Annotated in this window: 37 protein-coding genes (2 of these 37 running past the window's edge); 25 read left to right on the top strand and 12 right to left on the bottom strand. The window is 47.3% G+C overall.

All coding sequences use genetic code 11. From position 1 onward, the window contains the following. From GC101_RS11320 to GC101_RS11300, 5 genes are all read left to right on the top strand, one after another. Positions 1 to 611: the end of an ABC transporter substrate-binding protein gene (locus tag GC101_RS11320; RefSeq protein ID WP_171717331.1), read on the top strand. Its footprint begins 772 nt before the window's first position; the window shows 611 of its 1,383 coding nt (coding positions 773-1,383); its start codon lies beyond the left edge, outside the window; the stop codon is at positions 609 to 611. An 81-nt stretch (positions 612 to 692) separates the two neighbouring features. Next, complete coding sequence (locus tag GC101_RS11315) at positions 693 to 1,574, top strand: carbohydrate ABC transporter permease (protein ID WP_171717330.1); 882 nt, start codon at positions 693 to 695, stop codon at positions 1,572 to 1,574. After that, positions 1,571 to 2,473, top strand: a complete 903-nt coding sequence (locus GC101_RS11310; protein ID WP_246354289.1) for a carbohydrate ABC transporter permease — start codon at positions 1,571 to 1,573, stop codon at positions 2,471 to 2,473. Before GC101_RS11315 ends, GC101_RS11310 begins: the two co-directional genes overlap by 4 nt. A 200-nt stretch (positions 2,474 to 2,673) precedes the next feature. Further along, complete coding sequence (locus GC101_RS11305; RefSeq protein ID WP_171717329.1) at positions 2,674 to 3,633, top strand: AraC family transcriptional regulator; 960 nt, start codon at positions 2,674 to 2,676, stop codon at positions 3,631 to 3,633. 206 nt (positions 3,634 to 3,839) lie between these two features. Then, entirely contained in the window at positions 3,840 to 4,895 is a 1,056-nt protein-coding gene (locus GC101_RS11300; RefSeq protein ID WP_171717328.1) for an aldo/keto reductase, read from the top strand. Positions 4,896 to 5,033: 138 nt separating this feature from the next. Here the strand turns inward: GC101_RS11300 and GC101_RS11295 are convergent, their stop codons facing one another. The 9 genes from GC101_RS11295 to GC101_RS11255 form a co-directional block, all read right to left on the bottom strand. Further along, a complete protein-coding gene (locus tag GC101_RS11295; protein WP_171717327.1) occupies positions 5,034 to 6,167 on the bottom strand; it encodes a glycoside hydrolase family 88 protein in 1,134 nt (377 codons plus the stop codon). Continuing rightward, positions 6,151 to 7,902, bottom strand: coding sequence for a DUF2264 domain-containing protein (locus tag GC101_RS11290; RefSeq protein ID WP_171717326.1), 1,752 nt, complete (start codon positions 7,900 to 7,902; stop codon positions 6,151 to 6,153). The genes GC101_RS11295 and GC101_RS11290 overlap by 17 nt, the downstream gene beginning before the upstream one ends. A 128-nt stretch (positions 7,903 to 8,030) precedes the next feature. After that, positions 8,031 to 9,056, bottom strand: a complete 1,026-nt coding sequence (locus GC101_RS11285) for a glycoside hydrolase family 88/105 protein (protein WP_171717325.1) — start codon at positions 9,054 to 9,056, stop codon at positions 8,031 to 8,033. A 39-nt stretch (positions 9,057 to 9,095) separates the two neighbouring features. Next, positions 9,096 to 9,977, bottom strand: a complete 882-nt coding sequence (locus GC101_RS11280) for a carbohydrate ABC transporter permease (protein WP_171717324.1) — start codon at positions 9,975 to 9,977, stop codon at positions 9,096 to 9,098. Between the two features lie 12 nt (positions 9,978 to 9,989). Then, positions 9,990 to 10,946 carry an ABC transporter permease gene (locus GC101_RS11275; RefSeq protein WP_425497142.1) on the bottom strand — a complete coding sequence of 319 codons (957 nt, stop codon included), beginning with the start codon at positions 10,944 to 10,946 and terminating at the stop codon, positions 9,990 to 9,992. A gap of 73 nt (positions 10,947 to 11,019) precedes the next feature. Next, complete coding sequence (locus GC101_RS11270; RefSeq protein ID WP_246354287.1) at positions 11,020 to 12,669, bottom strand: extracellular solute-binding protein; 1,650 nt, start codon at positions 12,667 to 12,669, stop codon at positions 11,020 to 11,022. Between the two features lie 269 nt (positions 12,670 to 12,938). After that, positions 12,939 to 15,314, bottom strand: a complete 2,376-nt coding sequence (locus tag GC101_RS11265; RefSeq protein WP_171717323.1) for a helix-turn-helix domain-containing protein — start codon at positions 15,312 to 15,314, stop codon at positions 12,939 to 12,941. 209 nt (positions 15,315 to 15,523) lie between these two features. Continuing rightward, on the bottom strand, positions 15,524 to 17,233 hold the full coding sequence (locus GC101_RS11260) for a rhamnogalacturonan lyase family protein (RefSeq protein ID WP_171717322.1): 1,710 nt from the start codon (positions 17,231 to 17,233) through the stop codon (positions 15,524 to 15,526). A 353-nt stretch (positions 17,234 to 17,586) separates the two neighbouring features. Continuing rightward, positions 17,587 to 18,456 (bottom strand): AraC family transcriptional regulator, encoded by an 870-nt coding sequence (locus GC101_RS11255; RefSeq protein WP_171717321.1) that lies wholly within the window; start codon positions 18,454 to 18,456, stop codon positions 17,587 to 17,589. 114 nt (positions 18,457 to 18,570) lie between these two features. On the opposite strand from GC101_RS11255, the gene GC101_RS11250 reads away from it, so the two are divergent. Beyond that, positions 18,571 to 20,091, top strand: a complete 1,521-nt coding sequence (locus tag GC101_RS11250) for a glycoside hydrolase family 31 protein (RefSeq protein WP_171717320.1) — start codon at positions 18,571 to 18,573, stop codon at positions 20,089 to 20,091. Between the two features lie 78 nt (positions 20,092 to 20,169). Here GC101_RS11250 and GC101_RS11245 read toward each other — a convergent pair whose 3' ends face one another. Together GC101_RS11245 and GC101_RS11240 are read right to left on the bottom strand one after the other, a co-directional pair. After that, the gene (locus tag GC101_RS11245; protein ID WP_171717319.1) at positions 20,170 to 21,684 is read right to left on the bottom strand and encodes a response regulator; all 1,515 of its coding nucleotides are present in this window, start codon (positions 21,682 to 21,684) and stop codon (positions 20,170 to 20,172) included. 5 nt (positions 21,685 to 21,689) lie between these two features. Next, a complete protein-coding gene (locus GC101_RS11240) occupies positions 21,690 to 23,477 on the bottom strand; it encodes a sensor histidine kinase (protein WP_171717318.1) in 1,788 nt (595 codons plus the stop codon). 158 nt (positions 23,478 to 23,635) lie between these two features. On the opposite strand from GC101_RS11240, the gene GC101_RS11235 reads away from it, so the two are divergent. From GC101_RS11235 to GC101_RS11225, 3 genes are read left to right on the top strand one after another with little or no spacing between them, the layout of a single operon-like run. Beyond that, the gene (locus GC101_RS11235; protein ID WP_171717317.1) at positions 23,636 to 24,946 is read left to right on the top strand and encodes an ABC transporter substrate-binding protein; all 1,311 of its coding nucleotides are present in this window, start codon (positions 23,636 to 23,638) and stop codon (positions 24,944 to 24,946) included. Positions 24,947 to 24,979: 33 nt separating this feature from the next. After that, positions 24,980 to 25,849, top strand: coding sequence for a carbohydrate ABC transporter permease (locus tag GC101_RS11230; protein WP_171717316.1), 870 nt, complete (start codon positions 24,980 to 24,982; stop codon positions 25,847 to 25,849). Next, positions 25,846 to 26,667: a carbohydrate ABC transporter permease gene (locus GC101_RS11225; protein WP_171717315.1), complete on the top strand. Its 822-nt coding sequence runs from the start codon at positions 25,846 to 25,848 to the stop codon at positions 26,665 to 26,667. Before GC101_RS11230 ends, GC101_RS11225 begins: the two co-directional genes overlap by 4 nt. A 43-nt stretch (positions 26,668 to 26,710) precedes the next feature. Here GC101_RS11225 and GC101_RS11220 read toward each other — a convergent pair whose 3' ends face one another. Next, positions 26,711 to 27,646 (bottom strand): AraC family transcriptional regulator, encoded by a 936-nt coding sequence (locus GC101_RS11220; protein WP_171717314.1) that lies wholly within the window; start codon positions 27,644 to 27,646, stop codon positions 26,711 to 26,713. A gap of 83 nt (positions 27,647 to 27,729) precedes the next feature. On the opposite strand from GC101_RS11220, the gene GC101_RS36735 reads away from it, so the two are divergent. From GC101_RS36735 to GC101_RS11140, 16 genes are all read left to right on the top strand, one after another. After that, positions 27,730 to 29,772 (top strand): alpha-L-rhamnosidase-related protein, encoded by a 2,043-nt coding sequence (locus GC101_RS36735; protein WP_343049657.1) that lies wholly within the window; start codon positions 27,730 to 27,732, stop codon positions 29,770 to 29,772. Positions 29,773 to 30,007: 235 nt separating this feature from the next. Next, on the top strand, positions 30,008 to 34,009 hold the full coding sequence (locus tag GC101_RS11210) for an NEW3 domain-containing protein (protein WP_171717313.1): 4,002 nt from the start codon (positions 30,008 to 30,010) through the stop codon (positions 34,007 to 34,009). A 302-nt stretch (positions 34,010 to 34,311) separates the two neighbouring features. Further along, a complete protein-coding gene (locus GC101_RS11205; RefSeq protein WP_171717312.1) occupies positions 34,312 to 40,488 on the top strand; it encodes an Ig-like domain-containing protein in 6,177 nt (2,058 codons plus the stop codon). A gap of 16 nt (positions 40,489 to 40,504) precedes the next feature. Beyond that, positions 40,505 to 42,154, top strand: a complete 1,650-nt coding sequence (locus GC101_RS11200; RefSeq protein WP_171717311.1) for an S-layer homology domain-containing protein — start codon at positions 40,505 to 40,507, stop codon at positions 42,152 to 42,154. A 193-nt stretch (positions 42,155 to 42,347) separates the two neighbouring features. Further along, positions 42,348 to 42,803 carry a MarR family winged helix-turn-helix transcriptional regulator gene (locus GC101_RS11195; RefSeq protein WP_171717310.1) on the top strand — a complete coding sequence of 152 codons (456 nt, stop codon included), beginning with the start codon at positions 42,348 to 42,350 and terminating at the stop codon, positions 42,801 to 42,803. A 60-nt stretch (positions 42,804 to 42,863) separates the two neighbouring features. Further along, positions 42,864 to 43,241 (top strand): GtrA family protein, encoded by a 378-nt coding sequence (locus GC101_RS11190; protein ID WP_171717309.1) that lies wholly within the window; start codon positions 42,864 to 42,866, stop codon positions 43,239 to 43,241. Positions 43,242 to 43,279: 38 nt separating this feature from the next. Further along, complete coding sequence (locus GC101_RS11185; RefSeq protein WP_171717308.1) at positions 43,280 to 44,320, top strand: alpha/beta hydrolase; 1,041 nt, start codon at positions 43,280 to 43,282, stop codon at positions 44,318 to 44,320. Positions 44,321 to 44,575: 255 nt separating this feature from the next. After that, complete coding sequence (gene kduD / locus GC101_RS11180; protein ID WP_171717307.1) at positions 44,576 to 45,331, top strand: 2-dehydro-3-deoxy-D-gluconate 5-dehydrogenase KduD; 756 nt, start codon at positions 44,576 to 44,578, stop codon at positions 45,329 to 45,331. A gap of 277 nt (positions 45,332 to 45,608) precedes the next feature. Further along, positions 45,609 to 47,930, top strand: coding sequence for a helix-turn-helix domain-containing protein (locus GC101_RS36730; RefSeq protein ID WP_171717306.1), 2,322 nt, complete (start codon positions 45,609 to 45,611; stop codon positions 47,928 to 47,930). Positions 47,931 to 48,187: 257 nt separating this feature from the next. Continuing rightward, on the top strand, positions 48,188 to 49,081 hold the full coding sequence (locus GC101_RS11170; RefSeq protein WP_171717379.1) for an ABC transporter permease: 894 nt from the start codon (positions 48,188 to 48,190) through the stop codon (positions 49,079 to 49,081). A 14-nt stretch (positions 49,082 to 49,095) separates the two neighbouring features. After that, the gene (locus tag GC101_RS11165; RefSeq protein ID WP_171717305.1) at positions 49,096 to 49,974 is read left to right on the top strand and encodes an ABC transporter permease subunit; all 879 of its coding nucleotides are present in this window, start codon (positions 49,096 to 49,098) and stop codon (positions 49,972 to 49,974) included. 29 nt (positions 49,975 to 50,003) lie between these two features. Next, positions 50,004 to 51,560, top strand: a complete 1,557-nt coding sequence (locus GC101_RS11160) for an extracellular solute-binding protein (protein ID WP_171717304.1) — start codon at positions 50,004 to 50,006, stop codon at positions 51,558 to 51,560. A gap of 41 nt (positions 51,561 to 51,601) precedes the next feature. Further along, positions 51,602 to 54,193 (top strand): exo-rhamnogalacturonan lyase family protein, encoded by a 2,592-nt coding sequence (locus tag GC101_RS11155; RefSeq protein WP_246354286.1) that lies wholly within the window; start codon positions 51,602 to 51,604, stop codon positions 54,191 to 54,193. Between the two features lie 28 nt (positions 54,194 to 54,221). Further along, on the top strand, positions 54,222 to 55,073 hold the full coding sequence (locus tag GC101_RS11150) for a formylglycine-generating enzyme family protein (RefSeq protein ID WP_171717303.1): 852 nt from the start codon (positions 54,222 to 54,224) through the stop codon (positions 55,071 to 55,073). 78 nt (positions 55,074 to 55,151) lie between these two features. Further along, on the top strand, positions 55,152 to 56,960 hold the full coding sequence (locus tag GC101_RS11145) for an SGNH/GDSL hydrolase family protein (RefSeq protein WP_216626557.1): 1,809 nt from the start codon (positions 55,152 to 55,154) through the stop codon (positions 56,958 to 56,960). A gap of 20 nt (positions 56,961 to 56,980) precedes the next feature. Continuing rightward, a protein-coding gene (locus GC101_RS11140; RefSeq protein WP_171717302.1) for a right-handed parallel beta-helix repeat-containing protein crosses the window boundary here: on the top strand, positions 56,981 to 57,671 show its 5' portion. 608 nt of this gene lie beyond the right edge of the window; the window shows 691 of its 1,299 coding nt (coding positions 1-691); it begins with the start codon at positions 56,981 to 56,983; its stop codon lies off the right edge, out of view.

Below are 57,671 nucleotides of genomic sequence, written 5' to 3'. Positions count from 1 at the left end.
CACTGTCAGATCCGAAATGGGCAGCGACAATCTCCAAGATGAAGGAATTGTACGACAAAGGCTATGTGGTCAAAAATTCACTCGGACTTGGAAGTGCCCAAGCGGCCCAGCTGTTTATTGACGGCAAATCGGCGATGATTTTTGACGGAACCTGGGATTATGCTACATTAACGGCCAAAGGTGCAGCTGACTTTACCCGTGGATTCTTCTCCCTGCCGGCGAATGAAGCAGGACAGCCGACTTACGTGTCCGCTGCAACTGCTGCCGGATTCGCATTGAATGCCAAGTCGGAGAATCTGGATGTCGCCAAAGAAGTGATGAATTATCTGTTTGACGGCCAGTCTGACCTGTTCAAAGCCTGGACCGGAGCGAACAGCTCGATCAGTGTATATAAAGGTGTGGCCCTGAACCATGAACTCTTCAAGGAAGTCAACGATTCCTACCTGAATAACGGAAAATCCGTGTACTTCCCCAATCAGATGTGGCCGACAGGTGTAGCTGAAGAAATGGAAGCTAAATTTGCTGAAATTATCGGCGGACGCAAGACCACTCCGGAGCAGGTTACAGAGGCTATGGATGCGAAGTTCAAGGAATTGTGGAAGAACAAATAAGGTATAACTGATCATTGTTCCGCCAGCCTGTCATCTATCAGCGGGAGGCGGAACAATTATGGACAGGAGGATAAGACAGAGATGAAATCTACTGTAATGAAAAAAACGATGTATTTCTTCGCAGTCCCGGCGCTGCTCTTTTATTTGACCTTTTGGATCTTTCCGATTACCAAGCTGTTTCAATATAGTGTGACGGACTATAACGGGTTTGCTCAGACCTTCAATTATATCGGCTTCGATAATTACAGGGCTTTGTTTAACGGAGGGACGCTCGGTAATTCGATCAGCAACACACTGGTTTATACCGTAGTCAGTGTAGTGGCGGGCAACCTGATTGGACTTGCGCTGGCGCTGCTGCTGAACATGAAGATCCGGGGGAAGGGCTTCTACCGCTCGATCTCGTACATTCCAACGTTGTTCAGTGCAATTGTGGTCGGCTTCATCTGGAGCTATGTCTATATGCCGGACAGTGGGATGATTGCCACATTTCTGGATAAGCTGGGCATTCCGAATGACAACTTAAACTTCCTGGGCAGCTATTCATCTGCGCTATACTCGATCATTTTCGTGGAAATCTGGAAGAATGTCGGCACAACGATGATTATCTTCCTTGCAGGGCTGCAAACGGTTCCGAATGATCTGCTGGAAGCTGGCCGGATTGACGGCTGCGGCGGCTGGAAGCTGCTGCGTTATGTGAAGCTTCCGCTGCTTGCCACCTCGATTACGATTAACACGACGCTGAGTCTGATCAACGGGCTGAAGGCCTTCGACTTCCCGTTCATTATGACCAATGGCGGTCCTGGAACTTCGACTAACACCCTGATTTATTCAATTTATAAAATGGCCTTCACGGAGCAGATGTTCGGCAAGGCTTCGGCGCTGGGGATTATTTCGTTTATCCTGATTATCGCTGTTACTGCCGTCTCGGTACTGCTGATGAATAGAAAAGAGGTATCAGCATGAACAGCGGAACCACAGCAGGTAAAATGCTGCAGCCTGAGCCTGCCTTAAAGACGCGTAAACCGTTCAATGCCGGAGCATTGCTCAAAAAGACACTTCTTCAGCTGCTGGTCATCGTGATCATGGCCCTCAATCTGATTCCGCTGGTGATTGTGTTATCCACCTCACTGCGGTCTCCGGATAACAATACGAATCCGCTGAATTTGTTCAATGAGCTTTCCTTTGCCAGTTACCGGACAGCTTTTGAGCGGATGCATTTTGGGACTGCTCTCCTGAACAGTGTGGTGCTGACGGCCATTTCCGTACTGCTGGTAGTGGTCTTCGCAGCCATGGCATCCTATCCGATGGCGCGGATCAAAAGCAGATGGAGCCAGTTCCTGTACCTCTTTTTCCTGGCCGGTCTGGTTGTCCCGGGGCAGATGGTGCTGATCCCCATTGTGCAAATGATCAACAGCCTGGGGATTCCCAGCACGCAGTACACGCCGATTCTAATGTTTGTAACCTGCAGTCTGCCATTCTCCACTTTCCTGTATACCGGCTTTATCCGCAGCGGTGTTCCGGAAGAAGTAGAGGAAGCAGCCCATATTGACGGTGCGGGACTCTTCCGCCGGTTCTGGACGGTCGTATTCCCGCTGCTGATTCCGGTTACGGTATCGGTGATCATCACGCAGGGCATCTGGATCTGGAATGATTATTTCTTCAATATGACGTTTATCTCCAAGTCGTCGCAGTCTCCGCTGCCGCTGGCTATGCTCGGCTTCATGGGCGATCAGCAGAATCCGACCCAGTGGAACGTGCTGTTTGCAGCCTGTATGCTGTGCGCACTTCCGCTCCTAATTGCCTTCTCTTTTCTGCAGAAGTATTTCGTAGGGGGACTTACGGTGGGATCAGTTAAGGGTTAATGTGGGAAAACAGACATAAATAAAGACCAAAGCAGAAGTTACGTATATATGCGTAGCTTCTTTTTCAATATTTGGAATTCTGTGAGTCCTGCAGGAAGATGCGGCAATTCCTCTTTTGATCTCTGCTAATATCAAATTTAGTGATATAATGATGAGAATAGTTAAAACTTGAAGAAAAAGGATTGCTATAGGTGGATATTATGTTTGACCAAGTTAATCATTTACATAAACAGCTTGCAGGGCTCGTTGATCGTCATACCGATAGGGATGGTCCTCAGTCTACTGGGATTCCGTCCCTTAGCTTTTCCCGTTATACTGCCCCTCATTATTTCACAGGAACAGATGCACCCTACAGAATTAACAAACCTTCCATTTATTTTGTTGCTCAAGGATTAAAGGATGTAATATTTGGTGAAGAGCGATTCAGATATGGGCCGCCGAATTACCTTGTAGCTTCTATGGATTTACCGATAATTGCCGAGGTGCTTGAGGCATCGGCTGAGGTCCCGAACCTGTCATGTAGAATTGAATTTACTCATAGTCAAATTTTGGAGTTATTAAACGATGATGAGCTCAAAGTGAACTTCAGGGGAAAATCAAAACGTGGTATGAATGTTGCCAAATTAGATTTATCAATGTTGGATGCTGTTGTGAGACTAGTTTCTCTACTGGATAAGCCGGCCGATATCCCTGTACTTGCCCCGCTTTTTACAAAAGAGATTTTATACAAGGTATTGCAAGGAGAGCATGGCGACACACTAAGACAAATTGTATCTGATGAGAGTCCCACTATTCATATCCAAAATGCAATCCAACATATCGTGGATCATTTTCAGGATTCTTTTCAAGTTGAAGATCTGGCGGATATTGCCAAGATGAGTGTTCCGTCATTTTATAGACATTTTAAAGAAACAACTGCAATGAGCCCGATTCAATTTCAAAAGCAACTAAGGCTCCAGGAAGCCCGGCGTCAGTTAATATTCGAGGCAGTAGACGTTGCAAAGGTTGCGTTTCGGGTTGGTTATGAAAGTCTGACACAATTCACTCGTGAATACTCACGAATGTTTGGATTTCCGCCCAGAAAAGATATGAAACGGCTTAAAGGTTATGATGGACAACGAGTGGACGCTGCAGAAGTTTCAGAAATACCTAATCCATAATTAAAGAGTGTAATTGGCAAGTTAAGCCTATTACACTCTTTTTTATTATGAAGATAACATCATTATCCTAATGATAGGATTAGGCAAATTATTGATTGGATCGTGGTAACTGTTGGCTGAGCATCCGAAGTAGAATAAGTATAGTTTCAATGAATGGTTTTAACTATAATCATTGAATCAAATTTACCACTTTTCAGGAGGTATCTATGCAATATATTAAACTTGAAAACTCCGGCCTTGAAGTCTCACCAATCTGTATCGGCTGCATGGGTTTTGGAGAACCATCACTAGGCCACCCAACTTGGGCGCTCGGCGAGGAAGGGAGCCGTCCCATAGTCAAACATGCGATCGAGGCTGGAATTAACTTCTTTGACACCGCTAATCTGTATTCGCAGGGGACAAGCGAGGAAAATACCGGGAAGTTGCTCAAGGAATTCGCGAATCGCGATAGCATCGTCATCGCCACTAAACTTGGCGCTCCCACGCGTCCAGGCCCTAACGCATTCGGTCTCTCTCGCAAGGCGATCATGACCGAAGTTGACAACAGTCTGAGACGTCTTGGAACTGATTACATCGATCTTTACCAGATTCATCGCGCTGACCCGTTTACTCCGTGGGAAGAGACTCTTGAAGCACTCCATGATATCGTAAAGATGGGAAAAGTGCGTTATTTGGGCGCCTCCACAATGAGGGCATGGCAGTTTGCTAAGGCTCTTCACATTCAGAAAATGAACGGCTGGACACGCTTTATCACCATGCAACACAACTACAATCTGATTGCCCGTGAGGAAGAAAATGAAATGATTCCTCTTTGTGCCGACGAGGGTGTTCAGACCATCATTTACAGCCCGCTTTTCCGCGGCCGTCTGGCTCGTGCGTGGGGTGAAACCACGGCTCGCTCCGAGTCTGAAGCTGGTGCCGATAAGTATTTTGAGGCAACTGCGGCAGCCGACCAAAAGATCATTGAGGCGATTGGAAAAGTTGCAGAGGAACGTGGGGTAAGCCGTGCACAAATCTCACTTGCTTGGCTGTATCGCAATCCAGTTGTTGCCGCGCCTGTCGTTGGAGCGCTCAGAACCAGCCATATCGACGATGCGATTGCAGCCCTTTCGATTAAGCTGACCAACGAAGAAGCTGAGCAGTTGGAGGCTTCATACACTCCTCGTGTCGACGTGAACGTAAAAAACTCTGATCCGAAGGCTATAGCCCAAATGGCAGCATTAGTTGGGATCAAAATCGCCGTCCCGGCTACTTCCAAATAATTTGTATGAAAGGAGCCGCCCCTCAATCTACACAAGGCGCGGCTCCTACTAGCATTGTAGGTGAAGAATCAGAGGATTGCATCACAATGAGTGATAATTCGAATTAAATGATTCAATAGGATAAGTGTTCCCCTCTGATTACCAGATCAAAAAGTCTCGGTTGAGCAGCCGAAGGATCGCTTCCAGGAAAAAGTAGTCGCCGTAAATGATGGGTACTTCCCGGTCCGACTCCCGGTGATACTTTGCGGAGCCGTGGGAGACGATGGAATCCAAATCAGGGTTCCACTCGCAGAATTTCTCGTCGATCTTTCTCAAGAGACGGACCGCTGACTTGATATACAAGCCTTTCTCATATTCGCCTACGAATTCCGACAGCTCCAGCAGTCCGCAAGCGGCGCATACTGCGGCAGTCGTATCATAATAAACAGGCTCCTCCGGCGAACGGAAATCGATAACCACCTCGTAATCATTCACAGCCGTATTCGCGATGAAATAATGCGCTGACCGTTTGGCGGCATCCAGATATTCCTGCTTTTGGGTATACCGGTAAGAGAGAGCCATGCCATAAATGGCCCAGGACTGGCCGCGGGTCCAGGAAGAGCCGCTTTCATACCCTTGGCCTCCCGGATTATCCAGATACTCGCCGGTTTCCGTATCAAATTTCACTAAGTGGTTGCAGGAGCCATCCGGCCGCAATACATACTGCAGCGCCATATCCGCGTGCTTCATGGCAATCTGCTTCAGGCCGGTGTCCTTTCGTTGGTCAGCCGCCCAATACAGCAGCGGCAGATTCATCAGACAATCCACAATGGCGATGCCCTCATGCCCTTCATTCCAGGCACGGATATATTCTCCGGCGGGCTGGAACCGCCCGGCCAGAATGCCTGCTGCATGAAGCCCCCGGATCCGGGATTGCTCATTTCTGGTAAGGCGGTAATCGGCCACTGCCGTATGCAGCCACAGAAATCCCAGGTCATGGTCCAGGCCCATATAGTCAGTGAACCCCTGATCCAGCCTTGCTTCAATTTGTTCTGCCGTTTCTTTATACACATCGTCCTTGGTGGCATGATACATCTGCCACAGGATGCCGCCCCAGAATCCGTTTGTCCACCAGACAAGATTACGCTCTGCCATGTCTTCGTAGGCTCCATTGGCTGAAATATAGGGCATGATCGGTCCGATGCGCTGACACTCTGCTTTTAATTTTATAGCGAGCTTATCCCAAACCCGGGCCGCCCACTGGTGATCTGCTTCACTAACTGCATACCTCATAACCGTTTCCACTTCCTGTCCGTATTTTGACATCTGAAAATTCTGTTTCAATCCTGGTTTCAACACGGGTTCTTCCCTTGGGAATCCGGTATTCGATGGCAGGAATGAGCGTTGTGGGGAAAATCAGATTGGTATTGGGCGCGCTGTTGATAACCACCGCTTTGCCGCTTTCGGAGGCCGCAATGCTTTTGCCGTTAGAATCTGTAACCACAGCCAGCGTTCCGTCCGCATGGCTGCGGGTCTCTCCGGGCATGTCCGGATAAGCAAAGCCGCAGTCGTAAGCAGTACATTCCAGCTGGCTTGTAATGATGTGGCGCCGGATATGCCCCTGATCGGTGGGGATCAGCCAGGTCTCCACTTCAATGCCTTCGACCGGACTCCATTTGGAATAAACCTCTGTTGCAGTGACGGAATATTCCAGGCAGCCTCTTCTTACGTAAATCATATTGTGTACGGAAAAAGCCAACATACTGTCGGCTCCCGCCTCATGTAAATGGCTGTACGATCTGGGACAGCTGAAGCCAAACCTGGTGGAATATGCGAATTTCGCATATTTCTCCGCTGCATGGGTAATCTGCAAAACCGGATATTGCCCGGCCGTAAGCGCCGTAACATCATATCCTCTGCGGCTGATGAGCATATTACACTCGGGGATAACCAACCGTTCTTCAAGCTTGGGCAAGGGCTCGCTCTTCACCTTCCAGAACTCGTGTTCAGCGGGGAGGGCGAGGAGGGCGAAGGCTTTGAAGGCCCAATAGGGGGAGCCGGAGGCATTATACCCCTCTGACATATTAAGATTCGGATACGCATAACCGATGGATAACACGCCGCCATTGTCATAAATAGGCTGCCGGAGCCACTGCTCCATATGCCGCCCGATGACCCCCTTGAGTACTCCAAGGGGGAGGATATCCAGCTCCAGCATGGCGCTCATACTCCAGAAAGCCCCCTGTGCAAAGCGGTAGGTCATAGATCTTCCGAAGGGCAGGGCTTTGCCTTCATCATCAAACCAGTAGATAAAGGTTCCGGCAAATTCTTTGGCTCTTGCTTTAAATAGCACCGATCTTACCGGATCTTCCTCTCCCATAAACTTGGCGTACAGGAGGCAATAGAAATGAATGGCAAAGGAAATATAGTAATCCTTCTGCGGACGCAATCCATCCGAATACCAGCCATTCCCCAGATAGAAGGACTCATATTTAGCCATGGCCTCTTCCATACGCTCATTGCTATAGGATTTTCCCACATGCTTCAGGGCAAGGTTGGTAATGACATTGAAATACTGCCAATTGTTTTCCGCCAAGGAATATTGGTTAATCTGACCCAGCCAAGCTGCCAGAGTAGTGCGGCTATGCTCCGCCAGAGGCTCCCATAATTTCTCCGGAATCATCAGCAGGCCATAGGCGATAGCGGCCATCTCCACCATCCGCTGGTCTTTATCGTGCAGGTCTCCCCAATATTCGGGTGAATCCGGATCAGTTCCGCTGGCAAGCCCCTCCAGATAAACCGGAAGCAAGCTAACATCTTCACCACCGCCAGCCCAATAAGGGACCAGCCCCCATAACAGCCGGGAGAAGCCTTCCATACCGGCGACCCTGTTCCCGTAACCGGCTGTTTCAGCACCAAGCTGAAGTCTTGCCTTTCCCGGGCTGAAACGCCCCTTTAAGGGCTCTATCATGGACAGGAGCAGGCCTTCATAAAATTCCCTGTTGCCATAATCCGTTACTGCTTCCATAGCTGTTGTCCACCTTTCTTAGCATCGTTACTCCACTGCGGCATAAGCCCAATCCATAGATAGAGAGTGGCAGCAACAGCCGCCACTCCGGGATCAAGCACTCTGGTTATACATTAATAACAAATAATCTATATTTCCCGGGGGTTCAGCAGGGAAGCAAGGAACACCAGAGTTAATCCTTGTCCCCAGCCCTGGACCCGCTGGCGCGGCACTCCCATGTAACCTGCTGCATTCTGCATCACTGCTGTACCGGCAGATACGTTCTGCACCGATCCGTCAGGAGAGATGCTGGATAGAATGCCGGCAGTCGCCCGGTTGATAGCCTTGTTGTAGAGCTTGCCCTTGGAGAGCAGAGCGGCGGCAATACCAGCCGAAGCGGAGATTTCAGAATAAGACTCGGATTCGGTAAGTACCGTCTTCCATAATCCATCCTCTCCTTGCAGCCGCACTAAGGCGCTAAGCTGGTCTCTGAGTGAACCGTCAATGATCATGAATGAAGGATGGGTAACTTGAATCATCCGTAAGGCGCGGGCCATCGTGATAGCGGCCCAGGCATTGCCTCTTCCCCAGAATATACCGGACATATTAGTCTGTGAGACATGGTCCCAGCCATGGTAGTACAGATTGGTTACGGGGTTCTGAAGGAAACGCTCATGCCCATGATACTGCAGTATTCCATCCTCCAGATAATCCTCCCGCTCCAGCAGATGCCCGATCCTCACGAGGAAATATCCGGCCATAAATAGTGTATCTACCCAAGCCTGCTGGGGGAAGTTGTAAGCTTCTGAATTCACGGTATGCTGGAAGACTCCATCTGCAAACCGCACGGCATCATGCTTCAGGAATTCAGCCATCTGCACAGCATGATCCTTGTATACGTTATCCCCGGTAGCCTGGTACAAAGAAAGCAGGACGTGTCCAATGGACACTGCATTCACGGTAAGCCGGGGTAAGCCGTCTTCCAGCTGCTCATCTACCCATTCCTTCAACAGGTGCATATATTCTTCACGGCCAGTTGCCTCATAGGCTTCTGCGACTCCATAGAAGGCCACGCCTCCCGGCCAGTCCCAGTCGAAATCCATTTGAAAGGTCCGCTGTACCACACTATCGATGGCTTCGCGGATCTCTTGCTCGTCATATTGTAAAACAGTCATTGCGTACGATCTCCTCTCCACTATATAAGGACGGACCGGTTAACCTTTTACCGCACCGATCATAACGCCTTTCTCAAAATACTTTTGTACAAAGGGATACACACACAGGATTGGGAGTGTCGCTACGATGATCGTGGCATATTTAATGGTTTCTCCAATCATGAACTGATCCGCTGAGCTGGCTCCTGTGGCCATGCTGTCCGTCGAGTTGGAAATCAGGATTTCACGAAGGATCAGCTGCAGCGGGAACAGGTTGCGGTCCTTCAAAAAGATAGAGGCATAGAACCAGGCATTCCATTTCTCTACGGCATAATAGAGCACCATTACGGCTATAACCGGCTTGGACAAAGGCAATACGATCCGGAACAGGATCGTCAAATGGTTAGCGCCGTCGATCTTGGCCGATTCCTCCAGACTCTCGGGAATGGCCGAGAAGGCAGTGCGCATGATAATCAGATTAAAGGTGCTGACGGCAAACGGAATGATGGTGGCCCAGATGGAATCAATCAAACCGACGCCCTTGACGATCAGGTACATCGGAATCAGACCTCCGTGGAAGAACATCGTGAACACGATCAGCAGCGTGAAGGCGCTGTTCCACATTACATTTCTCCGGGATAACACATAGGCTGCCATGGAGGTAAGAAGCATGTTGAGTGTGACACCGAAGACCAGAATGAACAGTGTATTGCCATACCCCTTAAGAATGCCGGGATTACTAAACACGCTCTGGTAAGCTTCGAGACTGAAGCCCAGCGGCTTCCACAAGAATCCCTTGTTCGCAACCAGCTGCGCAGAATCACTGAAGGAAGCGAACAGTACGTATAAAAGCGGATATAACGTTACGATAACAAGAAGAATCAGCATGGTGTTAATGGTGTAATCAAAGATTTTATTTCTCAGGCCGGTTTCGGCATGCATAACGGTTTCCTCCTACCATAGACTGGTTTTGTTGACTCTGCGGCTGATATAATTGGCTGAAATCAATAGAATGAGATTCACAACCGAGTTAAACAAGCCGACTGCCGAGCTATAGCTCCAGCCGAATTCCAGCAGGCCTTTTCTGTACACAAAGGAAGAAATTACGTCAGCTGTTTCATAGGTTACAGGATTGTAGAGCAGAATGATTTTCTCAAAGCCGACATTCAGCATATTGCCCATCCGAAGGATGAACATGATGGTAATCGTAGGCAGAATTCCCGGCAGGGTGATGTGCAGCATCTGCTTCAGACGGCTGGCACCGTCAATTCGTGCAGCTTCATACTGCTCCTGGTCAATACCGGCCAGGGCAGCAATGTAAATAATAGATTCCCAGCCGATCTTTTGCCAAATTTCGGACAGGATGTAGATTGGGCGGAACAGACCCGGCTTCTGCAGCATAGCCGCTCCGTCATACCCTAACCAGGAGAATAGTGTATTAATAACCCCGTTACTGTTGGTGAAGTCGGTAATCATCCCGCAAATCACGACGAGTGAAATGAAGTAGGGCATATACGAGAAGGTCTGAACTACCCGTTTGAAGGTCTGATTTCGAACTTCATTAATGAGCAGCGCCAGGATGATCGGGGCTGGAAACATAAATAGAATCGAATACACGCTGATGAGAACGGTATTCCCCAGAATACGCCAGAAATAATAGCTGGAGAAGAAATCCCTGAAATGCTGAAGTCCCACCCAGTCACTGCCCATAATCCCTTTCATCGGGGAGAAATCCTTAAAAGCAATAATCGCTCCATACATCGGGGCGTAATGGAATACAACATAGTAGAGGATGACAGGAATCATCATGATATACAGCAGTCGGTTTAACTTGAAATCACGGATAAAACGTTGCTTAAAGCTGTTGTTAACAGAAGTTTGAACTCCCGTCATAGGAGCTAATTTGGTCATGGTTTCTCTTTTCCTCCTTACGGGAGCAGAGCATGGACTGTTGGTCCTTCTGCTCCCGGTGTGGCTTGTTGGTTTAGCGTTTCAAATACCGCTCGAGTGCTGCCTGTTTGATTTCTATAGCACGCGAGAGTTTGACGGAATTAAGTTTTTCCAGATATTTGTCGTAGGCATCCAGCGGCTCTGTACCCAGAATAATCTTTAATGTCATTTCGTCCACCAATGTGTTCACATCTGCCATGATGTTGGCGAATTCTGCGCTTTCTTCAGGAGTAGGCGTTACGAGCGGGAGCTGGTAGTTAGCCATATCTGTTTTTTTCCATATGGTTACCGCTTCTTGCTGCTCCGGCAAGTTAAGGTATTGTTCAGAAACCCGCTTATCGGAAATAAATGGTCCTCCGGTATTGCCCCGGATATACAGAGACATAGCTTGAGCAGGGGCCAGCTTGTCGGGATTATTCATAATCAGATCAGTGAATTTCGGACTGCCATTTTCCATGGTGTAGCTGACGCCTTCGATTCCGAAATTAAAGAGCCGTTGTCCTTCCTCGCTGTAGCCGTAATCGAGCAGTTTGACTGCCAGTTCCGCATTCTTGGAGGTAGCCGAGATAGCGACCATTCCGCCTGTGGAATAAGCATAATCCCGTTGTCCGAATTTCGGCGTAGTGCCTTTTTCGAGAACCGGATAAGGTGTGGCGACAATGGATGCCTTCGCATCTATTCCTTTAAGGATAGGCGTCCACTTGCCGATCCCTCCGCCTGAGTTAGCCCAGGTAGCTCCTGTCGCACCCGACGTAATATTGGCATCCATCACCTTGGAATCCACTGTAGCCACATCTTTGTCCAGCAGCCCGTCAGCATACCACTGCCGGAACAGGTTCAGGAAGTCCTTATAACCCGGCTCAGCCGGACCGAACTTAACCTTTCCATCCTCCAGATAGAAATCGCGGGTAACGCCATATGCGCCAATAAAAGCACCGTTGCCGAGCTCATTGAATACACGCGGTTTACCGACAAAGGAGATCGCTGCAGTTGCTCCCTTTTTCTCCTTAAACGCTTTCAAAGTAGTGGTCCATTCGTCGATGGTTTCAGGTACGGGCAGACCCAGCTCATCCAGCCAATCCTTCCGGATCACCGGACCCTGGAACGTAAGCTGGGTTTCATCCACACGGATAAAAGGGAAGGAATAATAGCTTCCGTTGTCGGTTTTAACCATTTTCTCAATCTCAGGATGCTCCTGCAGATACTTCTTATAATTCGGCGCATATTTGTCAATCAAGTCATTGAGTTCCAGGATGTAACCGTCTTTGATTGCCTTTTCCGGGCCGCCCGGGAAGTTGAAGAAGTTATACTCCAGCAAATCGGGCAATTCTCCTGAGGCCAGCATCACGTTGAACGATTCATCGACCTGGTTTGCCGGCGGGGTTGTGAATTTAATATTGATTCCCGTTTGCTTTTGCCATTCCTGATAGAAGGGAACCTCTGCATGCGCAGACTTCACCCCGGTTAGATTGTTAGGCAGTGCCCCCCAATAAGTGAGTGACTTATCGGTTGTAATGGGATACGTGACAGCAGTCTGTTCCGCAGACGTGTTTGAAGAAGTTGTGGCTTCTTTGTCCCCATTGTTCCCATTGTTCCCATTGTTCCCTGAGCATCCTGTCAGCGTGCTGCCTGCTAACAGGAATGTCATGAGAGAAAACATGACCTTTCTGCTTGCTTTGCTCATTTCTTGTTAACCTCCCTAAGTGTGTTCATTAACAATTTATAAGAACCAGTAAAGGCTGCGGTTCATGCCCTAACTATAAGGTCAGCCCGGTGTTACTGTACATGCGCAGAATATCCAATGGGATTGAAAATGGCGTCCGTGGATCGGCAAATTAGACAAAAGAATAGGCAATCTGGATCAAAACCATATTTTGTGTGCGGGTGGCATGAAAAATCCCTGTTTGCCATGGATAATGGCAGGCAGGGAAGGTGAGGGAGGGAGGGGAGGGGTTAAGCATCGATGGTCTCTTTGTACTTGCCCGGGGTAATCCCCTCAAACTTCTTAAACGTACGAATATAAGTGCCTACATCATTGAAACCGGATTTCTCCGCGGCCTCATTCACCGCCAGCCGCTTCTCTGTAATTAACTGCTTGGACCAGTCAATCCGCTTCTTATTGATCGTATCCATGAGACCTTCTCCGGATTGTTCCTTGAACAGCTTCGACAGATAGGTAGGCTTCATATCAAAATGCTGTCCGAGCAGAGAAACATTCAAGCCCGGATCGGTATAGTGCTCATCGATAAAGGCAGATATCTCGTTAATCAGCTCACTCAAGGCCTGTTGTCGGTTTTCCTGGACATTCTGAAGCCGCTTAGCCCGGGCATAGTCGCACACTTCCTTAAGCATAACCTCCAGCTGCTCCTGCATTTCCGTAAGTGTCTCTGACGAATAAAGTCTGTCGATGCGTTTAGGATTCTGGATCAGGATGTTGTTCTGACTTGCGGTCAGTTCTCCGATGCTCTTAATCAAGGTGCCGGCCAGATCCAGTATGAGACAACGTGCTAACGGCAACTTTACAGGGTGATTGGAGAAATTTATTTTCAGGACTTCATCCAGGACGCTTTGAGCTGCCGGGAAATCCCCTATTTTAACGCAGTTAATCAGCTGCTGCTCGCTCTGAAGGGGGTAATAATAACCTGAATCGCTCTCTGCCCGGATGTTATATCGTTGGATGTCTTCGTAGGACAAAACTTCCTGCTTGCCCATAACCAGCTTATACTCCATAGCCTCCAGAGCTTCTTGATACGCTTGAGAAATCTGCTGAAGTCCGTGGTGAACCCGGCTGATTGAAACTGTTATATAGATACTGTACTTATGCGCAAGAAACTCTTGGGCGGAGCGGGCCGCCTGAAGCAGATCATCTGCTTGCTCTTCTGCTGGAATCTCAGACAGGCTGACCAGACAGGGCATGGTCTCATCTGTCTCTACCAGATAGCCCCGGTGCCTCACATTGATAAGCTCTTCTACCACATTCCGCACAATGAAATGCAGCAACCGCAGCTTCTCATCCGCTGTTTTTCCTTCAACTCGTTCCAGAAAGATGTCCACATCCTCCAGATAAAATAAAAGAATGCCGAAATCTTCAGAGAGCAGCTGAATGTCAAAGGCACTCAAAGCTTCGGCTAAAGGAAGCTCGTGGTCTTGCTTGCCTTTGAGTAGTCTCATGATGTAATTAGAACGGAGGCTGTAGTGTTGTTTCTTCATTTCCAGCATCATATTGTCCATTTCATTTAAAGTGCTGTCCACCGCCTGCTGGATAAAAAGAAATTCGTTCTCTCCTTTCTCCCGGAGAGATACTTTATTATTGAAAGCGCGCACAATTTGTTGGATCGGATTATAGTTTTTACGCAGAAAAAGATACGTCAGACATCCGCCGCCGAGCAGGCTGGCCAGAATGCTAATCACCGTCAGTTTGCGGACCAGCTCCGCTTTTTTCCAATAGACTTCACTGGGAATCATGGAAATATATTTGAGGTTAGAAACTGCGGACTGAATAGAGAATACTTCGTACTGCTGACCTTCGGACTCCCAGATGAACATGCCGCCCGCACCGAGCTGTTTGCCGAAGGGTAACCGGGCAGGAAGGTCAGTATTTGAACTGGACACCAGTACATTGTTGTCGGAATCTGCGATCACGACATGTCCTTTACTGAAGGCCTCGATGTTAAGCAGGGAGGAGAGTATTTTGGAATTGTCCAGCATAACCACATTAGCCCCCAAGGGCTGATCATCTTCATAATCATAGGTACTTACATATGCTAGCGCTTCCATGGAAACTCCGTTCTCGTTCGTACGTTTCACAGGCACGAAGCCTTTGAATTTCTTCCTTTGCAGAATATCTATCCACTCGTCATAGCTTAAGCTATCGGACTGGTGATTTTGAGCATAGGCAAATCTTGTGTTCCGGTAAACTCCGGGAAGCAGGATGGTATCACGCGAAGCCAGGTAGATATAGAACAGGTCTGTCTCCGAATAAGCCGACTGATACAGCGACATGTCTTTGGTAGCATCATACAGATCATACATGTATTCCTCGGGAAAGATAGCATACTTGTGCTGATCGACCAGTTCCCGGAACTTCGTATTCCAATTCAGCTCGAAGTCCAAGCGGTTGACCGCGTCAATCTGCTTATCCATCAGTTCTCTTAACTGTTTGAGCAAGGAATTGTTGGCGAGATGAATCTCGTCAGTGAGCATCTTGCTGGACTGGTAGTATACAATCGAGCTCAATGCAACCGGAAGCAGCAGTACGGCCATATAAGATAAAGACCAGGTCAGCAGCACACTCCTGCTATTGAACCATTTGTTCTTTTTTTTCTCCATCAACATTCCCCTGTCAGAACTTCTATTTTTCAACATCGTTTATTGTACATGGCCAGCCCGCTGAATACAATTGACATTCCTGAGACGCTTTACTTTACAGCATAGGTTAATGGCATGATGATGGGTTGGGTAATACACAAAAAGGCCGCACACCGTGCAGCCCGGGATTTGCTATACTGACGACTATGGCCTCTTTGTTGATGCTGTTATTACGGTGCCAGTGTGATATTTGGTTGTGGAGGCGCAGACATGCCCTCGCCAAGATAATAATCCGTCAAATGAGACTGCACATATCCTTTAATGGTCAAGCAGTTCCGGTAGGCTGGATTCTGAGCCAGTGTATATAGTCTTGTACTGGTCGGTGTACTGGTCGTGAAAAGTATAAGTTTTGAGTAATCACTACTTGCCATAATAACCTCTTCTCGCCAATCCCCAAGGATATCGCCATAGAATAAAGCAACACTGCGGTAGTTGGTCACCGCATTGCGGTATTTGTAAAGTGTAAGCACCCGATTTATGGAACTGGTAGAATAATCCCATTTATTAATAACATTTTCATGCAGGGTCTCACTCAAAAGGTCGCCATCCCACCATATACGCAGGGCAGGCCAAGGGGCAGCGTCTGGTTCGGTAATCTTCGTATTGGTTGGTCCGTTATAGATTCCTGAGAATGACCAGGCTTCGTAGCCTGAGTAACGAGGGTCAATATCACCAACATCACCGCGGCCGACATCCCCTGCAGGCGGAGTTGTGGAATGTTGCCAAATCATCGAACCTGTAGCTGCATCGTAATAATACTCCAGCAGACCATAGGGGTTATCCTGTTGAATGCCATAGCCCTGCAGGCCGCTAGCGGTAGGGCTGAATTTGCCGATATAGAAACGATCGCCGTGTACAACATTACTGCCGGCCAAAGAGTAGCGAAGCGTGCCGTCACCATTAAGCACGAAGCCGATATCTGCGATCTCATCTTTGCCGTCGCCATTTACATCAACGATACGCATCTGATGGCCGTCCGGTGCACTCTGTGTACCTCGCAGCCATTTCCAGTCCATCGTCAGATTATTGCCAGTATAGTGATAAGCTGCAAGCACGAGATTAAAGGTTGTATCTGCATTCCGGTTTTTCATAAAAGCGACAATGCTTGGGGTTGTGCCGTTCAGGTAACCGATGCCCAGCTGCATAGCCAGAGGGCCTACCGAGAGATAGTCGTCAGGAAGCGGCGAATAATTCTTAAGTTTGCCTGTCATCCCGTCGAGGACAGCCAGCCATTGTTTATTATCGCTATTGGCCGTGGACCAGACCGTACCATCACCAAAGGTTACCCCATTCGCGATCCGGAGAACGACTTCTGCCTTGCCGTTCCCATCCAAATCATACACTGTAACCCCATCCCACATTCCTACATCAACTGTGGTGGAACCGGGAGAAATATTGTATTTGTTGGTGCTGTTAGGCCCAAGACTTACGGACCACAAATAAGTGCCGTCACGTTTATAGGCTTCAAGTGTTTGGATTTCTGTGGCGTTGCGGCTTAAGAGAAAATCATACTCGTGATCACCGTCGAAGTCCCCGACCCACACATTCCCGATTGCTCCTCCGCTTTGAAGCGGCACGACAAGGGCGGGCTCATCGGCAGAGTTTGCCGCAAGCGTATAGGCTGCGCTGGCTGCCTGTTCCACTCCGCTGATAACCGGTTTTACTGAGTAGGCATTTACCTTGGTCAAGTCAGCAGTTGTGTCTGTATAGTTGGTTCCGGCCGTCAGAACCGTGCTATTCAGCTTAACTGCTGTACCTCCGGCAGTAGAACGGTAGATATTGAAACCGGTACTAGAAGAATCGAGTGCCAGTAGACGCCAGCTGACGAATACATTTGAACCGCTTCGTACAGCGACAACACCCCGCCCCAAGTTTTCCATGATTCTTGGACCTATCGCTGCATTAGCTGTTTGAATGGGAGATGTAATCGACAAGAAAGTTGTGAAAATAATCACTAGACTCAACGTGAACATACATAATCTGAATTTCATCTTCAATAAAATCATCCCTCCAGATCAGATATCTTTCATATTCATCTGCCGAATCTTACTCCTTTCCTGTTTTGATTTGAACTGTAATTAATCCTGCTGCTTAGTCGATTTTACCTTTGGAATAAACCGGAGACAATCTAAAGATTGTGACTGGTAATGTAACGGGATTGACTGAAATAAGACACAAAGAAAAAGCGGCCCGTCTGAGGACAAGCTGCTTTTGTTATAAAAGGCTGTAGCTGCTATTCATAATAAATAGCGTCGTAAGGGAACTCAAGCTTCTTCATCCGGTAGTCTTTCGGGGTCATTTCCATGTGTTCACGGAACACTTTACCGAAGTAGCTGGGACTGTCGAAGCCGCATTGCCGGCCTATCTCCTGAATGGAGAGGTCTGTAGTACGCAGCAGAGAGACAGCAGCTTCTACCCGCCGTTCCCGCAGATAAGCAAGGGGAGAGATCTGATCGGATTTCTGGAACAGCCGGCACAAGTGATGCTTGTTGATTCCGCAGTATTCAGAAAGCATGTCCAGAGTCAGTGGAACTGCGTAGTTCTCCTTCAGATATTTTTTGGCCTTCAGGATGATTGAGCTGGTAACTGCGCTGATATCTTTGGTGACCTCCCGGCTTGTTCTGACCAAGGTCAGCATCCAACTATAGATCTCAGTAGACAATACATATTTATCGGTAATCTTCTCTTCGGAAATTTTCCGCAGGAGTTCCTGCAATCCCGTGATGACGGGAGAAGTTGCCTCTCTTTGAATTACATGTCCCTCCTGTTCTATGATCATCTTCCAGATCCGATTAGCTTCTTCGCCTCTTAGATTAAGCCAGAGAACTTCCCAGGGCTGAGATTGATCCCTGTAGTAGTACCGGTGTTTGCTTGGGATTTGGACAAGAAATCCGGAGCCTTTGGGTATGGGGATCACCTTTTGATCTACTTCAATCCAGCCCTGCCCGCTGAGCGTATATTGAAAAATGACATGTCCGGTATCCGGCCGCTCATTGCCTGAGAAACTGTATTTAGAGCTCCTGATTATCTGCCAACCGATGGAATCAAGTGTCAATATTGATGTATCATCATTACGAAAAGCATATGAAGAAGGCTCGGTCATTATTTTTCCTCCCGAAATTAAAAGTCAATTATGTTATATTATAAATAAAAACTTTTAGATTGTCTCCGCTTCACTCCAAAGGTATGATCGATTTAGATAAAGGAGTGAAGTCAAATGCCAAAATCCGAACAGCTTATAAAACTGCTCCCCGGTGAATATTGGTGGGGCGGCCGCACTGCAGATGGCAGAAGCATGCCTTATGGTCTTACCTTGTTCAAGGCTGATCTGGATGAGAACCATAACGGAAATCAGGCTTGTCCTCTGCTGATATCCAGTAGAGGAAGATATCTGTGGAGTGAAGAACCTTTTGAGTTTCAGTTTGAACCGGATTACCTGACGGTGGCGGGAAAAGGAGAGCTAATTATTGGAGAAGGATATAACAGCTTAAGAGGTGCGTTCGGGCATGTATCCCGAACCTTCTTTCCCCCTGCTTCCGGTATACCCGAAGAATTACTATTTACCGCTCCGCAGTACAATTTGTGGATCGAATTGCTCTACGAACCAACTCAGGAAAAAGTAATGGAGTATGCCCGAAAGGTGCTGGACCACGGAATGCCTCCGGGGGTCATCATGATTGATGACAACTGGCACGAGCCTTATGGCACTTGGGTCTTTCATTCCGGCAGATTCCCCGATCCGGGGCGGATGGTGCAGGAGCTTCACGCCCTGGGCTTCCTGGTGATGCTATGGGTATGTCCGTTCATCAGTCCGGATTCGCTGACGTTCCGCAAGCTTGAACCGACTGGAATGCTCTTGAAGGACAGGGGTGGAAAGACCGCAATCCGGAAATGGTGGAACGGGTACAGTGCAGTACTGGACTGTACCAACCCTGAGGCAGTTCAATGGATACATGATCAATTGGACACTCTGCAAAGTGAGTATGGGATTGACGGCTTCAAGCTGGATGCCGGTGATGCGGAGTTCTATGAGGCAGATGATCAGGCGTTCATTCCCTCAACCCGCAGCGGGCATAGTGAAGCATGGGCTAGAGTCGGCCTGAAGTATAGACTAAATGAATACCGTGCCTGTTGGAAGCTGGCGGGACAGCCGCTTGTGCAGCGGTTAAAGGATAAGAGCCACGAGTGGCAGGGCAACGGACTTGATGCTTTGATCCCTGACGGACTGGCGCAGGGCCTATTGGGTTATACCTATACGTGCCCGGATATGATTGGCGGGGGCGAATACATGAGCTTTACTTCGGCCAAGTTTGATCCTGAGCTGTTTGTCCGCTATGCCCAGTGCTCAGCGCTATTCCCGATGATGCAGTTTTCTGCGGCCCCCTGGCGTCTGCTGGATGAGACTCAATTAGGCTACTGTGTAGAAGCTGCTCAGCTGCACGCTCAGTTTGGTGATGAGATTCTTGAGCTTGCCCGGCATGCATCCCGCACAGGTGAGCCGATTATGCGCCATATGGCTTATGAGTTTCCGGACCAAGATATGGAGAATATTCAGGATCAGTTCATGCTGGGAAGCTCCATCCTCGTTGCTCCTGTCACCCGGAAAGGCATGAGGGCACGAAGCATTGTTTTTCCCGAAGGAAGCTGGATTGGGGATGACGGGAGCGTGGTGGAAGGTCCGGTAATCTATGAAGTTGAAGTGCCTCTGAGCCGGCTTCCGTATTACCGGAAGGGGTAAGACTCAATTGCAATAATAATATGCATATGCATAGAAAGAGAAAGCCGGCCTTGGTTCTCAGAACCAAGGCCTATTTTTTCAAATACCGCTATTCTTATAATCGCTTGGACTTAGACCGGTGTGCTGTTTAAAAACCTTACTGAAATAATAAGGGTCCAGATAGCCGACATGTTCTGCAATTTCCTTAATCAGCACGAAGGGATGTTCCCGGATAAACAGGCATGCCGCCTCCATCCGCAGCTGAACCAGATAATCTGAAATCGATAGCTGAAAAGCTCTTTTAAATACTCTGTTCAAATAGGCGGGATGCAGTTCAAAGATATCGGCGATACCGGGGAGAGAGATGTTCTCACGGAAATGATCATTAATGTACTGTTTAGCATCCTTCGCCCAATCACGCTGCAGATTCCGTTCTTGTTCAGACCGGAAAAAGTAACCGCTCCATATCTCCCGTACCTGCATTTGAAGCTCGGCCATTGTTTGCAGTTTCCATACTTCTTCGGTCATCTCCTGCTCCATCGCTTGCTTAAGGTCAAAGTGAAATTCAGAAGAATTTTTAAGCTGGCTGTGCAGGGAATGTGAGATGTGAAGAAGGAGTTTCTCCCAGCCTCTTCGTGTCACAGGAAGCTGTTCGCGGTATTCTCCGGCAAACAGAGTATCGAATTCTTTTACGAATAATTGCTTCTGCTGCTTGATAATAAAGTGTGCGAGCCTCATCCATGCAGGTTGTAGAGATTCTAGAAGCAACGGGAATTCTTCAAGCGTGGAATCGGCCAAGTCAAAGCAATGTCCTTCAAAGCGGATCTTGAGCGGAACGAGCTTCCGGCAACTGCTCAGCAGCTCTGAAATAGGCACAAAACCTGCCGGAGAGAAAGCCAAGGCAGCGGTTGCACATGTATTGTGCAGAGAACGGGTAATCAAATGAATCCACTCCAGTTGACGTTCCTTAGACCAGGAGTGAACGCCGATCAGCATTATTGCTTCCGCAGCTGGGGAAGGAAGACGTGTACACTTCTCACCATTGTGCAGGAGAGCGCTGCAGGACGACTGGAAATCATCAGGTATGTCTCCAATTGGAGACCAGGAATAAATCAGCACGTAGTTTCCATAATAGAAAAGCTCTCGGGCGACTTCCATCCAGGCGGAATCTTGGCTGAAGAGCGTGTCAGGCGAATCCACAATGAGTCTGGTCACTTCACGTTCCAGCAGCGTCTGATTAAGCATTAACCGCTCTTTCATTTTGGATAGAAGACCGGTAATTTCCTCATCGGCGGCAGGCTTAAGAAGGTAATCCGTAATGCCGAGTTTGATCGCTTCCCGGAGGTAGGCGAAGTCATCATGGCCGCTTAGGATTGCGCACTGGATATCAGGCAGCTTGTGTCTGACCTTTCCGATCAGCTCGATACCATCCATGACAGGCATGCGAATATCCGTGATAATGGCATGCGGTTGTGTCCAATGCAATTCCACCAGAGCGTCTTCTCCGTTGTTATACATTCCGACCACTTTGAAATCGGAGCTTAAGGTATTGATTTTTTCTTTCAAATAACGCAGAATACGGGGTTCATCTTCGACAAGTATAAGCCGGAACATGTGAGTTACCTCCTGACTGTAATTATAAATTCCATACCGTCATGCCGGTTACTGAGGGCAAAGCTGACCCTGGTATTCCAGAACAGACGGCACCGGGTCAAGGTATTGAGAATTCCCAGGTGACCTAGTCCTTGGGCGGATAGCTTGTCCAGCTGACGGATCTTACCTTGATTGAGCTCTTCAATAAGAGTAAGCGTATCCTGGTAGGCGGACGTTGTGAACCCTGACCCGTTATCCCGGATCCTAATCTCCCAAGCCGATGCCTCGGTTGTTAAAGCCGTTACTTTTATATCAATCCTCCAAGGGGGCCGGGCAAGCTTGAAGCCATGTACAAATGAATTCTCAACCAAAGGCTGCAGCAGGAACTTCGGCAATTGCTCCCCTTCCATACATGGATCCAAGTCTACAGTGAATGAGAATTGGCCATCATACCGGAATTCCATCAGCTCCATATATTGTACGGTATAATGCACCTCCTGCTTGAGGTTGACAACATCCGCCATGGAATTCGTTGAATAGCGAAGCATGCTGCTGAGTTTCTGGGTGAGCAGTGTGAAATCGCGGAATCCCGTTTCTTCGGCGTAAGAGGCCAATGCAGTAAGGGTGTTGAATAGAAAATGAGGATTCATTTGAGCGTACATCGCCTGTAAATGGGCTATATTTTCTCTTTTTTGAGCCTGAATCACATCATTTAGAGAAAGATTGAGCCTGATTCTCATCTCTTCAAACGTTTCGTATAGAAGACTCATTTCAGTAATGTTTTTAAGTTTATTAACACTAGATGTATTGACGTTATCAATGTTCAGTTTCTCAAGCCGTTTCTGTAAATACCGGATCGGAGAGGCAATCCGCTCGGAGAGGGCATAAGCGATTAACAGTGAGATGATCTCTCCGAATACAGCCAGAATAAGTGTGATGCGCTGTAGATGCGCGACCGGTGCCATAACCTCAGATTTAGGCTGTTCGATTAGAACCGTCAGTCCGCTGAAATCAGACCTCATTTGACTCCATAACATCTTATGATTGTCATCTTCTCTCATGATTTCTGTATTGCTGCCCGGCCACCTGGGAATAGCCGGAGGGCTGGCAGCGGTTTCAGAATAAGGGTAAAATATATCCCCGTTGTCGTTAATAACATATACACGCGTTGCCGGTACTGCTTCACTGCTGCCAAGCTCCAAAGTATCCGATAACAGTTCGAGAGGCTGTTGTATTTCGACCACTGCTTCGGGCTGATTGTTAGGGAAATTGAAGCTCCGCACTAGCGAGAAGTACACGGAATGGTCTTCCTGCCACTCACTGACATGAGGAGAGAGCAACAATTTATCGCCGCTAAGATTAAGAGCATCGTCAAGCCATTCTGCTTTCCGGATCTCATCTTTTATATCCTGGGCTATATCCATGTTCTGGCCGTACGTGAGAAAGAAACCGTCACGGGCGATAATATTAATCTGTGAGGCGATAAACCAGGGACCATTGAAGGAACGCAGCAGCTCCTCATATTTTTGGCGTTTGGAAAAGCTTTGAAACGATGAATCATCGCTCATTCCTTCATAGAGGTAATTCTTAATGTCGGAGCTGTAGATCACCTGGGCTGAAATCCGGTCCATATCTTCGATAACGTTATCCAGCGCCTCTTGGTACCGGTACAGCTGCTGTCTGTTGGTTTCTTCAACCCGGCTTATTAAATCCTTCGAGGATTGATAGTAAAAGAGAGAAGCACTGCTGACAACTAATATGGAACTGAGCAATGTAAAGTTAAGAAAGAGCCGTGTTTTTATGCTAAGCTGCAATGCTAATCCCTCCCATAATGTAGTTTATCATATGAAATTGGGATATCACCGGCAGGTTCGAAATTTACATGAGGCAGGTTCACTTTTTCCATTCCGCATTTCACAGTAAGAGCGTTACTATAAAAAGGCGCCAATGATTAATAAATGGAGGGGTACAAATGAGAAAGTTTCACTTATCTGCAGCCGTTCTTCTGGTAAGCACCATGCTCCTGTCTGCCTGTGGCAGCGGGAATAACAATTCATCCGCTAATCAAACAGGAACATCCGGTGCAGAGGAGCAGGCAAGCAAGCCGGTTACTTTGAAGGTACTGGTAGCCAGCGACTGGCTGAAAGAGAAGAAGTGGCAGCAGGTGTTTGATGATTACGAAGCCAAAACAGGTAACAAGCTGGATATTCAGAGCGCACCGGTTAACAGTTACCAGGATCTTGTGAATACCCGTCTGGCCACGGCCGATGCGCCGGATTTACTATTTTACTGGAGTCAGGCAGGACGTATTAAGCAGCTGACACCTGAGAAGAATCTGCTGGACCTGAGCAATGAAGAGTATGTATCCCGGATTAACCCGGCCGTTTCAAAGTATTTCTTGAAAAGCGAAGGGAAGCTATATGGCATTCCGGTGACCGGGCTCAGTGTTTCTGGAGTCATCTATAACAAAAAAGTATTTAATGATCTCGGTATTCAAATTCCGCAAACGTATGAAGAATTCCTTGCAGCCTGCGATAAGATTAAAGCGGCGGGCATAACCCCGGTATACGAAGCAGGTAAAGAAGGCTGGCCGCTTCAGATTTATACTTTCAGTGCTATGGCTAATGTAATTAATTCACAGCCTGATCTAATGGACAAAATCAATGCTAACCAGACCAGCTTTGGTGAAGTGCCTGAATACGTAGACGCGCTCCAGAAGCAGGCCGATCTCAAAGAAAAGGGATACCTGAATAAAGATCTGTTCTCCGGTACCTATGATATGTCACTGGAACAGGTGGCTACCGGCAAATCGGCGATGATCTTTGAAGCGGATTGGGCGATTGAACCGCTTATCACGAAATTTCCGGATGCGGAAATTGGAATGTTCCCGCTGCCTTGGGGCGGCAATAACATTGCAGGGATAGCTGATCCGAATGGACTTTATGTATTAAAAAAATCCAAAAATCTGGAAGCCGCTAAAGGGTTCCTCGATTTCTTTGCCAGCGAAGAGGAGTTGTCGACGTATTTCAGCTCGGTCAAATCCATTCCAACCTGGACGGGAGTCAATGTTGAACTGAATCCGGGTACATCAGATATGAATTCCTATGTGGAAGAAGGCAAGGCGGCCCCATTCTTCAATTCACTTGCAGCAGTGGATATCGGAGACTATCAATCCCTGTTACAGCAAATGTACGGCGGACAAATGTCAGCTAAGGATGTTGCAGAAGCGCTGCAGTCAAACTTTAATAAAGGGGCAAAGGCAGCCGGGCTGACCGGTTTCTAAATATATGCCCTAATGGAAGGATGGTGAGGAACGATGCTGCACCGAAAGATGTATCCTGTATGGCTGATCGCTCCGGCCCTGATTATATACGCGGTACTGTACATTTATCCAACGTTGTCCGGATTCTATTATTCTTTCACGGACTGGTCCCCCTATAAAGAAACAATTAATTTCATAGGTCTGGATCAATTCAAAGAGCTTTTCGGCTCCAAAGCTCTGTATACCATTATGAAGCACACGGTGATTTACGCGGCAATCGTAACGATTCTGCAAAACGGAGTAGGGGTAATACTGGCCCTGTTTTTGAATGCGCCGCTGGCCGGCAGGAATTTTTTCCGCAGTATGTACTTTCTGCCTTGTATCCTCAGTGCACTGGTTGTCGGTTACATGTTCACAACAGTGCTTCACCCGGACGGGATCTTTAATCATCTGTTAGGAGCGATCGGTCTTTCTTCCTGGGAGAGAGACTGGCTTGGCGATCCCAAAATTGCCCTATATTCGGTTGCATTCATTAACGTCTGGCAATGGGCCGGTTCGTCTATGGCGTTGTACCTGGCAGGCTTGCAGGGAATCTCGAAGGATATGCTCGAAGCAGCCGTTATTGATGGGACGACCTATTTTCAACGTCTACGGTATGTAATTATACCAACACTGTCTCCGGTTGTGTCTACCAGCGTGATGCTGAGCATGATTGGCTCGATGAAGGCGTTTGAATTGATCTATGTCACCACCGGCGGCGGACCAGGTGGAGCAACCGAAGTAATGAACATTCATATCTACAAGCAATTCGGCTCTGGTCTGTACGCATACGGCACCGCAGCTAACGTAGTGCTCTTCGTCTCCGTAGGTATCGTATCCATCGCGTTAATGAAGCTGCTGCAAAGAGGGGAGAACGCTGCATGAAAAGGCAATTAGGCCCTTGGCTGTTACGGACCGTTATCGCGATACTCGGCAGCCTTATTATTGTTCTGCCCTTGCTGCTGGTATTCCTGGGCTCACTGAAAACGCCGGCGGAAGCGGCAAAGCTTAGTCTCAGTCTGCCCACCGAATGGATGTGGTCCAACTATAAAACGGTCTTCATAGAAGGCCGGCTGCTGAACGGCTTCAAGAACAGCGTAATCGTAACTGTAGGCACTGTAATTCTGGCTGTTGGCGCCGGCTCGATGACCGCTTACTTTATATCCCGGCGTCATGGCAACTGGGTACAGTATTTATTTTTCGTGTTCTTTGCCGGTATGATTGCACCCCCGTCGATGATCCCGACCATAAAACTGATGCAGGCGCTGCATATTTCCGGTGAATTCATCGGTCTTATCCTTTTCCTAACCGCATTATATCTGCCGCTGACCATCGTCATTATGAGCGGTTTCGTGAAAGGGCTACCAAGGGAGATTGATGAAGCGGCAACGATTGACGGAGCCGGCAGCTTCTACACCTTCACCCGGATCATTTTCCCGCTGCTTAAGCCGTCCATTGCGACGGTGACCGTATTTGTAGCGATATACGCATGGAATGACTTTTTGAACACGCTTTACATTATCAGTGACAGTAATAAATGGACGCTGCCATTCTCTGTTTATAATTTCGTGTCACAGTATGGGACCGAGTGGCAGTTTGTATTCGCAGATTTGTTGTCCGTCATGGTGCCCATCCTGATCATATACCTCTTCCTTCAGCGTTATATCATTGAAGGCATGACAGCAGGATCGGTAAAAGGATAACTGAATTAAAAAGAGAGCCGGAAGGCTCTCTTTTTGGTGCGGATTATTCCTCTTTAATTATGCGATAATCCCGGGGATTACTTCCCATGACTCTACGAAACACTTCCCGGAAATGTGCTGCATCCCGGTAGCCGATGATTCTGCTTATAGAGATGATGGTGTGATCCGAATTTCTTAACAACTGACAGGCAAGTTCTACCCGTCTGTGCTGTAAATATTCAGAAAAGCTCATACCTGTTATTGTACGGAACAAACGAATGAAGTTACGCTTGCTCATTCCGGCCTCTGCGGCCAAACGCTCTACCGTCAGAGGCTCCGTAAAGCGGGTATCGATTTCCTTTAGGATACGAAGAAGCTCGGTTCTGCCGCTTGAATTTGAATGAAATGAAGCTTCAGTATGCTGTGCTTTTGTAAGCAACCTGTGGATTTGTACTGACAGTTGTAGAACACCTGAGAAAAGTCCGGCTTCAAAGCCGGAAAGCTTTGCTGTGTATTCCCTGTGCAGTAACTCAAACAAATGAGCTAACTCCATTTTCTGATCTATAAGAGAAAGATGGGTATCTGATCTGCCTTTAAATATGGACGCGGCTTCAGCATCACCATAGTATCCGATCCATGAAGCAAGCTCATCAATGAATTCGGGACGTATGCAGAGATTGTAAACAAGTAGTTTATGCGGATTCGCAGGGCTGCTGGGACGGAACAGGTGGGAAGTGCCTACTGGCAATATATAAAGGCTGCCTTTACTAGTTTTCTCTACACTGGTGCCTATATAGTGAAAGCCTTCACCTGACAAGACATAGACAATTTCAATGTAGGCATGACTATGCTCCCTAAGTTCAAAGCCCTCCTCGTAGCGGTTTACAAAGAGGGGGAAATTTCCCTGGAAATGCTCAATGAAATCCGAATGGTATGCGGGTGCTTTGTCCGCCTTTTTTAAACGTTCATATGGCTTGAAGGGTTTGTCACTATAGTCCATGTTGAATGTCACTTCTCCCTAGCTCTGTATAAAGTGACTTTAGTATACAATCGATATGAAAATAACGAAAGGGGATATAACACGTGGGAAAATCAGCACAAGAGCAGCAGGCGACCTGGATATGGTATCCGGGAGATTTCGAGATTAGATTAAATGAGAAAATGGCTGTCAAGCGTACCGCACGTAAAGGTGCCTATCCCTCCTATTGGAGACTGGACCGCCACTATTCTAATATTGAATTCCGGTTTACGTATGATCTGCCCCAAGAGGAGTCAATCAGAATCGCTGCCGAAGGGATATTTGCCCTATATCTTGACGGGAAGGATAACTACCGGAATAATCAATCCCTGATCACGCTGCCAGCTGGCAAGCATGAAATTTCGATAAGCTTATTTAATGACACAGAGGTTCCGGCTTTATTCATTGCGGGTGATCATATCTGTACGAGTTCATCATGGGAGGTCAGATCTTATCAGAATGACTGGGTTAATGCAGGCTCCTGGACATTTAACTCAGCCAGCCAGCCTCCGTCTCAATTCCGGCTCGCCTTAACTCCACAAGAGCCCATTCGCTCTGAGTTAAGAGACGGGTTTCCTTTACTGGATTTCGGCAAGGAGACCTTCGGATATTTACGCTTTCATGGTTTGAGCGGACTAGGCAAATTGTGCATTTCTTATGGTGAATCCATAGCTGAGGCATTGTCCCCGGATGAATGTGTCCTTATTGATGAGCTCGATGTTACTGACATGATTGCCGGTGCAGAAGAAGGCAGTTATACGCTTAAGAATGCTAAAGCTTTCCGGTATGTCTGGATCCAGGCGGATGCAGAGGTTCACTGGCAAACTGTATCAATGCTCTATGAATATGTTCCCGTTACCTACCGGAGTTCGTTCCAGTGCTCAGACCCGAAAATTAATGAAATATATGAGATGTCACTTTATACGCTGCATTTAAACACACGGGAATTTTTCCTGGATGGCATCAAACGTGACCGCTGGGTGTGGTCGGGTGATGCATACCAGGCTTTCCTCATGAACTATTACAGCTTCTTTGATCTGGACGTAACCCGCAGAACACTTGTGGCGCTAAGAGGTAAAGATCCTCTGACCATGCATATTAACACAATTCTGGACTATTCTTTGTACTGGTTCATTTCTTTGTATGATTATTATATGTACACCGGTGATCTGGATTTCATTAGAGTGAACTACAACCGTGCGGTGTCACTTATGGATTTCTGCCTGAAGCAGAGAAATGAAGAGGGACTGATCGTAGGCCGGCCGCAGGACTGGGTATTCGTGGATTGGGCAGACTTCTCTAACGAGGGTGCAGTGAGTACGGAACAGATTTTGTTATCACGCGGGCTTGAAGCCATGAGCCAGTTTGCCGGATTGCTTGGGGATGACGAGGCTTCAGCCTCTTACGGAAAGCTCGCAGAAGAGATTATAGCAGCAACACTTCATCTGTTCTGGGATAAGGATAAAGGCGGCCTGCTTCATCATCGAGTGGATGGAGAGAACCTGCCGGAGTTAACCAAGCATGCCAACATGTTCGCTATGTCTTATGATTATTTATCTGCTGAACAACGGGACAGCGTCATTCGTAATGTTATGCTGAATCCGCAGGTTCCGCAGATACGTACTCCATACATGCGCTTTCATGAATTGGCTGTCCTATGTGAGAGCGGGCAGCATGAGTACGTCCGCAATGAGATGTTGTCCTATTGGGGCGGAATGATTGATTTAGGTGCAACTACATTCTGGGAAGAGTACGACCCAACCCAAACGGGTGATACTCACTATGGAATGTATGGAATGCCGTATGGAAAGAGCCTGTGCCACGCATGGGGGGCAAGTCCTATTTATCTGCTGGGCAAATATTTCCTTGGGGTCAAACCCTGTGAGCCGGGTTATGCTGCATTCATCGTAGAGCCTCATCTTGGCGGCTTGGAGTGGTTAAAGGGAGCGGTTCCCATCGCAGATGGAGAGGTTGAAGTCGATATGAATGAGCATCGGATCCGCGTCCGTTCTACGAGCGGACAAGGCAGACTTAGATACCGGACAAAAGGACAGCCACACGAAGCGGTTATCCCTGCAGATGGGGAATGGATGGAAATCCGGCTCTAAGTTGAGGATATATGAAGCAGACTTAAAAGGGCACCTTCCAGCGGCAAACAACTGCTGGCAAGGCGGCTCTTTTTCTTATTTATACATGTTCACATTTTACATGCGGCAGGTTCGTATTTTCCATTCCTTACAGAAGGACTGTCAAGTAAGATGTAGGGGTCTTAGGACACCACGCTATGACATTTCAGACATGTAATTGAGAGTTATACACCGAAAATGTGAAAGGATGGTAAAAATGAGAAATCAAAGGAAGAAAGCCTTGGGAAGTACAGCTATAGTAAAGAGTGTTGCCAGAAGATTATTCGTAATGGTGATTATACTTAGTTTGACGGGGGGACTTACATCTTTTTCGGGCATTACAAGAGTAGAGGCATCCCCTATTACACCGGCTGCCCCAATCGTTGACGCACCTATTATGGGCTGGAACTCATTTGATTCTTTCTATGACAGCACGGATTTAAATGAAGTAAATGTGAAAGCGATTGCAGACTACATGGCTGCATATATGAAGGACAGCGGATACGTCTATCTTAATCTGGATGGAGGCTGGTGGAACAACCAGGGCGGGAGCGGAGTGGTGCTTGTTGATGAATATGGACGGCCGGTTCCGGGAGCTGTGAGATTTCCATCTGCTAACGCCGATGCAGACGGTGACGGAAAAAAGGATGGGCTGAAGCCTCTGGCAGATTATATTCACAGCAAGGGATTAAAGCTTGGCATCTATGCTACAAGGGGGATTCCCAGAGCTGCGAATAATTCAGCGGTTAAAATAGAGCCTGCGGCAATTGCCGCAACAGCTTCAGTTACCGGACAGCAGCTTACCCAGCTTACAGGGGCGCAGATCACTAATATCAATGATATTTGTGCATGGTCAAATGATAATTATGGTTTGAATTGGGAGAGTTATCCGAATGAAGCCCTGGCTTACTATGTGTCTCTGTTTCAATTATGGGAGGACTGGGGCATCGATTTAATTAAGATAGATGATCTGAACGACAGTTCAAATGCCAAATATACTGCATATCCGAACGGGACTCCCCCGTATCGCCAGGCGGATATTGAAGGGTATGCTAAAGCGAGAGAAATAGCAGGCAGCGATATCGTTATAAACGGTTCGCCGGGGAGGGGATTAACTGGTGAACGTGTGGAGAATATCCTGAGCCAGCTGGACACCATGCGTGCCAGTGCCGATGTATGGGATACTTGGGCTGATGTGAACAAGCTGTTTAGTCCAGCGAAGGACTATGCGCAGTATACTTACGCACAACCGGGCAAATATATGGATCTGGATATGCTGCCGTTCGGGACATTGAAAGACAAGACCAATAATCCTTATCGTTCAAGCAAGCTTACCAAAGACGAAGCCGCTACTTCTATGACCCTGCATTTGATTGCGCGCTCGCCGATTATTATGGGTGGAGTCTTATACAAGCTGGACATGAGCAATGAAATGGATCAGTTTACGTTTGACCTCCTCACCAACAAGGAAGCGATTGCTGTTAATCAGGAAGGCACGAATCAGAAATCGTTTTATGATGCCGGAAATATCACCAAATGGGTCTCGGATGCAGCGGATGGTTCGAAGTATGTCGCCTTATTTAATCGAAACGGCAGCGCAGCTAATATTAGCTTCGATTTTGCTGACCCGGAGTTAGGCCTGGCCCCGGCGGACACTTACAATGTTAGGGACTTGTGGGCTCAGGACTACGTGGGCTCCTTCACCGGGAGCTATTCTGTCAACGTTCCGGCCCATGGGGCAGTGCTATACAAAGTCATTCCGGCTACGATTGCAGAGGCCATTCCTGCTGTGAGCATAGCTACACCCGGTGCCTCGGTACCTGCGGGAGAAAGTACAACGATCACTACGACTCTGACGAACAGCGGAATTAAGAATGTCAGCAATGTAACGGTAAATCTCGAGGTTCCGGGCGGATGGTCAGCGGTGCCTGCGGCAGGAAATAGCAGCACGATTGCATCGCTGGCAGTAGCTCAATCGAAGACGATACAATGGCAGATTCATGTGCCGGAAAATGCAGCCGTTACAGATAATATTGTAACAACCAAGGTTCAATTTGCGGATGGCGGGACGTCTTACAATAAGCAGATAAGCACTCCGTTCACGGTGATTCCAAAGGTGATTCCGGTGGGCTTCCTTGAAGACTTTTCCAATGGTAAAACAAGCTGGAAGGACGCCGGAGCAGGCACATGGACTGTAGCTGATGAAAGCGGCAATAAGGTGCTGAAGCAAACGGCGTCCACCGCAGGAACTTCGACTACAAGGAATGAGTATCGGACTTCTGTAACAGGAAGAACCTGGATCGATGCAATCTACGAGGCTGATGTGAGATATGACGGCGTTTCCCGCAGTAATGATCTATCGAACTGGTCTACACTCATGTTCAAAAAAGCTGCGCAGGACAACAGCTTCCGTCAGGACACCTACTATCTGTATTGGAGAATTAACGGGCAGCTTACCCTTGCCAAAGGTGCTGCGGGTACGATACTCGGAACCTATCAGGCCCCTGCCTTGAGTACTGCAACAACGGCAAGCAGCTGGCATCATCTGAAGGTTGCCAATATTGGAAACCGTATTCAGGTATACATTGACAACAATAGCACTCCGGTTATTGATGTTGCGGATTCTTCTTCTCCTCTGACAATCGGTTACGCCGGCCTGGGGGCCAGTTCCAGTGCCTGGAGCTTTGACAATTTCAGCGTCAGGGTCGAAGGCGACTTGGTGCAGCCTTCGGGCACGTATGACCTGAATTCACAAAAGGCAGATGAGCCGGATAATGTCATCGAGATTCCTGTAGTCCTGTTTAACAAGACGGTATGGAATACGTATCTCATTGACAGTGAAGGGAAGCAGACAGAGTTAGGACTTAACGATGGGGATGATTATCAAGTTCTGGATTCTAATTATGTGAAGACATACAGATTAACCCGGGATCTCTTGAGCAGACTGGAGAAGGGCACCTATACCTTTCGCATGGTCTTATCTGATGCAGGAATAGTAGATTATACGCTGACCATAATGGATACGACCTCCAGAGCTCCGGTAACGAATACAGCAGGGAGTGCAGCAACTACTTATGACGGGAATACAATTGATCTCGCGGAAGCCAGTGGTCTGTTTGATATTGACAGCAACGCTGGGGAGCGGACCTACAGTATTGAAACCGGTCGAGGTGAGACTGGGGAAGGGTTCATTGCTGCAGACCATAAGACGCTGACAGTTACGAAGCCCGGCACCTTCAAGATCGGACTTGTGACGGCGAAGACTGCGACGCATGAAGCGGGAGAACAAGTACACGCCATCTTGACTGTGGACAAGGGGAATGCCTTTACACTGACCTATAAAATAAACATCGCAGCTACAGAGACCAATGAGAGAACCTTGGATGTCAGTACCCTTAACGGTATACCTGCAAGCGTTACCAATGTAACCTACGCTCTTGGAGCTTATACAGATTCCGAAGGCATATTAAATGGAAATCCTTCACTATCCGGCACTGCACTAACCTATCAGGGTACGGCTAAGTTATCCGGTACTGCAACACAGCTTATACTGCTCAAGAGTGACACCTATGCCGATTCGACGATTACGATAACCTTTACGGCTACACCTGCTGACAACACAAATCCTAATCCGGCCACCGGTGCTCCAGGAACTCCGGTATTATCCGATAATAACGGCCAGGATACCGGGCTAAGAGACGGGGATTACACGGTAACCATGAATCTGTGGTGGGGCAACAACGGAACCCGGTTCAAGCTGTACGAGGATGGAAATCTGATTAAGGAAGTCCCGCTGGCGGACCAGTCTCCTTCAGCCCAAGCCGTACGAATCGACATTACAGGCAAGAAGAACGGCCCTTATGTCTATACCGGGGAACTGATCAATTCGCTGGGTACGACGAAGAGTTCTCCGCTGACTGTAGCTGTCATGGATGCGTCACCTGGGCAGGCAGTGCTCTCGAGCGATAATTGGGACGGAGACGGTAATTATAACGTCAGCATGAATCTGTGGTGGGGCACGAACGCTACGGAGTACGCGCTTTACGAGAATGGAATATTGGTAGATACGCAAACGCTGGAAGCCCGCTCGCCTGGAGCCCAATCTGCAGTAACTGTGATATCCGGTAAAGCTCCTGGAATCTATGAATACGGAGCCGTATTGCGTAATCCGGTAGGGGAGACTAGAAGTTTGAAGATGACTGTAACGGTACTGAAGTGACTGCTTCTTAAAAATCAACAGATAGGGTGAAGGTTTATGATTAATGAGGCGCATCAACACGATGAGTCAATTTTGTTATATTGAATCGCATAATCTTTAGATTGTATTACAGTTATGTGAGCGATAAGATCTCAATAGACAAACAACACATGATTTTTTTCATAAATTACATTAGTTTCTTCTAGAGCAACATATATGCAAAAATGATAAATTAAACCTGTCTAACGTAGTGATCCTAATCGTTTCTGTAAGCGCTTAACAAGACCGGTGTCACTAAACAAATGTATGACAGGAGGATAATCATGAATCAATGGAAACGGGTTTTATCAAGTTTTATGAGCCTTGCTATTGTTATAGGAATGTTCACACCAGGCTGGTTAGTTAAACCTGCAACAGTATTAGCAGATAGTGCACCCGCCAGTAATACTCTTTCTTTATCGGGAGATTGGGATTATAAGCTGGGAGGGTATGAAAGCTTAATTGCCTATAGTTCAGGGGGAATGAAGCTTCCGGGTACGCTGGATGAGAGCAAGATCGGAAATCCGGTTAACGAAGCTACTACAGAGTATCTTACGAGATATGTGACGTATTCCGGTAAAGCAACCTATAAGAAAACAATTATGGTTCCAGCCGCGTGGGATGGTTCGACAATCAATCTGTATATGGAAAGAACGAAGGCTACAAAAGTATTCATTGACGGGCAGAATGTTGGATTAGGTGAGAACAGCCTCAGTCTTTCTGCGGCCCATAGCTATGATCTTACCGCTTTCCTGAAACCAGGCCAGTCACAAATGCTGGAAATTGAAGTAGACAATCTGATTAGATCGGATGCCGGAGGAGCCGCCTCCCAATTTCCTGCAAGCGTTACCAAGCGAGTGCATATGGTTAGTGAAAATATTGTTACGAACTGGAACGGGATTATCGGCCAATTTGAACTTCAGGCGAAGCCCAAAATCTACATTAAAGATGTGGCCGTGTATCCTGATGTCCCAAATCAAAAGGTTCAGGTTCGCGTAGTATTTCATGTAGCAGACAATGCAGTTCCGTCCGTAGTAGGTAACTTTAAACTTAATGCATCAAGCAGCAATGGTGCTCATTTTGTCGGGGAGGGCGAGGTGCTCATCGACGGGAATATCGCTACACCAAGCGATCCGCGCGGAGACAACGTACCGGCGAATCTCGTAGTGACACCCATGGACGCCAGCCGTAATGTGGTATGGACATTTAACTATAATATGGGCAGTGAAGAAGAGATTCAATTGTGGAATGAATTCAACCCTAGTCTGTATGATCTGACAGCTGATCTTAGCCTGAAGGATTGGGGAGGGTCCTCAAATGAGGAATATAAGGACAGCAAGACGATTTCCTTTGGAATGCGGACTTTAGGGGCTACCGCGAACAACCGCCAGTTCACTATTAATGGTGAAGCTGCTTACATGCGCGGGGAAGCGAGCGACCTGGCTTTTCCGTTAACCGGCTACCCCTCTATGGATGTGCAATCCTGGAAAAAGGTCATGCAGGTCTATAAAGACTATGGACTAAACTGGATACGCTTTCATAGTTCTACACCACCGGAAGCTGCATTTACTGCAGCAGACGAATTAGGGATATATCTGCAGCCTGAGCTCCCGGCATGGGGGGATGGATCGACATTTGTGGATAATGCTGAGTTTGCGTACTACAAAAATGAAGCGCAAAGTATATTCCGGGCTTATGCGAACCATCCATCCTTTGTTGGATTTACACTGGGTAACGAGAACAAAGGCAGTAATTACAACGGCTCCAGCGTAACCACCAGCAGCAGGGAAGATGAAATTCTGCTCTATATCCAATCCATTGACAACACCAGAGTGCTGTCCAGACAAACGGGTAAATATGTGGGCCTGCCGCCTGCAACCAGCTTCATTGATGACTATATTGCCGATACGGGCAGCGGTGCAGATATAGGTACCAATCTTAGAGGACTGCGCTATAACAACCTTGACTGGGATTATCAATCCAAAATTACAAATGCTAACGGAGTAGATCTTCGTGAACGAATCCCTGCCGTTATCATGTCTCATGAATTGGGTCAATATCAGGTATTTCCTGATTATGACAAAGAAATTCCGATGTATAACGGCTTACTGAAGGCAGGAAATCTGGAGCTGTACAAACAAAATTCAATTAAGAATAAAACCTTTGAGGATTCTGCCGAGTTCCAGAATGCTTCAGGCAAGCTGGCTGCACTTTTGTACAAAAATGAAATTGAAGCGAATAAACGTACGAAGGATTTCGGAGGCTTTATTCTGCTGGGATTGCAGGATTACACCGGCCAGCAGACTGCTCTGGTTGGAGTCGTGGATGCCTTTATGAACTCCAAGACCTTTATTACTCCGGCACAATATAAAGAGTTTGCAGGTCCCGTAACTCCGCTTGCCAGATTGACCAAATATACCTGGACGAATGCCGAAAACTTCACTACGGATTTTGCCATTTCCAACTATGGAAATACCGATCTTAGCGGTGATCTGGAATGGTCAATGAAAGACGAGAGCGGCAATATTGTATTGTCCGGTTCAGTTCCCGGAGTGAGCGCACCTCAAGGCGCTTTGACTACTCCTGCCGGTACCATCAGTACTTCATTAGATTCAATCACGAAGGCATCGATGCTTACACTGGAGTTGTCCATTGGCGGACATAAGAATCATTATACGATCTGGGTATATCCTTCTCAAATTACAACTGCTGTACCTGAAGGTGTGACCGTATCCAAGACCTTGGATGCAAATGCGCTTAAAGTACTGTCGCAGGGCGGGAACGTGCTTATTTTGCCGCAGATTAACCAATTGCCGGCGAGCAGTACCTTTACGGTCAAATTTGAGAACGATTTCTGGAGCCCGATGTTCCATAGCGGCGGGATCAACACGCTGGGAGCTTTGGTCAGAAAAGACTCCAAGGCCTTTGCATATTTCCCTACAGATAACTTCAATGATTTTCAATGGTGGAATTTAATGGGCAAGGGGATCAAGTTTGATCCAGACAAAACTCCGGCTGATTTCAAACCGCTGGTACAACCGATTCCGACGATTGATCAGGGCAACAAATACGGCACGATCTTTGAAGCCAAGGTAGGCAACGGCAATGTGCTGGTTGCCGCAATCGACCTGCAGAATGCGAGTAATACCAAAGTGGAGGCCAAACAATTACTGAACAGCCTGCAGACTTATGCGGCCAGTGATGACTTCAACCCTGAGTCCAGATTGGACGCGCAATACTTAAGCACCTTGCTGCCTCCGACAACAGATAAGCTGGTGACCAGCGTAAGTGTAACGGTGGACAACGGAGCGACTGAGATTGCAGAAGATGCCGGTACGTTAACTGTGACCTCAACAGTGCAGCCGGGTGATGCAACCAATTCCTCTGTAATCTGGACGGTCCTTGACCCGGACGGAAATCCTTCAGCAAGTGCAACCATCTCTGCCATTGATGACACCCATGCCAAAGTGACTGCAGTTAGGGATGGGGTTGTACGCATTGTAGCTGCTGCTGCCAGCAGTTTGAATATCTCCGGGGAGAAAATCATCACGATTCGAAATCAGTCCCTGAAGGATGAAGTTCCCGTTAAACTTGATGTCAATGGTACGCAGTTCACCTTAAATACCGGGGAGAGCCATGTTATTAAAGCAACAGCAACATACAGTGATGCTACTACAATAGATGTAACTTCACTGGCTTCATATCTCAGCTCTGATCCGGCTGTGGCCACAGTAGATGACCATGGTGTTATCCGACCTGCAGGTGACGGAGAAGCAAAGATTAGTGTAGTATACCAAGGCTTATCCGCAGATATTGACATCGTATCTGTTGCCGTTCCGGTCACAGCAGTAACGATTGATAAGTCTGCTTTCTCCCTAGCGGTGGATCAAACCAGAACCTTGCGCGCCGTGGTACTCCCGGAGAATGCTCATGACAAGAAGGTGGAGTGGACTTCGAAAGACGATTCCATAGCTATTGTCGGTGCAGACGGAACCGTAAAGGGAGTTGCTGCAGGAACAACAACGATTGTGGCGACCACCCATAACGGCCATAAGACTGCAGAAAGCACAGTGACCGTTGTCCAATCAGCTATTCCGGTTACCGGAATCAGTCTGGATAAAACAGACATTAATCTGCAGCCGGAAGAAAAGGAGCTATTAAAGGCAACTATTCTTCCTGATGATGCCACGCTGAAGGATGTGAAATGGACATCGAGCAATGAGACGGTGGCCAAGGTAAATGCGCAAGGTGAAGTAACCGCGTTGGCAGAAGGATTAACCACCATTACGGTTACAACAGAAGATGGCGGGAAAACAGCTGCAAGTGAAGTTAAGGTTGTACCCGGTATGGACGGATTCGTATATGTATCGGATCTGACTTGGACTGAAGCCAAAGCCTACTCAGGTGGTCCGACTAAGGATATTAGCTTAAAGGGAGGGAAAATTTCGCTTTCTACCGGCAATTCGACGACTAACCAGAACTATATCTATAACAAAGGGATAGCCATGAATCCTCCAACCGCCAATAATCCAGCATACGTCACATACGATATCTCAGGCAGAGGGTACCAGAAATTCACTGCAGATGTCGGTAATGATGCAGGGGATACCGGAAAAGGTAATATTCAGTTCCAGGTTAAGGTGGATGGTGAGACCAAGTTCGATAGTGGTGTACTTACCAAGAATAGCGCTTTCCAGGCTGATAAACAGCGGATCAGTATTGATGTTGCAGGCGCGAGCCAGCTGCAGCTGCTTGTCCTTGATGGCGGTGATGGTACTGGTCATGACCATGGCGATTTTGCCGATGCGAAATTAACAGGACTCTGGGCCACTAACGATGCGAAGCTTTCTTCTGTCACTGTGAATGGAGCGGCGCTGACCGGCTTCGATCCTAATAAATTTTCATACAAAGTGGTTCTTCCTAATGGAGCAACAACTGTGCCGAATGTTACTGCGGTCACTTTCAGTCCCAAGGCGAAGCTAGTGATTACGGCCGCTCCGGCTGTACCCGGTGCAACCCTAATTGTTGTAACCGCAGAGAATGAAGCTGTAAAGGAATATACATTGAACTTTGGTTACTCTGTTCCGTTAACCGGTTATCAGTTCGATAGCACGGTCTACAATTTGAAGATTGGAGCCTCACAACAAGCTTCCATCAGTGCGGTCTATGGTGATGGCAGCAAAGAAGATATTACTTCGACGGCAGCGTTCCAATCGGCGCACCCGGAAGTCGCTGCAATCAGCAGCAGCGGATTGATTACTGCGGTAAGTGCAGGGGAGTCTGAGATTATAGCAACCCTTCCAGACAGCACGGCCCTAACGGCCCGTATTACTGTAGTGGAAGATATTATATTGATTCCAACGACAGGTATTACTCTGAATCAAGTCCAGCTGGACTTGACTCCCCGGACAACCGGCCAATTGACCGCAGAGGTCCTGCCTGAGAATGCCACCAATAAGAAGGTTGTATGGTTCACAAGTAATGGATCGGTAGCGCTTGTAAATGCCAAAGGTATGGTTACAGCCATTGGAGAAGGTACGGCTGTCATTACAGCCAGAACAGCAGATGGTTACAATCTTGCTACTGCTAACGTAACGGTAGGTTCGATTGCAGTTACCGGAGTGACTCTTAATCAGGATTCGCTTATTCTTAAAGCCGGCAGCAGCGGACAACTGATTGCCACGGTGCAGCCTGATAATGCCAGCAACAAAGCTGTGACCTGGTCGTCCAGTGACGAGAATATTGCGACTGTGAATGCAGAAGGCTGGGTAACAGCGGTCGCTGAGGGCACAGCAGTGATAACGGTAACTACCGTAAACGGCGGATTTACGGCAACTTCCACAGTGACTGTCTCAGCAGCAGCAGAATATATTCCAGTCTTGGAAGTATCGCTGGATCATAGCGAACTGACTCTGCAGGAAGGCGATATTTCACCGCTCACCGCATCAATTAACCCTGCGGATGCTACGAACCAGAGGGTCTCCTGGTCCTCTTCCAATGATCGGGTAGCAGCAGTAAGCAGCAATGGCGTAGTTACGGCTGTTGGTGCAGGTACGGCCACGATTACTGTAACAACTCAGGACGGCTCCAGAACAGCTGCTGCCGAGGTGATGGTCAAGGGGGCAATTGCCAAACCATCATTCTCCATTACTTCGCCTGACTCAGCATTGGTAAGAAACGGTGCAGGAGGGATTCGCGCGAATGCGGATATCACTCTGATTGCCAACGAGGGGGCAGAGAATATCCCGGTATTTGTAATCTTCCAGTTGATGAAGGGTGACGAGCCTGTCAGTATTGTGGCTATGAAGAGAACCATCACCAGCTCGGATTCGTTTACAGCACTCTTCAATGTGAACCCTAAAGATCTTGATTATCGTGTGAAGGTATTTGTAGTCGATCAGTTCAGCGAGGATTTGACTACTGCACCCGTCAGCTTTGCAGTCCCTATGGTCATTAATTGAAGAAGGAGAATACGATATGATCAAAAGATATTGTGCTGCATTGCTTACATTAATTCTGTTGTTGGCGTCCTTGCCTCTTCATCCGGCTCACGCAGCAGCTGAAGTTAATCTGGATTCTATTGCAGATATAACACCCGGACATGCGGTTACGATATCGGGTACAACATCGCTCGATACAATAACCTTGAAGGTGGTTACTCCAAGCTCTGCCGTATTATATCTCAATGTGCTTGAAGTGAGCTCCGGGAGTTTTACGGACTCCTTTACCGTACCGGCGGATGCAGAAGAAGGCAGTTATGCTGTTGTTGTAGGCAAGGGGGAGAAGGTTGGTGTGACAGGATTTAATGTAAAGAAGGAAGTGGTGGCGCCTCCGACACCAAGCCCCACACCGGTGCCAAGCTCAACGCCAGCACCGACCTCAACACCGGTATCGACCCTGAGTCCCGGAGTTCCATCCGCAGTCCTCCCTTCAGCTTCGGCTTCACCGGTGCCGACAGCCACTCCGGCTATTTCCGGAACCGTAGAGGTAATAGCCCAGGCTGCAACAAACGGGGTTTTCAGGGCTGAAGTAACGGAAGAATTGCTTAAGGCTGCCATCCAAGGCACCACTGGAAACACATTGACCCTTGATATGATCGGCGGACAAGAAGCCCGGCAGCTTGAGCTTGTTCTTCCAGCCCGGCTGATTAAAGAAGCGTTAACCCGAAAAATAGAGAACCTCAGAATTGATACCAGCATAGCCTCCTTAATTCTGTCCACGAGAGCATTAGCTGGCAATATACCAAATGAGGCAAAGGTTATCAGCCTCACGCTGACTATTGCGGATCAGAGTATTCTTACAGCAGAGACTGCCTCCAAGCTCGGCAATCATGAAATCATTCATTACTCACTGGCCGTTGACGGGCAGGAACTCAGCTCCGCCGGGGCCGGCATCACCCGCTTGCTGCTGAAATATAAGCTTGAATCAGGCCAAAATCCCGGTAAAGTGATTGCCTATGCCATCGATTCAAGCGGAAAAGCAATAATTATAAAGAATGGGCGATATAATGCAGCCTCACAGCAAGTGGAGGCAGTACCTGCAGGCTACAATACTTTCTCCGCTGTGTATTCCGGTGTTTCTTTTAACGATACTGCAAAGCTTGTATGGGCGAACAGCAGTATTGAAGCACTGGCCGCACGGGGGATTATCAATGGCACCGGAGGAGGAGGATTTAAGCCTAACGCTAAAGTCACAAGAGCAGAATTCATCAAAATGCTGATGGGGACATTCGACTTTCAGGCAACCGATGCGGAGCTCTCCTTTAAAGATGCCGCAGCTGGAGCCTGGTATTCTGAAGCTATTCGAACCGCGCATTCCCTAGGGATTGTACAAGGCGGAGCAGACGGGAATTTCGGAATAAATGCTGAAATCAGCAGACAGGATATAGCGGTTATGATATATAGGGCAGCCAAGGTGCTTAACGCAGAACTTGGTGCAGATCAAGCTGGAATCAAGTTCAAGGATGAACAGCGGATTGCTGCCTATGCGGTAGAAGCTGTAGGAAGGATGCACGCTTCAGGAATCATCAACGGTGTGAGCGCAGGCAACTTTGACCCGCAAGGCAAGGCTACCAGAGCACAGTCGGCAGTAATCATTTACAACCTGTACAACGTAATTAAACAGTAATCAGGCTGGGTAAGGAACCACAACAACATACCTAATAAGCCGTCCTTGAAGCTAAAGGGCGGCTTATTCTTTTAGAAAGAGTCAAAGCTAGTTCAGAACATTGTGTTAGTCACCAGTCTTGACTTAACTGAAAATTAGTTATAACATTTAACTATTAAGTGTCTTAACTATTGGATATGGAGTGTGAGCTGATATGCTGTCTAATGAAGAATGGGGCATCGTCGACCGGTTCGTGGATCTGAATTCGTCGCTTAACCGTAAATTCAATAATCTCATCCGGGCAGTTGTAGGTGACGCCTTAACCGTTGAGCAATACACGACATTAGCTCATATTCAGCAGGCTGGCAGCTGTACATCATCAGAGCTTGCTGCTGAATTCGGAGTGAAGAAGAGTGCGGTCACCTCAATCATCAACCGCTTATTCGAGAAAGAATGGGTGCAAAGAGATACCGATCCGAAAGACCGGAGAAACATCTATCTCTCGCTAACCGATCAGGGGAGGACAGTATTTACGGAAACGGACCTCAAAATCCGGCGGCTTGTACAACCGGTCATACACGAGTTTCAAAATGAAGAAATCGTTGATTTTTTAAATCAGCTTGAACGGTTAGATTTGCTGATCGGGTCAATAAATAAGGCGAATTATTGAGTAACCGGCCCCTGCAGAGTGATCTGAATTTTGAATTTAATCAGCACGGAGGTATGCAGCATGAACTCGAAATTTGTGAAATACTGCCTGATTGGTGTTACAGGTGTAATTGTCGACTTTGCCGTGTTTTTTATACTGACACATTATGCCGGGCTTCACATCCAAATGGCTAATTTTATCAGCTTTAGCTGCGGCATCACGAACAATTATATTTTTAATGTCATATTTAATTTTAAAATCAAGGATAAGTTATTTTCCCGCTACATCAGGTTCTACATGGTCGGATTGGTCAGCTTTGCAGTCACAGCGCTATTGCTGTTTATCTTCGCCGGCCTGCTGCATTACAATGAGTATCTCGTAAAAATTATCGCAACATTGCTTGTTACTATTATGGCTTTTTCTTTGAATCAGGTCATCTCCTTCAAAAAGTCGAACTGAGAGCAAGGTACAGCATCAAGTAAGGAGTTGACAGTAAAATGAAAAGAAAGAACAAGATTATCGCGGGCGTCACTACAGTATTGGTCCTTGCTCTTACCGTTAACATTATGGCAGGGGCTGGGAGCTTCAGGAACAAGATCAGTGACGAAGATCAAGCCAGGTCGGCAACGGTAACCGGAACCGGGGACAATATAACTAAGCTTACGATCAATGCCCACGACGGTATGGCCATATCTTCAGCAGCATTCCAGTTGGACAAACCAAAAGCGGTGGTACAAATTGTGCATGGGGCTACTGAGCATAAAGAGTTATATTATGATTTTGCGGAATTCCTTCATAACCATGGATATGCGGTGATTATTTCTGACCACAGGGGCCATGGGGAGACAGTGAATGTGACATATCCTTATGGACATATGAATGGTGTAGATGAAATGATTGATGACCTGTACCGGGTTACTGAATATGCCCAAGAAATGTATCCGGATACGCCGGTATATATGCTGGGGCACTCCCTTGGATCAGTGCTGGTCCGCAACTACCTGCAAGAACACGACAATGAGATAGACAAGCTCGTTATGACAGGCACTGCAAATTATATTAAGAATGTAAACCTTGGAATCTTCATCGGCAATTGGGCAACATTCTATTCCGGAGCCTATGGCCACAGCACCCTGCTGGATCGGATTGGCGGGTCCACGCTCTACGGGGAATTATCTTACGAGGATAACTGGGTAACCACAGACAAAGAGATGTATGCTGAACTCAGTGCTGATCCGTTGATGAAGTTTGCATGGACGAATAGTGGAGCATTAACGGTATTTGAAGCAGACAGCAACATGAAAAAGTATGATAAATATAAACTGAGAAATCCGGATCTTGAGATACTAAGCCTGACAGGTACAGAAGACCCCATTACCGGTGGAGAAGAAGGGCTTGCAGATACCGAAGACACACTGAAGAAGATCGGGTACTCCCAGATTACCATGAAGCAATACCAAGGAAAGCTGCATGCCGTTCTATTTGAAACGAACAGAGCTTCTGTATATAGTGAAGTTCTGCAATTTTTTGAGGAATAAGGTAGATTTGAATGGGGCCTTAATTAAGGCCTCTTTGTGCTGTGAAACACTTGAGCACCAAATGTGAAGAACGGGAATGAGCTACAAAGATCGCGGCGTTGGAGGGAATCGAAACCGCAATTTAGCTACATTATAGCACAACCTTTCATAAACATTGCGGGCTTATAATAATCCAGTAGATTAATCGGAGAGATTTCATAATGCTCTCCATACAAGCCATGCTTAATCATGCATCAATAAAGGAGAGAATTATTAATGTCATCTTTATTCAATTTAGCAGGTAAAACAGCAATCGTAACCGGCGCAGGCCAAGGTCTTGGACAAGGGATCGCCCTTGCCTTCGCAGAAGCAGGCGCAGATGTCATCTCCGCTTCCTTGTTCCCAAGTGACGAAACCGTTGCTGCTGCTGAAGCTTTTGGCGTAAAAGCACTCAGCATCGCCACTGACCTCAGCGATCACACTAAACTGCAGGGCATGTTCGACGAAGCTGTTGCTTTTACCGGCAAAGTAGACATCCTCGTGAACTGCGCAGGTATGATCCGCCGTACTCCAGCCAAAGATCACAGCGAAAAAGACTGGTTTGACGTAATCAACCTCAACCAGAACACTGTGTTCCTGCTGTCCCAGATCGCCGGCCGCCACTTCCTCGAAAGAGGCAACGGCAAAATCATTAACATCTGCTCCATGCTCTCCTACCAGGGCGGCATTAACGTACCAGGCTACACTGCAAGCAAACATGCCGTAGCGGGTCTGACTAAAGCTTTCGCTAACGAATGGGCAGGTTCCGGCCTGAACATTAACGCTATCGCTCCAGGTTACATGGCTACTGAGAACACAGCCCCAATCCGTGCGGAACAGAGCCGTTCCGATTCAATTCTAGACCGCATTCCTGCTGGACGTTGGGGAACTGCTGAAGATGTTAAGGGCCCTGCTGTGTTCCTGGCCTCTGCGGCTTCAGACTATCTGAACGGACATATCCTTAATGTTGACGGCGGATGGTTGGCTAGATAATTTCAGGCTTAACCCAAATATATAGAGATAATAGCATCATATATACAATTTGAGCTGCCCATAAGCCATGAAATGGCATATGGGCAGCTCCTTTTTGGGGGTAGGATATACGGCAGCGATTGGTATTCATTCTGAACGAACGGTCTGTTATCTAGTTGCGCTCACTCATTAGCAATTTTGCTATATTTTAACGCAATTTAGCTTAATCTGAACTGGATTATAATAATACTGTACATCTATATAAAGAATGGATGTGATTTATAAAGGAGGTATATTCGTGCTTTCCAGAAGAATGATCCCTGGAAGTTTCTTCAAAAAAAGTCTGATACTCAATTTGCTCATCGCTTCTATCCCGGGATTGATTGTAGGGGTACTGATCTATTGGTTTGTCGGAGGACAACTCGAATCGGAACTGCTTACTATGCATGAGAATCAAATTACCAAAAGAGCCGAGCAGATTAGCGATCAATTTGAAAGGTTCGAAATCATGATGTCTCATTTTGCTTTCGAGCCTGTTTTTAACAACAATCTGTCCGAAACAGACTTCCTCAGGCAATTCGAGATCACTCGAGATATAACTCAAACGGTGATTATAATGAAAAACTCTCTGCCCATCCAAACTGAAGTAGAGCTCTACGTAAATACTACTTCACCAGTATGGTTCTCTCCGCAGTATGAAACGATAGCATTAGGCTCAAAGAGAGGCCAACAAATGAAAGCGCTTTTATCAAAAGGAGGATCTTCGGCTCATTGGATGCTGCTTCCTTCTGCAGCTGAAGGGGATGACTCTTCTGAGTTGGCCTTCGTTCATAAAGTACCGAGTGATGTATCTAATCCGTATGCTGTTTTGGTCGCGCGGGTTGATCATACCGATCTGCAGAAATTATTAGATTCTCTTACACCCTATTCCGGGAGTGCAGCGTTTCTGTTAAACGAGGATAATAAGCAGCTTTATTCTGCAGACTCACAGCATGCTTCTCTCCTTATCCAAAATCTAATTTTGGAGTTGAATCAGTATTCCGGAGAAACAGCAAAGTTTATCTGGAGCTGGGAAGGGAGGAAATATGTTGTGTCCTTCGGAAAACAGCAGCGTGTCGGAACCGAGTGGAAGTATGTATCCGCTGTGCCAATAGATGAAATTATCTCGCCTCTTGTTTTTCTGTCTAAGTTAATCCTTATCATCAGCTGTTCAGGATTGCTCCTTGCCACAATTCTGGCTTGGCTTGCTTCCCGGCGGATCTACTCGCCTCTAGCGGACTTTATGAAGCGTCTGTCATATGACATGCGGATTTCGGAAATCAGTTCACAGGATGAATTTAGAGTGATCGGGCAGGAATGGCTCAGATTAATGACGCAAAGCATGGCTTTGCAGAGCACTTTGGAACAACAACTTCCACAAGTAAGGCAGGGTTTTTTGTACCAGTTGATTCAAGGTTACTTGTCCTCCTATGAGGAGGAGGAGCTGAAAGAAAGAATGAGGCAGCATGGCTGGCGCGTGGATGGTTGTGTATATCATGTGTTGTTTGTACGGGTGACAGGCCTGATCCAAGCGAATATGTCTGGAAGATTTGAATTGGGTGATGAGGGCTTGGTCAGCTTCACGGTAGCGAATATTATTCAGGAATTGGCAGAAGAACGGCGAATTTCCTGCCAGGTGCTTAACTTCCACGACCTGACCGCAGGGATTATTGTAGAGATGGTGCCAGCAGATGCTGAAGATCACAAGAACATCGTATACGAATTCAGTGAAATCCTTGTTGAAACGGTGCATCAAATTTTAAAAATGCGTGTAACGGTTTCATTGGGGGAAAGCTCACCTGATATTAGACGAATCCCCTGGTTGTTTGAAGAAGCGAGACAAATACTGGGCAATCGAACGTGGGAAGTTAATTATCAGGTTTTGGATGTGGAGCTGTTTAAAGTACGGGAAAAGGTTGACGGGACAGCGTACCCGCTATTCATCGAGCGCGAACTTATGCAGGCGCTAAGAATCGGAACATTGGATGAAGCGGAGCTGTTGTTGCATGATTTCCTGGAGGCTCTAACCAGTAATGGAGCAACAGATCTTGATGTAAAGCAAGGCGTTGTGAATTTATTAAGTTCTATCGAGCATGAAATTATGCATCTCGGACTGAATCCGAACGATGTCCTTACCTCGGTGAACCGGTTTGAACAACTCTCAGCTATCCGCGAGTCTGAGCATATCAGTAAATGGTTTATGGAGAAGATCATCAGCCCTTTCATCAGTGAGTTGGAAGCCCGCAACGACGAAAAGTTAAAAGCGATAGTAGGGAAAGCAGTTCAATATATTGAAGTGAAATATATGGAAAACTTCTCACTTGAGGATTGTGCATTGTTTTGTGGAACGAATGCCACTTTGTTGAGCCGTTCTTTCCGGAAGGTGTCAGGAAAAAACTTTATCGACTATTTGACTGAACTGCGAATGGAAAAAGCGAAGGCTATGCTCCGTGATACAGAGCTAATGGTATATCATATCGCCGAGAAGGTCGGCTATCAGCATAACTATTTTAACCGGTTGTTCAAGAAGCAGGAGGGTGTTACACCCAAGCAATACCGGAGCCGGATCCGCGGGGGGTAACCTAATATCCGAAAAGATAGTCAATCAATAGAATGCAATTGTTGCATGAAAAGATAAGTTTGTGAAATGTCAGTAAAAACAAAACTGTGCTATATAAATCAAGAACCTTTCCCGGCAAACTGTAGCTACGCCAGCAGGATTGTATGCCAAGGCGTAATTCAATTCATAAGTTAGGGGGGGAAGGCGTGAACGAAATCGCCACAGATCCGGGGCGAACGACGGGTCTACTGAAAGCGCGAATATCTAAGAGTACTACAATGAAACGCCTGAAGAGGGATAAATGGTTGTACGTTCTCCTTATGCCGGGAATACTCTATTTCCTGATCTTCAAGTATGTCCCTATGTGGGGCGCAGCACTTGCTTTTAAAAACTACCAGCCTTTTACCGGATTTTGGGCTAGTGAATGGGTAGGGTTTGAGCATTTCCGCAACTTTTTTCAGAATCCGGATTTTTTCAAGCTGCTGAGAAATACACTCCTGCTATCTTTATACAGTTTAGCAATTGCTTTCCCGGCGCCAATCATTATTGCGCTAATGCTGAATGAAGTGCGGGCTTCACTCTATAAACGGACGATTCAAACGCTGATTTACATTCCTCATTTTATTTCGATGGTTATTGTGGTCAGCCTGACTTATGTGCTGTTTACGACCCAAGGCGGCATTATTAACGAGCTAATCTTTCAATGGACAGGTCAGAAGATTGATTTCTTAGCCGATCCTCACTGGTTCAGGCCGATGATCATTCTGCAAAACTTATGGAAAGACTGCGGATTTGGTACCATCATATTCCTGGCGGCAATCTCTGGTGTGGATCTGGAGCAATATGAGGCGGCGCATATGGATGGAGCAAGCCGGTGGCGCCAGATTTGGCACATTACATTACCTTCCATTCGCAGCACCATTATTGTTCTGCTTATCTTACGCACAGGCGATTTGCTAGACAATGGCTTTGAGCACATTTATTTGATGAGCAACGCCCTAAATCGTGATGTAGCTGATGTATTCGATACATACGTTTACACGATGGGCATTACCATGGGGGCGTTCAGCTACAGTACAGCTGTCGGATTATTTAAGTCGGTTATCGGCATTTTTCTGATCGTATCCAGCAATTATCTGGCCAAAAAATTCGGGCAATCCGGTATTTATTAAGGAGGAAGGAAGCAGTGCCAAGAAAAAACAGAAGCGTAACGGAAATCCTCTTTGACTGGGTGAACTACTTATTGCTGGGTCTGATCGCTTGCCTGATGCTTCTTCCGTTCATGTACGTAATTGCGGGGTCATTCGCATCCGAAGCAGAACTGACTGAGCGAGCCTTCTTTATCATTCCCAGATCCTTTTCGCTGGATGGATATAAATATATTTTGTCCTCGAATTCAATCTTCCATAGCATTTTCGTATCAGTGGGCGTCACCTTTGTCGGATCGCTTGTAAATCTGTTGTTCACCGTAACAATGGCTTATCCGCTCGCACGCCGGGATCTGTTAGGAAGAAATACTGTGCTTAATCTGGTCGTATTCTCCATGCTGTTCTCGGGTGGTCTGATTCCTACTTATTTAGTTGTCAAAGCATTGGGGCTGCTAGATTCATACGGGGCTTTAATCTTACCCGGAGCGATCAGTGCTTTTAACCTGATTATTGTTAAGAACTTTTTTCAAGAGCTGCCGGCAGGACTGGAAGAAGCGGCTAAGATCGACGGCTGTACAGAAATTGGCATCCTATGGAAGATTGTACTGCCGTTATCGAAGCCTGTACTGGCCACTTTCGGTTTATTTTATGCGGTAGGCCATTGGAACAACTTTTTCTCGGCGCTGCTATATTTGAATGAATCCAGTATGTGGCCGCTGCAAGTCATTCTTAGGCAGATTGTCATGCTCTCGCAAGGGGTGGGATCTGCTTCACAGTTGGATACCACGGTTCAATTACCTGAACAAACGATTAAGATGGCCGTTATTGTCGTGGGAACACTTCCAATTATGATGGTTTATCCATTTTTGCAGAAACATTTTGCTAAGGGTGTACTCATCGGATCAGTAAAAGGCTAATCAATCCATTCTAAGGAGCGATGAATAACATGAATCTAAATAAATCCAGACGCTGGTTAGCTGGGATATTAATGCTGTCAATTGCACTATCTGGCGTTACAGGATGTGCAGCCAATAAAGAAGGTAAGGCGAATTCAAGTGCGGGGGAAGAGGCTGATCCGGGAGAGCAAACCCCAATGAAGCTAACAGTAATGCTCCCTTCCTTTAAAACAACAATGCCCGAGGATGATAGTCCTGTGGTCACTGAGATTGAAAAGCTGACGAATACTGACATTCATCTGGAATGGGTTCCCGATTCTTCTTATAACGAAAAGTTCAATATTACCCTAGCTTCAGGAAAGATTCCCGGGGTCATGCTGGTGAAGGAGAAGAGCCCCAGCTTTATTAATGCGGTAAGAGCGGGTGCGTTCTGGGAGATGGGACCCTATCTCAAAGACTATCCGAATTTAAGCCAGACCAGTGCAATCGTAAATAATAATATTTCAATTGATGGCAAGATTTATGGTATTTACAGGGGACGTGCTTTAGGCAGAAACGGAATTGTATACCGTAAAGACTGGCTGGATAATCTGGGGCTGCAGGCTCCGCAGACGATCGATGACTTTTATCAAATGCTGAAAGCCTTTACAACCGGAGATCCGGATCAGAACGGGAAAGATGATACGTACGGTATGGTAATTACGAAATTCAACGGTCCCTTCGAGGTGATGCAGACTTGGTTCGGCGCGGCGAACAAATGGGGGCTGGATGATACCGGTAAGCTGATTCCTGCCCATACCACAGAAGCGTATATGGAGGCTCTCAGATTTTTCAGAAAGCTATATGAAGAGAAGCTGATTAATGCGGATTTCGCAGTGATGGATTCCTCCAAATGGCCCGATCCCATTGTTAACGGGCAGGCCGGTGCGCTTGTTGATGTAACAGACCACGCCAACCGGATCGAAGAGAAAATCCATGCGGCATTAGAAAAAGCGGGCAAGGACGATGAAAGCAAAATTTTCATGGATACTATTGGCGCCGTTTCCGGTCCCAAGGGATTGAGGGCGTTGCCAACATCGGGCTATTCCGGTTTGTTCGCAATCTCTAAGTCATCGGTTAAGACGGAAGATCAGCTCCGCCAGGTGCTTAACTTCCTTGATAAGCTGAACGAGGAGAAGGGGCAACGCTTGGCCGGAAACGGTATTGAAGGCAGACATTATACGTTTGTAGACGGAAATCTTGAAGCGAGTAAAGATGAAGCGCTGCTGGAGTCGGAGGCATCAGGCCTTAATCAGCTGCTTATGTACCTGCCGGAAGACAGAACATTAAAGTTAAAGGCTTCATCGGTAAAACAAAAATCGGAGGCTGTACAAAAGGCGAACGAGTCTATTGTCGTCACGAATCCCGCTGAACCCTTTGTATCCGATGTATATTCCCAAAAAGGACCGCAGCTGGATGTAATCATCAATGATGCCAGAACCAAGTTTGTTGTCGGCCAGATCGACGAAGACGGATTTAAGGCTGCGGTGGAGCTATGGCAAAAAAGCGGCGGCGTGGAGTATGTCAAAGAAATCAATGAATTATATCAGGCGGCCAGCAAGCAATAAAATAGAGCCTGTTAGAAGGTTCACAGAAAGGATCTGACTTGATGAGTCAATCATTAAACCACGAACGAACTCTTCTACGCTGGTTGGGAGGTGCAGAATACCGTCCCGAGATACCAGTCGGCGTAACGTGGGGAACTCCGTGGCCTAAAGGCTCGTTGATGCGGGCTGAACCTCTCTCCTTAATAGAGGTGGGGGGAGGGGCTGTTCCCGTACAGAGCTGGCCGACAGCCTATTGGCCTGATGGAAGCGTGAAATGGTCTGCCCATGCAGCATCGTTTACAGGGGAGCCCTCGCCAGAGTATTACCTGACCAAGAGTGCGCATACACCATGCCTAAACCATACCGCGCAAATAGCTGTGACCGACAAGCATGATCTGATTGAGATCGATACAGGCACTATCAGATGTCAGTTAAACAAGCAGGGGAATGTCGTGATTCGTTCCATTATTCAAGGGAATGCACAATTGTGTTCAAGTGGAAGCTTATGCTGTGTCTTGGAAGATGAGCAGTGCAATGAATCCGGTCAGAGGACCCGTACGGAGCACGACTATGTCAGCAGCGTAAATCAGGTTGTTATGGAGCAAAACGGTCCGGTTCGCGCGGTAGCCCGGATTGAAGGGATTCATAAGCTGAGTGCGGGTACACGGGAATGGCTGCCCTTTACGCTACGGATGTATTTCTATGCCGGACAGTCATCTATCCGGGTGGTTCATACGTTTATATTTGACGGTGATCCCCAAGCTGATTGTATTAAGGGAATAGGAATGAAGCTCACCCTGCCAATGCAGGGGCCGCTATATAACCGGCACATCCGGTTTGCAGGCGATACAGGGCTGTTCAGTGAATCCCCCAAGCATCTTATGACCTGGCGCACCAAGGGGAAATACGAAGAGCAATTCAGACGTCAAACGGCAGGGGAAGCTATTTCTTTCGATCCGCATGAGGATAAGCGGTTTATAGAGCTGATCGAAGATTCCGCCACATGGGATCACTTTAAGCTGGTGCAAAGTACAGCCGATTCGTACACCATCAGTAAGCGCACACAGGAGGGCTGCAGCTGGTTGAAGGCTGCGGTTGGCAGCCGGTCTAAAGGGCTGGTATTTGCCGGCGCAGAGCATGGCGGTCTTGCGGCGGGGATTAAGAATTTTTGGGAAAAGTACCCTTCCTCGTTAGAGCTCAGCCATTTGACGAGTGAGTCCGCGGATATGACCTTGTGGTTCTGGTCCCCCGATGCTGCTCCTATGGATTTACGGCATTACGATACCGCTACTCATGTGGAGTCAGCCTACGAAGGCTCTGATGAAATGAGGAGCACACCGCATGGGATTGCCAATACAAGCGAGTTGATGTTGTGGTGCTTCGAACGGACTCCAAGCCATGATACGCTGCGAAAGGTCATGAGCGAGTGTCAAACGCCATCTTTACTGCACTGTGAGCCGGAATTTTATCATAAGAGTCGAGCCTTTGGCTTATGGAGTCTTCCAGACCGCAGCAGCCCGGTAAAGGTGCGCATTGAAGAGAAACTGGACGAAATTGTTGCCTTTTATCTTAAAGAAGTTGAGGCCCGCAGATGGTACGGCTTCTGGGATTATGGAGATGTCATGCATAGCTATGATCCGATCCGCCATACATGGTGTTACGATGTCGGAGGCTTTGCCTGGCAAAATACCGAACTGGTGCCTAATATGTGGCTGTGGCTTATGTTTCTGCGCTCCGGCCGTGCTGATATTTACCGGATGGCTGAGGCCATGACCAGACACACCAGCGAAGTGGATATGTATCATCTCGGGGCGTACAAGGGTCTGGGTTCGAGGCATAACGTGGTCCATTGGGGCTGTGGCTGTAAGGAGGCGCGTATCGCGATGGCCGGTCTGCACCGCTATTATTACTATTTAACCGGTGATGAGCGTGTGGGTGACATTATGGATGAGGCTGCCGATGCTGATTTCTCAACGGTCCATACCGACCCCATGCGCAGTTATTATCCTAAGGATCAATATCCGACTCATGCCCGGGTAGGTCCGGATTGGTCTGCATTCACTGCGAATTGGATGACCCGCTGGGAACGCTATGAGGATACAGCCTACCGGGACAAAATTATGGCGGGGATCGAAAGTCTGAAAACCATGCCGAATCGTATGAAAGGGCTCTCAATCCATGGTTACGACCCGGATACGGGCCAACTCTATGATATGGGTATTAATTCAGGCGGACATCTGGCGGTATGTATGGGGGGACCGCAGGTATGGACCGAGCTGGCGCTTATCCTTCAAGATCCAGAGTGGGAGGAGATGCTCGCTGAAATCGGAGTCATTTACCATTTGCCGCAGGAAGAGAAACAACGTATCCTCACTGGATCCGTGCCTTCAGGATATGCCTGGCCGATGTTTGCAACCGGGATCACGGCTTATGCCGCTAAGCATTACGGCAGTGAAGCAATGGCGAGGCTGGCTTGGTCGATCCTTTTGCAGGATGAAATGGGACAACGCGATTTGAAGCTCGAGGAACATCCGGTTGCCGAGCTGGAATATGTAAGGGGCATCAGCGAGATTCCGTGGATGACGACCAATATTGCCTCCCAATGGTCATTGAATGCAATTATGTGTCTTGAACTTGCCGGCAGGTTCTTGTGATCTGACAAGGCTGAAGCGTGAGGAGCGGATGAACATAAATGACAAATTCAAGCGTTACCTGATCCTATGCCTGATTGTTGCAGGTATAGCAGCTGCCGGACAATTCTATTATTACAACCAGCATTCTACTGATTTAGCTATAAAAGCTGATCAAACGGGGGAAGCTGTTCCATTGCCAGTAACCGAAAGTATTGATATCGGGCCTGGTCTGCGCATGGAGTTTGTGCTGATTCAACCAGGATCATTTACCATGGGGTCTGCTGTGTATTTAGGAGAGGGAGATGAGACTCCCGAACACCAAGTCACAATTACTGAGCCGTTTTATCTGAGCAAATATGAGGTAACCCAGGAACAATGGGCAGCACTTACGGGAAGTAATTCAAGTAAATTCCAAGGTGATGAGCGGCCCGCAGACAGTGTCAGCTGGGTTGATTCTCAGCGGCTGTTAACCAAGCTTCATGAAATAACCGGCCGTCAATTCAGCTTGCCAACGGAGGCACAGTGGGAGTATGCCGCACGTGCGGGTACAACTACGCCATGGAGCTTTGGAAACAGCGAAGCTGTTTTGCGTGAATATGCCTGGTTTGGGGACAATGCGGATAACACTACGCATCCAGTGGGCCAGAAACAGCCTAATGCCTGGGGACTATATGATATGTACGGCAATGTCCAGGAGTGGTGCAAGGATTGGTATGCCGGCGCCTATGCGCAAGATGATATGTCTGATCCGCAAGGTCCGAATACCGGCGATTCACGGGTTCTGCGGGGCGGGGCCTGGGGGGACGACTTTACAATGGTCCGCTCATCTTACCGTAATACTGCGGAAGCTGAAGCGGCTACTCCCGGCATAGGCTTAAGGGTTCTGATGGAACTAAATTGAGATTAATGCGAATGATAAAGGAGGTGGTGTATAAGGGCGATAAAATGCATAGTTAGCATAAAATAGGAGGTTGTGTTCATGGTCAAATCAATGAGTTCCCTGTTTAGCAGTGTGGGTCAAATTAGCAAAATCTGTGTGCCCGCGATAGTGATTAGTTTAGCCGTATTAATGTTAGTATCAGCACCGGCATTTGCTGACTCAAGCAGCAAGCCAAGCAAATGGAAGTTTGATTTTGGTCCGGCTAAAAGCTTCGAAAAGGGCTATAGAAGTGTACCTGCCAATTTAGCATACACTCAGGAGAGAGGCTATGGTTTTTTAGGATTAGGGCCTGACGGCTACAAAGAGGATAACAGAAGTGATGGCTTTGTAATGCTGGAGGGACAAGAGATCAAGCTTCAACAGGTTTCATTGAAGTCCAACCCGAGAACCGTTGATGATGATGCAGTAGCTGTCACACAGCCGGATTTTCCAATCCGCTTTGCAGTAAAGGTAACCCCGAATTCCTATTACAAAGTAAAGGTTACTTTAACCGGCGCTGATCCTACAAAGGAAGCTATCGTCAATTTATTCTCGGAAAAAAGACATTTTCACTTAACGGAAAAGCTAATTCCTGCCGGTACGAGTCTAAGCTATGAATTTAATGTAAATGTTCAGGATGTGTACTCCAAAGTAACCGGGACCTACGCAGATACTATGTTAAATATTGCAGTAGGCGGTGAAAATGCAGCAATTTCTTCGGCTACAATTGAACAGCTGGAGCATGGGAAAACGCTGTGGGTGCTTGGGGACTCCACCGTTAATGACCAATTGGCCCCACTCCCTTATTTCAGGCTCCAGAACTATTCCGGTGTCGGGCAGGCGCTATCCAAATATGTAGGCCCTGATATTGCCGTATCTAATCATGCAGAAAGCGGTCTGGATGATTATTCCAGTATGGCGCATTTTGATCAGTTTAAAGATCGTATACAGCCGGGCGATTATGTGTTTTTTGAGTTTGGCCATAATCATAAAACGGATGGTCCGGCAGGTTATTATAACGGGATCTCCTATTATTATGACTATGTGCACAGTAAGGGAGCCGAATTTATTGTGGTAGGTCCTATCGACCGCCACCGGGCTTATCAATACACTGCAGCTACAAATAAATGGACTTCTACTTTAGACGGTTTCTCTGCGATCGGTAAGCAGTATGTAGAAGAAAAAGTGGCTATTGGTGCGACTGATATTGCCTTTGTGGATCTTAATGCCCCTTCGCTGGCATGGTATTCTCAGCTTTGCGAGCTTTTGGGGAAAAAGGCTACAAGTACGGATTACTATTTCAGGGGAGTACAGGGCGGAAGCGTAGACGGCACACATCCGAATGATGCAGGTGTGGATCATTTTGCCAAAATGTTCTTTGATGGAGCTAAAGCTATAGTTCATGCAGATCCTCAAACACCGCAAGCGAAAGTACTGGCAGGTTTACTCAAAGGGGTTAGAGATGAAACTCCATATACGGTTCCTGCTTCCATTACAAGCTTAGGGCCTGCTCCGAATAGCGCTTACCCTCAGCCGTATGTAACTCCAGTTTCTTATCCGCTAGTGATTAACAGCGTGTATATGGATGAGAGCGGCAAAGTATTGTCCATGTCTGTGACCAAACAAGGTGACCTCACTACCTATGGCCGGGGAATTGTAGAAGTATATAAGGCGACTGGTGAGCTGAAAGGTACTGCTTATTCAAATGAGCAAATCGATAATACCATTGAAGGCACACAGATTGTAACATTCACAACGGACCTGGCGCTTGAACCTAATGAGACATTGAAGGCATATGTCATGGAGTTTGAAGATCAGCCGGGATATCCACTGACAGATAAACAGCTTGCAGATTTTTATATTCCTTAAATATAATCGGAGGCGAAATTATGGTGAAATCAATGACATCTGCGTCTATTTCTGCAAGTCAAATCTGTAAAATCTGTGTAGCTACGATAATGATGAGTTTAGCCGTATTGTTTGTATTATCCACATCGGCCTTTGCCGCTAATAGCTATTACATTTCTCCGACCGGCAGTGACAGCAATTCAGGAACTATAAGTTCACCTTTTAAAAGCATTATGAAAGCGCAATCAGCTGCGTCCGCCGGAGATACCGTATATATTCGCGGTGGCACATATAATAATTTTGCGATCGCCACAACCGACAGCAATTATAATTATGTCCATGATATTACCAAGAGCGGAATAACCTATAAGGCTTATACCGGGGAGAAGCCTGTTTTTGATTTTCAATATGTTCCGACTAATCTGCGTGTAGCTGCTTTTCGTGTAGCAGATGGAGTAACGGGGGTCACGTTCAAAGGCTTCGAGGTGATAGGGGTTAAAGTAGGAACTCAAAAGCAATCTGAAGCTTTCAGAGTGATTGGTCAAGCCAACTTTGAGAATGTATCCGCTCATGATAATGAAGCCAATGGTTTTTATTTTACTACAAGAGGAACAGGAATTGTTCTTAACTGTGATTCGTATAACAATATTGGTCCAACGGCTGCATCAGCCGGAAATACAGATGGATATGGCGCTCATGCAGGTCCGGTGTCGTTCATTAACTCCCGCGCAT

This window comes from Paenibacillus phytohabitans, from assembly GCF_013141775.1.
Classification (GTDB): domain Bacteria; phylum Bacillota; class Bacilli; order Paenibacillales; family Paenibacillaceae; genus Paenibacillus_AQ; species Paenibacillus_AQ phytohabitans.
The sequence above is the reverse complement of the archived record's forward strand: the minus strand, read 5'-3'. Positions and strand labels throughout refer to the sequence as shown.

Excerpts from the sequence above, each read along its gene's own strand:
- GC101_RS11315 (WP_171717330.1), top strand. The coding sequence starts at position 693 with ATGAAATCTACTGTAATGAAAAAAACGATGTATTTCTTCGCAGTCCCG.
- GC101_RS11310 (WP_246354289.1), top strand. The coding sequence starts at position 1,571 with ATGAACAGCGGAACCACAGCAGGTAAAATGCTGCAGCCTGAGCCTGCC.
- GC101_RS11305 (WP_171717329.1), top strand. The coding sequence starts at position 2,674 with ATGTTTGACCAAGTTAATCATTTACATAAACAGCTTGCAGGGCTCGTT.
- GC101_RS11300 (WP_171717328.1), top strand. The coding sequence starts at position 3,840 with ATGCAATATATTAAACTTGAAAACTCCGGCCTTGAAGTCTCACCAATC.
- GC101_RS11295 (WP_171717327.1), bottom strand. The coding sequence starts at position 6,167 with ATGAGGTATGCAGTTAGTGAAGCAGATCACCAGTGGGCGGCCCGGGTT.
- GC101_RS11290 (WP_171717326.1), bottom strand. The coding sequence starts at position 7,902 with ATGGAAGCAGTAACGGATTATGGCAACAGGGAATTTTATGAAGGCCTG.
- GC101_RS11285 (WP_171717325.1), bottom strand. The coding sequence starts at position 9,056 with ATGACTGTTTTACAATATGACGAGCAAGAGATCCGCGAAGCCATCGAT.
- GC101_RS11280 (WP_171717324.1), bottom strand. The coding sequence starts at position 9,977 with ATGCATGCCGAAACCGGCCTGAGAAATAAAATCTTTGATTACACCATT.
- GC101_RS11275 (WP_425497142.1), bottom strand. The coding sequence starts at position 10,946 with ATGACCAAATTAGCTCCTATGACGGGAGTTCAAACTTCTGTTAACAAC.
- GC101_RS11270 (WP_246354287.1), bottom strand. The coding sequence starts at position 12,669 with ATGAGCAAAGCAAGCAGAAAGGTCATGTTTTCTCTCATGACATTCCTG.
- GC101_RS11265 (WP_171717323.1), bottom strand. The coding sequence starts at position 15,314 with ATGGAGAAAAAAAAGAACAAATGGTTCAATAGCAGGAGTGTGCTGCTG.
- GC101_RS11260 (WP_171717322.1), bottom strand. The coding sequence starts at position 17,233 with ATGGAAAACTTGGGGCGGGGTGTTGTCGCTGTACGAAGCGGTTCAAAT.
- GC101_RS11255 (WP_171717321.1), bottom strand. The coding sequence starts at position 18,456 with ATGACCGAGCCTTCTTCATATGCTTTTCGTAATGATGATACATCAATA.
- GC101_RS11250 (WP_171717320.1), top strand. The coding sequence starts at position 18,571 with ATGCCAAAATCCGAACAGCTTATAAAACTGCTCCCCGGTGAATATTGG.
- GC101_RS11245 (WP_171717319.1), bottom strand. The coding sequence starts at position 21,684 with ATGTTCCGGCTTATACTTGTCGAAGATGAACCCCGTATTCTGCGTTAT.
- GC101_RS11235 (WP_171717317.1), top strand. The coding sequence starts at position 23,636 with ATGAGAAAGTTTCACTTATCTGCAGCCGTTCTTCTGGTAAGCACCATG.
- GC101_RS11230 (WP_171717316.1), top strand. The coding sequence starts at position 24,980 with ATGCTGCACCGAAAGATGTATCCTGTATGGCTGATCGCTCCGGCCCTG.
- GC101_RS11225 (WP_171717315.1), top strand. The coding sequence starts at position 25,846 with ATGAAAAGGCAATTAGGCCCTTGGCTGTTACGGACCGTTATCGCGATA.
- GC101_RS11220 (WP_171717314.1), bottom strand. The coding sequence starts at position 27,646 with ATGGACTATAGTGACAAACCCTTCAAGCCATATGAACGTTTAAAAAAG.
- GC101_RS11210 (WP_171717313.1), top strand. The coding sequence starts at position 30,008 with ATGAGAAATCAAAGGAAGAAAGCCTTGGGAAGTACAGCTATAGTAAAG.
- GC101_RS11205 (WP_171717312.1), top strand. The coding sequence starts at position 34,312 with ATGAATCAATGGAAACGGGTTTTATCAAGTTTTATGAGCCTTGCTATT.
- GC101_RS11200 (WP_171717311.1), top strand. The coding sequence starts at position 40,505 with ATGATCAAAAGATATTGTGCTGCATTGCTTACATTAATTCTGTTGTTG.
- GC101_RS11195 (WP_171717310.1), top strand. The coding sequence starts at position 42,348 with ATGCTGTCTAATGAAGAATGGGGCATCGTCGACCGGTTCGTGGATCTG.
- GC101_RS11190 (WP_171717309.1), top strand. The coding sequence starts at position 42,864 with ATGAACTCGAAATTTGTGAAATACTGCCTGATTGGTGTTACAGGTGTA.
- GC101_RS11185 (WP_171717308.1), top strand. The coding sequence starts at position 43,280 with ATGAAAAGAAAGAACAAGATTATCGCGGGCGTCACTACAGTATTGGTC.
- kduD (WP_171717307.1), top strand. The coding sequence starts at position 44,576 with ATGTCATCTTTATTCAATTTAGCAGGTAAAACAGCAATCGTAACCGGC.
- GC101_RS11170 (WP_171717379.1), top strand. The coding sequence starts at position 48,188 with ATGAAACGCCTGAAGAGGGATAAATGGTTGTACGTTCTCCTTATGCCG.
- GC101_RS11160 (WP_171717304.1), top strand. The coding sequence starts at position 50,004 with ATGAATCTAAATAAATCCAGACGCTGGTTAGCTGGGATATTAATGCTG.
- GC101_RS11155 (WP_246354286.1), top strand. The coding sequence starts at position 51,602 with ATGAGTCAATCATTAAACCACGAACGAACTCTTCTACGCTGGTTGGGA.
- GC101_RS11150 (WP_171717303.1), top strand. The coding sequence starts at position 54,222 with ATGAACATAAATGACAAATTCAAGCGTTACCTGATCCTATGCCTGATT.
- GC101_RS11145 (WP_216626557.1), top strand. The coding sequence starts at position 55,152 with ATGGTCAAATCAATGAGTTCCCTGTTTAGCAGTGTGGGTCAAATTAGC.